This window comes from Pseudomonas sp. P7779 (genome assembly GCF_013386315.1).
In the GTDB taxonomy this organism is placed as follows: domain Bacteria; phylum Pseudomonadota; class Gammaproteobacteria; order Pseudomonadales; family Pseudomonadaceae; genus Aquipseudomonas.
On record NZ_JACARZ010000064.1, the window covers coordinates 1 to 57,106 of the forward strand.

Annotated in this window: 52 protein-coding genes and 1 pseudogene (1 of these 53 cut by a window edge); 35 read left to right on the forward strand and 18 right to left on the reverse strand. The window is 60.3% G+C overall.

Features of this window, described 5'->3' with window-relative positions:
- A pseudogene (locus tag HX869_RS19050) lies at window positions 1-88 on the forward strand (peroxide stress protein YaaA); the annotation flags it as partial.
- A gap of 130 nt (window positions 89-218) precedes the next feature.
- Here HX869_RS19050 and yaaA read toward each other — a convergent pair.
- On the reverse strand, window positions 219-998 hold the full coding sequence (gene yaaA / locus HX869_RS19055) for a peroxide stress protein YaaA (protein ID WP_008435666.1): 780 nt from the start codon (window positions 996-998) through the stop codon (window positions 219-221).
- A gap of 294 nt (window positions 999-1,292) precedes the next feature.
- Between yaaA and HX869_RS19060 the strand changes: the two genes are divergently transcribed.
- The 5 genes from HX869_RS19060 (at window position 1,293) to moaE (ending at window position 5,490) form a co-directional block, all read left to right on the forward strand.
- Window positions 1,293-2,417 (forward strand): polysaccharide deacetylase family protein, encoded by a 1,125-nt coding sequence (locus HX869_RS19060; RefSeq protein ID WP_003216300.1) that lies wholly within the window; start codon window positions 1,293-1,295, stop codon window positions 2,415-2,417.
- 349 nt (window positions 2,418-2,766) lie between these two features.
- A complete protein-coding gene (locus HX869_RS19065; protein ID WP_003216302.1) occupies window positions 2,767-4,161 on the forward strand; it encodes a PhoH family protein in 1,395 nt (464 codons plus the stop codon).
- Between the two features lie 164 nt (window positions 4,162-4,325).
- Window positions 4,326-4,799, forward strand: coding sequence for a cyclic pyranopterin monophosphate synthase MoaC (gene moaC / locus HX869_RS19070; RefSeq protein ID WP_008435663.1), 474 nt, complete (start codon window positions 4,326-4,328; stop codon window positions 4,797-4,799).
- Window positions 4,796-5,038, forward strand: a complete 243-nt coding sequence (gene moaD, locus HX869_RS19075) for a molybdopterin converting factor subunit 1 (RefSeq protein WP_003216306.1) — start codon at window positions 4,796-4,798, stop codon at window positions 5,036-5,038. The genes moaC and moaD overlap by 4 nt, the downstream gene beginning before the upstream one ends.
- 2 nt (window positions 5,039-5,040) lie before the next feature.
- Window positions 5,041-5,490 (forward strand): molybdopterin synthase catalytic subunit MoaE, encoded by a 450-nt coding sequence (moaE, locus tag HX869_RS19080; RefSeq protein ID WP_003216307.1) that lies wholly within the window; start codon window positions 5,041-5,043, stop codon window positions 5,488-5,490.
- Between the two features lie 50 nt (window positions 5,491-5,540).
- On the opposite strand, the gene HX869_RS19085 is transcribed toward moaE, so the two are convergent.
- Window positions 5,541-6,677, reverse strand: coding sequence for an FAD-binding oxidoreductase (locus tag HX869_RS19085; RefSeq protein ID WP_177021820.1), 1,137 nt, complete (start codon window positions 6,675-6,677; stop codon window positions 5,541-5,543).
- 254 nt (window positions 6,678-6,931) lie between these two features.
- Between HX869_RS19085 and HX869_RS19090 the strand changes: the two genes are divergently transcribed.
- Window positions 6,932-7,957 carry a hypothetical protein gene (locus HX869_RS19090; RefSeq protein WP_087692829.1) on the forward strand — a complete coding sequence of 342 codons (1,026 nt, stop codon included), beginning with the start codon at window positions 6,932-6,934 and terminating at the stop codon, window positions 7,955-7,957.
- A 46-nt stretch (window positions 7,958-8,003) separates the two neighbouring features.
- A complete protein-coding gene (locus tag HX869_RS19095) occupies window positions 8,004-12,776 on the forward strand; it encodes an RHS repeat domain-containing protein (RefSeq protein ID WP_178903513.1) in 4,773 nt (1,590 codons plus the stop codon).
- 11 nt (window positions 12,777-12,787) lie between these two features.
- Here the strand turns inward: HX869_RS19095 and rhlB are convergent, their stop codons facing one another.
- Both rhlB and HX869_RS19105 read right to left on the reverse strand, forming a co-directional pair.
- Window positions 12,788-14,275, reverse strand: a complete 1,488-nt coding sequence (gene rhlB, locus HX869_RS19100; protein WP_032899430.1) for an ATP-dependent RNA helicase RhlB — start codon at window positions 14,273-14,275, stop codon at window positions 12,788-12,790.
- Window positions 14,276-14,371: 96 nt separating this feature from the next.
- Entirely contained in the window at window positions 14,372-15,028 is a 657-nt protein-coding gene (locus tag HX869_RS19105) for an alpha/beta hydrolase (RefSeq protein ID WP_177036201.1), read from the reverse strand.
- Between the two features lie 347 nt (window positions 15,029-15,375).
- On the opposite strand from HX869_RS19105, the gene HX869_RS19110 reads away from it, so the two are divergent.
- From HX869_RS19110 to HX869_RS19125, 4 genes are all read left to right on the forward strand, one after another.
- The gene (locus HX869_RS19110; RefSeq protein ID WP_003216321.1) at window positions 15,376-16,407 is read left to right on the forward strand and encodes an amino acid ABC transporter substrate-binding protein; all 1,032 of its coding nucleotides are present in this window, start codon (window positions 15,376-15,378) and stop codon (window positions 16,405-16,407) included.
- Between the two features lie 72 nt (window positions 16,408-16,479).
- On the forward strand, window positions 16,480-17,661 hold the full coding sequence (locus HX869_RS19115; protein ID WP_003216323.1) for an amino acid ABC transporter permease: 1,182 nt from the start codon (window positions 16,480-16,482) through the stop codon (window positions 17,659-17,661).
- Window positions 17,662-17,671: 10 nt separating this feature from the next.
- On the forward strand, window positions 17,672-18,769 hold the full coding sequence (locus HX869_RS19120; RefSeq protein WP_003216325.1) for an amino acid ABC transporter permease: 1,098 nt from the start codon (window positions 17,672-17,674) through the stop codon (window positions 18,767-18,769).
- Window positions 18,770-18,779: 10 nt separating this feature from the next.
- Window positions 18,780-19,544, forward strand: coding sequence for an amino acid ABC transporter ATP-binding protein (locus HX869_RS19125; RefSeq protein WP_003171943.1), 765 nt, complete (start codon window positions 18,780-18,782; stop codon window positions 19,542-19,544).
- Window positions 19,545-19,605: 61 nt separating this feature from the next.
- Here HX869_RS19125 and HX869_RS19130 read toward each other — a convergent pair whose 3' ends face one another.
- Window positions 19,606-20,088, reverse strand: coding sequence for a type II toxin-antitoxin system MqsA family antitoxin (locus HX869_RS19130; RefSeq protein WP_003216327.1), 483 nt, complete (start codon window positions 20,086-20,088; stop codon window positions 19,606-19,608).
- Entirely contained in the window at window positions 20,085-20,396 is a 312-nt protein-coding gene (locus HX869_RS19135) for a type II toxin-antitoxin system MqsR family toxin (protein WP_178903514.1), read from the reverse strand. Before HX869_RS19135 ends, HX869_RS19130 begins: the two co-directional genes overlap by 4 nt.
- Before the next feature lie 159 nt (window positions 20,397-20,555).
- Between HX869_RS19135 and HX869_RS19140 the strand changes: the two genes are divergently transcribed.
- Both HX869_RS19140 and HX869_RS19145 read left to right on the forward strand, forming a co-directional pair.
- Window positions 20,556-21,215: a FadR/GntR family transcriptional regulator gene (locus tag HX869_RS19140; protein WP_003216331.1), complete on the forward strand. Its 660-nt coding sequence runs from the start codon at window positions 20,556-20,558 to the stop codon at window positions 21,213-21,215.
- Window positions 21,205-22,485, forward strand: a complete 1,281-nt coding sequence (locus HX869_RS19145; RefSeq protein ID WP_178903515.1) for a CynX/NimT family MFS transporter — start codon at window positions 21,205-21,207, stop codon at window positions 22,483-22,485. The genes HX869_RS19140 and HX869_RS19145 overlap by 11 nt, the downstream gene beginning before the upstream one ends.
- On the opposite strand, the gene HX869_RS19150 is transcribed toward HX869_RS19145, so the two are convergent.
- The 8 genes from HX869_RS19150 to HX869_RS19185 form a co-directional block, all read right to left on the reverse strand.
- Complete coding sequence (locus tag HX869_RS19150) at window positions 22,482-23,132, reverse strand: DUF1120 domain-containing protein (protein WP_087692824.1); 651 nt, start codon at window positions 23,130-23,132, stop codon at window positions 22,482-22,484. The genes HX869_RS19145 and HX869_RS19150 overlap by 4 nt on opposite strands.
- Window positions 23,133-23,147: 15 nt before the next feature.
- Window positions 23,148-24,275, reverse strand: coding sequence for a DUF1120 domain-containing protein (locus HX869_RS19155; protein WP_178903516.1), 1,128 nt, complete (start codon window positions 24,273-24,275; stop codon window positions 23,148-23,150).
- Between the two features lie 11 nt (window positions 24,276-24,286).
- Window positions 24,287-26,656, reverse strand: a complete 2,370-nt coding sequence (locus tag HX869_RS19160) for a fimbria/pilus outer membrane usher protein (protein WP_178903525.1) — start codon at window positions 26,654-26,656, stop codon at window positions 24,287-24,289.
- A gap of 141 nt (window positions 26,657-26,797) precedes the next feature.
- Entirely contained in the window at window positions 26,798-27,496 is a 699-nt protein-coding gene (locus HX869_RS19165; protein ID WP_008435638.1) for a fimbria/pilus chaperone family protein, read from the reverse strand.
- A gap of 28 nt (window positions 27,497-27,524) precedes the next feature.
- Window positions 27,525-28,151, reverse strand: a complete 627-nt coding sequence (locus tag HX869_RS19170) for a DUF1120 domain-containing protein (protein WP_250884758.1) — start codon at window positions 28,149-28,151, stop codon at window positions 27,525-27,527.
- A 64-nt stretch (window positions 28,152-28,215) separates the two neighbouring features.
- The gene (locus tag HX869_RS19175; protein WP_008435636.1) at window positions 28,216-28,845 is read right to left on the reverse strand and encodes a DUF1120 domain-containing protein; all 630 of its coding nucleotides are present in this window, start codon (window positions 28,843-28,845) and stop codon (window positions 28,216-28,218) included.
- Window positions 28,846-28,888: 43 nt separating this feature from the next.
- Window positions 28,889-29,506 (reverse strand): DUF1120 domain-containing protein, encoded by a 618-nt coding sequence (locus HX869_RS19180; protein WP_168197537.1) that lies wholly within the window; start codon window positions 29,504-29,506, stop codon window positions 28,889-28,891.
- A 44-nt stretch (window positions 29,507-29,550) separates the two neighbouring features.
- Window positions 29,551-30,180 (reverse strand): DUF1120 domain-containing protein, encoded by a 630-nt coding sequence (locus HX869_RS19185; protein ID WP_087692818.1) that lies wholly within the window; start codon window positions 30,178-30,180, stop codon window positions 29,551-29,553.
- Window positions 30,181-30,684: 504 nt separating this feature from the next.
- Here HX869_RS19185 and HX869_RS19190 point away from each other — a divergent pair.
- The 8 genes from HX869_RS19190 to dacB all read left to right on the forward strand — a co-directional run bounded on the left by HX869_RS19190 (window position 30,685) and on the right by dacB (window position 39,238).
- Window positions 30,685-31,419, forward strand: coding sequence for a response regulator (locus HX869_RS19190; RefSeq protein ID WP_178903526.1), 735 nt, complete (start codon window positions 30,685-30,687; stop codon window positions 31,417-31,419).
- Window positions 31,420-31,619: 200 nt separating this feature from the next.
- Entirely contained in the window at window positions 31,620-32,255 is a 636-nt protein-coding gene (locus HX869_RS19195) for a response regulator transcription factor (RefSeq protein ID WP_178903517.1), read from the forward strand.
- A 100-nt stretch (window positions 32,256-32,355) separates the two neighbouring features.
- Window positions 32,356-32,826: a nuclear transport factor 2 family protein gene (locus HX869_RS19200; protein ID WP_178903518.1), complete on the forward strand. Its 471-nt coding sequence runs from the start codon at window positions 32,356-32,358 to the stop codon at window positions 32,824-32,826.
- 36 nt (window positions 32,827-32,862) lie between these two features.
- Entirely contained in the window at window positions 32,863-33,138 is a 276-nt protein-coding gene (locus HX869_RS19205; RefSeq protein ID WP_003216354.1) for a GIY-YIG nuclease family protein, read from the forward strand.
- Window positions 33,139-33,213: 75 nt separating this feature from the next.
- Complete coding sequence (locus HX869_RS19210) at window positions 33,214-34,149, forward strand: glutathione S-transferase family protein (RefSeq protein WP_003216356.1); 936 nt, start codon at window positions 33,214-33,216, stop codon at window positions 34,147-34,149.
- Window positions 34,150-34,258: 109 nt separating this feature from the next.
- Window positions 34,259-36,685, forward strand: a complete 2,427-nt coding sequence (locus tag HX869_RS19215) for a TonB-dependent receptor (RefSeq protein WP_178903519.1) — start codon at window positions 34,259-34,261, stop codon at window positions 36,683-36,685.
- Window positions 36,685-37,719, forward strand: a complete 1,035-nt coding sequence (locus tag HX869_RS19220) for a YncE family protein (RefSeq protein WP_178903520.1) — start codon at window positions 36,685-36,687, stop codon at window positions 37,717-37,719. The genes HX869_RS19215 and HX869_RS19220 overlap by 1 nt, the downstream gene beginning before the upstream one ends.
- A gap of 58 nt (window positions 37,720-37,777) precedes the next feature.
- Window positions 37,778-39,238: a D-alanyl-D-alanine carboxypeptidase/D-alanyl-D-alanine-endopeptidase gene (dacB, locus tag HX869_RS19225; protein ID WP_178903521.1), complete on the forward strand. Its 1,461-nt coding sequence runs from the start codon at window positions 37,778-37,780 to the stop codon at window positions 39,236-39,238.
- A 135-nt stretch (window positions 39,239-39,373) separates the two neighbouring features.
- Here the strand turns inward: dacB and HX869_RS19230 are convergent, their stop codons facing one another.
- Window positions 39,374-40,249 carry a helix-turn-helix domain-containing protein gene (locus HX869_RS19230; protein ID WP_177008766.1) on the reverse strand — a complete coding sequence of 292 codons (876 nt, stop codon included), beginning with the start codon at window positions 40,247-40,249 and terminating at the stop codon, window positions 39,374-39,376.
- Between the two features lie 137 nt (window positions 40,250-40,386).
- Here HX869_RS19230 and HX869_RS19235 point away from each other — a divergent pair, with 137 nt between their 5' ends.
- Window positions 40,387-41,298 (forward strand): DMT family transporter, encoded by a 912-nt coding sequence (locus tag HX869_RS19235; protein ID WP_177116856.1) that lies wholly within the window; start codon window positions 40,387-40,389, stop codon window positions 41,296-41,298.
- 57 nt (window positions 41,299-41,355) lie between these two features.
- On the opposite strand, the gene norR is transcribed toward HX869_RS19235, so the two are convergent.
- Window positions 41,356-42,900, reverse strand: a complete 1,545-nt coding sequence (norR, locus tag HX869_RS19240) for a nitric oxide reductase transcriptional regulator NorR (protein ID WP_087692812.1) — start codon at window positions 42,898-42,900, stop codon at window positions 41,356-41,358.
- A 147-nt stretch (window positions 42,901-43,047) separates the two neighbouring features.
- Here norR and hmpA point away from each other — a divergent pair, with 147 nt between their 5' ends.
- The 8 genes from hmpA (at window position 43,048) to queC (ending at window position 51,417) form a co-directional block, all read left to right on the forward strand.
- Entirely contained in the window at window positions 43,048-44,229 is a 1,182-nt protein-coding gene (gene hmpA / locus HX869_RS19245) for an NO-inducible flavohemoprotein (RefSeq protein WP_177021811.1), read from the forward strand.
- Between the two features lie 260 nt (window positions 44,230-44,489).
- A complete protein-coding gene (locus tag HX869_RS19250) occupies window positions 44,490-44,996 on the forward strand; it encodes a disulfide bond formation protein B (protein ID WP_008435621.1) in 507 nt (168 codons plus the stop codon).
- A 798-nt stretch (window positions 44,997-45,794) separates the two neighbouring features.
- On the forward strand, window positions 45,795-46,736 hold the full coding sequence (gene cyoA / locus HX869_RS19255; RefSeq protein WP_008435619.1) for a ubiquinol oxidase subunit II: 942 nt from the start codon (window positions 45,795-45,797) through the stop codon (window positions 46,734-46,736).
- Between the two features lie 3 nt (window positions 46,737-46,739).
- Window positions 46,740-48,758 carry a cytochrome o ubiquinol oxidase subunit I gene (cyoB, locus tag HX869_RS19260; protein WP_003216371.1) on the forward strand — a complete coding sequence of 673 codons (2,019 nt, stop codon included), beginning with the start codon at window positions 46,740-46,742 and terminating at the stop codon, window positions 48,756-48,758.
- Window positions 48,759-48,761: 3 nt separating this feature from the next.
- A complete protein-coding gene (locus tag HX869_RS19265) occupies window positions 48,762-49,388 on the forward strand; it encodes a cytochrome o ubiquinol oxidase subunit III (protein WP_008435616.1) in 627 nt (208 codons plus the stop codon).
- Window positions 49,388-49,723, forward strand: coding sequence for a cytochrome o ubiquinol oxidase subunit IV (gene cyoD, locus HX869_RS19270; RefSeq protein WP_003216374.1), 336 nt, complete (start codon window positions 49,388-49,390; stop codon window positions 49,721-49,723). The genes HX869_RS19265 and cyoD overlap by 1 nt, the downstream gene beginning before the upstream one ends.
- Window positions 49,724-49,734: 11 nt before the next feature.
- Window positions 49,735-50,622, forward strand: coding sequence for a heme o synthase (gene cyoE / locus HX869_RS19275; RefSeq protein ID WP_003216376.1), 888 nt, complete (start codon window positions 49,735-49,737; stop codon window positions 50,620-50,622).
- A 102-nt stretch (window positions 50,623-50,724) separates the two neighbouring features.
- Window positions 50,725-51,417, forward strand: a complete 693-nt coding sequence (queC, locus tag HX869_RS19280; RefSeq protein WP_178903522.1) for a 7-cyano-7-deazaguanine synthase QueC — start codon at window positions 50,725-50,727, stop codon at window positions 51,415-51,417.
- Window positions 51,418-51,529: 112 nt separating this feature from the next.
- Here the strand turns inward: queC and HX869_RS19285 are convergent, their stop codons facing one another.
- Both HX869_RS19285 and HX869_RS19290 read right to left on the reverse strand, forming a co-directional pair.
- On the reverse strand, window positions 51,530-52,426 hold the full coding sequence (locus tag HX869_RS19285) for a queuosine precursor transporter (RefSeq protein ID WP_003216380.1): 897 nt from the start codon (window positions 52,424-52,426) through the stop codon (window positions 51,530-51,532).
- On the reverse strand, window positions 52,413-53,018 hold the full coding sequence (locus HX869_RS19290; RefSeq protein ID WP_003216382.1) for a helix-turn-helix transcriptional regulator: 606 nt from the start codon (window positions 53,016-53,018) through the stop codon (window positions 52,413-52,415). Before HX869_RS19290 ends, HX869_RS19285 begins: the two co-directional genes overlap by 14 nt.
- A 279-nt stretch (window positions 53,019-53,297) precedes the next feature.
- On the opposite strand from HX869_RS19290, the gene glyA reads away from it, so the two are divergent.
- The 4 genes from glyA to HX869_RS19310 form a co-directional block, all read left to right on the forward strand.
- Window positions 53,298-54,653: a serine hydroxymethyltransferase gene (gene glyA, locus HX869_RS19295; protein ID WP_178903523.1), complete on the forward strand. Its 1,356-nt coding sequence runs from the start codon at window positions 53,298-53,300 to the stop codon at window positions 54,651-54,653.
- 256 nt (window positions 54,654-54,909) lie between these two features.
- A complete protein-coding gene (locus HX869_RS19300; protein WP_023659207.1) occupies window positions 54,910-55,446 on the forward strand; it encodes a sugar dehydrogenase complex small subunit in 537 nt (178 codons plus the stop codon).
- Window positions 55,447-55,460: 14 nt separating this feature from the next.
- A complete protein-coding gene (locus tag HX869_RS19305) occupies window positions 55,461-57,050 on the forward strand; it encodes a GMC family oxidoreductase (RefSeq protein ID WP_008435597.1) in 1,590 nt (529 codons plus the stop codon).
- A gap of 3 nt (window positions 57,051-57,053) precedes the next feature.
- Window positions 57,054-57,106 carry the 5' portion of a cytochrome c gene (locus HX869_RS19310; RefSeq protein WP_177036189.1) on the forward strand. 1,390 nt of this gene lie beyond the right edge of the window, so the window shows 53 of its 1,443 coding nt (coding positions 1-53); its start codon is at window positions 57,054-57,056; its stop codon lies off the right edge, out of view.

A 57,106-nucleotide genomic window follows, 5' to 3' on the forward strand; every position in this document is an offset into this window, starting at 1 on the left:
GGAGTTTGACGTGCAGGGTTATCGCTTCAATGCGGAGCAGTCGAAGCCGGATAACCTGGTGTTCCTGCGGGATCACGCACCGGAATAACCTGACAACGAAGATCCAAATGTGGGAGCGGGCTTGCTCGCGAAAGCGGCGTGTCAGGCAATAAAGGCATCGACTGAACCACCGCTTTCGCGAGCAAGCCCGCTCCCACATTTGGATCTTCGTTGTCAGGTTATTCCGGTGCGTGATCCCGCAGGAACACCAGGTTATCCGGCTTCGACTGCTCCGCATTGAAGCGATAACCCTGCACGTCAAACTCCTTGAGTCGGGCCGGGTCGTTGATGCGTTCTTCAATCACAAAGCGGCTCATCATGCCCCGGGCCTTCTTGGCGTAGAAGCTGATGATCTTGTACTGGCCGTTTTTCAGGTCCTTGAACTCGGTGTTGATGATTCGCGCATTCAATGCCGGGCGTTTGACTGCCGAGAAGTACTCGTTGGACGCGAGGTTGAGCAGCACGTCATCGCCTTGTTCGGCCAGGGCTTCGTTGAGCCACTCGCTGATGCGGGTGCCCCAGAAAGCGTACAGGTCCTTGCCACGGGCGTTGGGCAGTTTGGTGCCCATTTCGAGGCGGTACGGCATCATCAGGTCCAGCGGCCGCAGCAGGCCGTACAGGCCGGAGAGCATGCGCAGGTGGTCCTGGGCGTAGGTGAAGTCGGCGTCCTTGAGGGTTTCGGCGTTGAGGCCGGTGTAGACGTCGCCCTTGAATGCCAGCAGGGCTTGTTTGGCGTTGGCGGGGGTGAAGGCGGGGGTCCAGCTGCCGAAGCGTGCGGCGTTGAGGCCGCCGATTTTGTCGGAGACGTGCATCAGTTCGCTGATTTGCGCCGGGCTGAGTTCGCGCAGTTGTTCGATCAGCTCTTGGGAGTGGTCGAGGTATTGCGGCTGGGTGAAGCGCGGGGTGACCGGCTTTGACTCGAAATCGAGGGTTTTGGCGGGGGAAATCACCGTCAGCATGAAGTCGTCTCCTTTAATCGTGGGGGGATTCTAGGGGGTAGGGCGGTTTGACTCCACCTATGATGGTGATAGATAGCTGTGCGGTCGTTGGGGGGCATATCCGTTTCTGCGGTTACGGCGGCTTATGGTTTCGCTCTTACAGCGAGTCACTTTGCAAAAGCGTTCAAAAGTGAGCCGCTGTAAGAGCGGAACCAATACAAGCCATCACTCAAATAACGCATATACACACCAACCCAATAGCGCCCCCACACGATCGGCTATAGTGCCCGACGACTCTGGAAAGGGAGACCCTTCGTGCGAATTGCGCTTTTACTGTCAGCCTGGCTCATCTGCCTGGGCGCCCAAGCCGCCCCCGTGGACGTCGCCACCCTGGACCGCGGCACCTGGCCCGAACGCCTCAGCAGCCCCGCCCTGTTCGACGTCGCCTCACGCGCAGAAATCCTGATGTTCGCCCACACCCTGCTCGCCAGCGAATCCCTCGACGAGCCCGCCCTCAAGCAGCGCCTGGGCCTGAAGATCATCAACCAGGCCTCGATCGACGACCTGCGCCGCCAACTCTGGCAACGGCTACTGGAAAACTACACCTTCGCCCAACAAAGCTGCGAACAGGACGCCTCCTTCTGCTACCTGGTGGAAAACATGGACGACCTGCGCGAACAAGCCGCCAAATTCGAAGTCAGCGACAACTCCTTCTATATAGGCTGGGCCGGCCCCAGCCGCGCATTCCACGAGCGCTACCTGGATGAACAGTTGCGCAAGGCCGCCCTGTTCCCCCAGATCAGCAGCGAAATCGCGCGCTTCGGCGATCACGAACGCAACGGCGACGAACTCAACGACCGGATGTTCCTGCTGACCTTCGACAGCGGACCGTCCCCGGTCAGCGGCAATACCGACTGGCTCGCCGACTACCTGCGCAAACAGAAAATGCACAGCCTCTTCTTCGTGCTGGGCAACAGCCTGCAAACCCGCGTCGAGAAAAGCTCGGCCACCGATGTGCAGGCGCTGTACCAGGGCCAGTGCGTCGGCATCCAGGGCTGGCAGTACCGCTCCCATAGCCACTGGGTCGACTGGCAGTCGTCCATCACCCGCAGCGCCTCCCTGGCGCAAAACCTGATGCCGGAAAACTACTTGCCGCTGTTCCGCCCGCCGTACGGTCAGCGCCGGTCCGACAGCCAGGGATTTTTCCAGTCACAAGGGCTGCAAGTGGCCTTGTGGGACATCGACTCGGAAGACGAACCCGGCAAGCTCAAGGCTGATGAGTCGGCGAACCGCGTGCTCACACTGATGCTGTTGTGGCGGCGCGGGGTGATCGTCTTCCACGACACCCAGGACAAGGCGCGCATCGCTTTACCCTGGCTTTTACACGCCACGGCAGAAAGTGGACTCGGCTGGCAGGATTGCCGCGAAGCGTTTCGCTGAAAAAGCACGAAAAGCCCGGCCCTGTTGGGGCTGAGGTTTTTCAGGGGGGAATTTGGGAGGTATTTCGATACAGGCGGACTTCCGACTTTAACGGTGCAATGCCGGCGCGCCTAGTGCTATTCGTCATCCTGAAAAATAAACTTCAAAAAAGCGTCAAAGTGCTTTTTCCTGTCATGTGTTTTGCGGTATTACGAAGACAGACAGCCGAAACCTGCAACACAGGTGGCGTCTTCCAAGACACCTCTTGTGTGCACCGCACTTGACGCCCCTCAAGTGCGTTCGACGGTCGAATCGAGGCGCAGCACTGTCGCGGTATTGCGTCGACTGGCTCCCACAAAGGTGACCGAGTATGGATGATCATGGACGTAACCCTTCTTCCGACCAGCCAATCCTTTATGTGCTTGATACCAATGTACTGATTCACGATCCAAACGCACTGCTCAACTTCGAAGAACACCACGTCGCCATCCCGATGATCGTGCTTGAGGAGCTCGACAAACTCAAAAGCGGGCACCACAGCGTTGCCGCCGAATGCCGCCAGGCCATCCGCCTGATCGACAAGACCCTCGGCGAAGCCTCCCCCGACGACGTCGAGGTGGGCGTACCGATCCAGCGTGGCAAAGGCGGGCCCAAGGGCTTGCTGTCGATTCTGATGAGCAAGCGCAGCGAGCCCAACAGCCTGCTGCCGGAAAATCTGAACGACAACAAAATCATCAACCAATTGATCGACCTGCACGCACGCGACAAGGACCTGCGCCTGGTGCTGGTGACCAAAGACATCAATATGCGCCTCAAGGCACGAGCGTGTGGGATCGCTGCCGAGGACTACAGTACCGACCAACTGGTTGACGACGTGTCGATGCTGTCTCGTGGTTATCACACCATGACCGGCTCGTTCTGGGATCGCGTCAGCAAGGTCGAAACCCGTCAGGACCATGGCCGCACCTGGCACCAGGTACAGCTGATCGACAACCTGCCGGCTGTGCACATCAACGAATTCATCATCGACGAACAGGGTTTTGTGGGCTGGATCAAAGAGATCCAGGTCGACAAGCTGCTGATCCTCGACCTGCATCAGGAACCCCTGTTGCACCAGGAAGCCTGGGGCCTGAAACCGCGTGATATCTACCAGAGCCTGGCGCTGTATGCCTTGCTTGATCCGGACATCCACCTGGTCAACCTGACCGGCGCCGCAGGTTCGGGGAAAACCATCCTCGCCCTGGCCGCCGCCATCGAACAGACCATGGTTACCAAACGCTATCGCCGCATCATCGCCACCCGCAGCGTGCAGGGCCTGGACCAGGAAATCGGCTTCCTGCCCGGCACCGAAGCGGAAAAAATGGAGCCGTGGCTGGGGGCGATCACCGACAACCTCGAAGCCTTGCACATGGATGACGAAAACACCCATGGCAGCGTCGACTACATCCTCAGCAAAGTGCCGTTGCAGTTCAAATCCCTCAACTACATTCGAGGTCGCAGCTTCCAGCAGAGCCTGATTTTGATCGATGAATGCCAGAACCTCACGCCGCACCAGATGAAAACCATCATCACCCGTGCCGGCGCCGGTTCCAAAGTGGTGTGCCTGGGCAACCTGGCACAGATCGACACCCCTTACCTGTCCGCGACCAGCTCCGGGCTGACTTACCTGACGGAACGCTTCAAGGACTTCCCGAACGGCGTGCACATTGCGCTGCAAGGTGTCCCTCGCTCGATTCTGGCCGAATACGCCGAATCTCACCTGTAACCACGGTCAATGTGGGAGCTGGCTTGCCTGCGATAGCATCACCTCGGTGTAACTGACATACCGAGGTGCCTGCATCGCGGGCAAGCCTGACTCCCACAAAAGCCCGCTCCCACATTTGATCGGCGTTGGGTTTACAATCGGGGCTCCTGATCAGGAGTATCCCTGTGCTGACTCATCTCGATTCCCAAGGTCGCGCCCACATGGTCGACGTCACTGAAAAAGCCGTGACGTTCCGTGAAGCCGTGGCCGAAGCGCGGGTGCGCATGTTGCCCGAGACCCTGAAAATGATTGTCGACGGCGCCCACCCCAAGGGCGACGTGTTTGCCGTGGCCCGTATCGCCGGGATCCAGGCCGCAAAAAAAACCAGTGATCTGATTCCCCTGTGCCACCCGTTGATGCTCACCGGGGTCAAGGTCGAGCTCAGTGCCGATGGCCTGGACGCGGTGCGCATCGTCGCCCGCTGCAAACTCTCCGGGCAGACCGGCGTGGAGATGGAAGCGTTGACCGCGGCCAGTGTTGCCGCCCTGACGATCTACGACATGTGCAAGGCCGTGGACCGTGGCATGACCATCGAAACCATTCGGCTGCTGGAGAAACTCGGCGGCAAGAGCGGGCATTTCAAGGCGGACCAGGCATGAGCATCAACGTACTGTTTTTTGCGCGCTACAGCGAAGCGATTGGCCTGGACTCCCTGGAGATGGAAGGTGACTTCGCGACGGTCGACGCTGTACGCCAGGCATTGGCCGGTGACCCGGAATTCGCAGTGCTCAATGAGGCCAGCCTGATGTGCGCTCGTAACCAGGAACTGTGCGACCTTGAAGAGCCGCTGCAAGCTGGCGACGAAGTGGCATTCTTCCCGCCCGTGACCGGAGGCTGACCATGGCGATTCGGGTGCAGGCCGAGGCGTTTGATCCCGGCGCCGAGGTCAATGCGATGCATGCGGCCAATGTGGGCGTAGGCGCGGTGGTGAGTTTTGTCGGCTATGTGCGCGACTTCAATGATGGCCTGGATGTGGCGGGGATGTTCCTCGAACACTACCCGGGCATGACTGAAAAGGCTCTCGGCAAAATCGTCGTGGAGGCCGAGCAACGCTGGCCGCTGCTCAAGCTGGAAGTGTTGCATCGCATTGGCGCCCTGGAGCCGGGTGAGCCGATCGTGTTTGTTGCGGCGGCCAGTGCCCATCGTCAGGCGGCGTTCGATGCCTGCGCCTTTGTGATGGACTACCTGAAGACCCGGGCGCCGTTCTGGAAGAAGGAAAACACCAGCGAAGGGCCACGCTGGGTGGAAGGGCGCGACAGCGATCACGCAGCCGCTGACCGCTGGAAATAACGTGTGGCGAGGGAGCTCCCTCCCCACAGCAAGCTCCCCCGCCACACAGGTCAGGTCGAGGCGTGCAGCCGGTGTGGAGAAAGCATCGCTTCGGTCAACCCGAACGCCGCCAATGCATCCGGCAAAGGCTTGCCGCGCACCAGCGCCGCACTGGCCTGGCCCATCGCCGGAGACGTCTGAATCCCGTAGCCGCCCTGGGCCGCAATCCAGAACAATCCCTCCACCTGTGGATCGAACCCGCAGACCAGGTCCCCATCGCTGACGAAACTGCGCAAACCGGCCCAGGTCCGCGCAGGCCGGCGGATGCTCAGGGTGGTGGCTTCCTCGATGTGATAGATCCCCGTGGCGATGTCCAGCTCTTCCGGTTGCACGTCGTGGGGCTCCACCGGGTCGGCATTGGCCGGTGAGCCGAGGAACATGCCGGCGTCGGGTTTCATATAGAACGAACCATCGAGGGCCGCCAGCTCCGGCCATGCGTGGATGTTCAGCTCGGCGGGTGGAGAGAAGACGAACGCGCTGCGACGTTTGGGTTGCAGGCCGATTTTCTGTGCACCGGCCAACTCGCCGATATGGTCGGCCCAGGCGCCGGCGGCGTTGATGATCACCGGGGCGCTGAAGTGTTGTTGGGCCGTGCGCACTTGCCACAGTCCCTGACCGTCACGGGTCAGTTTCTGCACCTCACTGTCGGTGTGGATTTCTCCGCCATTGCGCCGAATGCCGCGCAGGTAACCTTGATAGAGCGCATCGGTATCGATGTCACACACGGTCGGGTCGTAGATCCCGCCATGGACTTTTTCCCGGCGCAGGATCGGCATCATGGACATCGACTCCTCGACGTCGAGCAGTCGCGTTTCTGGCACAAGGGCTTTGGCACTCAGGTACTGGCGCTGCAACTCACCGGGGTCGCCAATCAAGTCCACCAGCAATTCGCCCCGTGGGGTGAGCAAGGGGTGTTCGGCAAAGCCTGCGGGCGGCTGATCGAAGAAGGCGCGGCTGCCCAGCGTCAGCGCGCGGACCTGGGGCGTACCATAGGCGGCGATGTACAGGGCGGCGGAACGGCCGGTGGAGTGGTAACCCGGCATCGACTCGCGTTCCAGCACGATGACGCGGGCATGGTGTGACAGCCAGTAGCCGGCGGATGCGCCGGCGATGCCACCGCCGATGATGAGGTAGTCGGCCTGGTTCATGTGTTCCTCCTGGATTTGAAAATGCTGAAACCAAATGTGCAGGCTTGCTTGCTCCTCCACAAGCCCGCTTTCACATTTATATTCAGCCTGGCGATAAAGCAGGAAATCGCTATTTCCTTTTGACCTGAAAATTCCGGAAAAACTGTTATTTCTAACAGTAGGCGGTCCCTTCTATAAAGCGCTTACTTGCATCAGGCCGGTACAAGATGTGGCGTTGATGATAACTGTTCTCTATGTTGGATAAGGAGAAGGAAATGAAAGCGGAAGATCCCAATGTTCGTTTAAAAACGTTTGATATTGAATTTCCTCGCGATGGTGGCAATGTAGTTAATAATGAGGTGTATCTGGGTGGCAAACAGCAATGTCAAGTCAATATAATTGTCCAAAAGGAGAGGAGAAACGCTGAAGGTATATGGGAGCTGGCAGCCTTTGAGGCGACGGAGCTTGAAAGTGCCACGGTGGTTGAGTATTCCACAAACCCAGAAGCGACAATTCCGGCCGGATGGTATTGTGATACAAAAAGGAACGAATTTAACATGGGTCGGTGGTCGGGGGTGCTTGAGGAACCCAGCATGGCTACAGCCCCTTCTAACCCTATTATTCAGCCGATGCCCGGTATTGGTCCGCTCGAAAATGAGAAGCGATACCTGAGGTGTGATCTGAGATCAAGTGGTAATCAGCAGTTTATGGCAAAAATTACGGTGGGACGTAAAACATATACAACTAATATGGAGAGAGATAATGTTAATTATCAATCATCTGTCACTGTTAAGTGTCAAGAGCCCTATACATTGTCTGCTGAGCGGCTCGATCATTGGGCTGATACCGACGCCTTTTCAGTGCAGGGTGTGGATGTGGATATTTATTATTGGACGCCCCCCCTTGGGTTGAGATTTGTCGAGAATATACCTCCGACTGATCCCGTAAAATTAAAAGATTCATCTGTTCAGGGGGATCACTTTGATATTTACTACACTCGGGACATTGGGCACGGTATTAGACAGATCGGCGGTGTCATACGGGGTAATACTGTTGGAAACATCACAATGAATAGCCTGCTGAAAAAATCTTCAGGGGGAAATGACCCAATTCCTGCGAACAAGCGCAATACCATCATGCGTGCTGCGCGAGTCAAGGCCTGGTTGGATAACCCCAACACCGATCAACAAGGGGCCAGTATTTGGACAATGGTCGATAGTTATGGCTGCTCGCATCACTATTACCTGACCGAGACCGACAATTACAATGTGATGGTGCTGCGCGCCACTTCAAAACCCTGACGTTCCAGGCATTTCATCCCCTCTCCAAGTGCGAAGCGGTGGACCTATGGACATCTATTCGAACGCGTTTAATTTCAGTGCCCACCTCGGCGGTTCGGTTGACCTGCGTACCGGGCAGTATGGGTGTCTGATTCGTTTGGCAGTCTTGAGCCCAAAAGGGCCGTTAGAGGTCAGTCGAGAGATTGCCTTGGCGTTCTCGATGATGGATACCCGCAACAGTGGCTACGGTAAAGGCTGGAGCTTGTCGAATACCGAATTTGACCCGAACAGCTTCAAGCTTACGCTACTCAACGGTGAACAATATCTAACCCAAGGGCTGCCGTCCGTAGGGGACAATGCTGTTATTACCGACCATAAGTTGAAGGACCTCACCATAAAACGGGTTGCGCAAAATACGCTGCACGTAATTTACAAGGATGGCACTGTCGAAATCCTGCGTCCCCTCAGCATTCCCGGTCCCTATAAGATCAGTGCCATCCAGTTCGAAAATGGCGAGCGGCTGACCTTCCGGTATGGCGGTAATAACTTATTGCAGAGCATTGTTGACGATAAAGAAACCGACCTGTTGATGTTGAAGTATTCCGCCGGATCGCTGGTAACCGCCGATACACTAATTGATGGTAATCGTTATGCCCGTACGCGATTTGAATATACTCATATCGACAATCAACTGACCAAGGTCACGGTTCCTTATGACTTGGCAGGGCCAGTCGCAAGTGAGGCCTATTCGTTTCAGTACCTCAGGTTGCCTGATGCAATGGTAGCTATTTCGCAGGTTATGAAACCCATGGGGGGGCAGGAGATAATTCGGTATAACTCAAATGGGCATCAATACGATGCCCGTTTGTATATTCCGGTCGTCACCTACTGGGAGCAAAACCCCGGACGCGGGCAGCCCTCTGTCGTCCGCTCTTATAACTACAGTCCCAACCGTAACTTCACGGGATATCCTCTTAATGGCGGATTTCGCCAGGGCCAGGATAATTTGTATCGGGTGGATAGCGAGTACGCTTATTGGGCGGAAGAAACTTACGTTGATAATAATGGCAAGCCCCTGCGGTCTACCCGCGCCACTTATAATCGTTTTCACCTGTTGACTGAGGAATTAATGCTAGCCAATGGCAGCCAGGTCAAAACCGAGACTGTCTACAATGAAGTTCGGGGCATCCAGTTTCCAAATCAGCCCGCCAATCTCCAACTTCCGAGCCGCATCACCAAGACCTTTGAGCTGTATCCCCAGGGTGGCAAACCCCCAAGGGCGGAAGTGGTCAGTATCACCACCGATGACTTCGGCAACGAACTAAGCCGCACCGAGGCCTCCGGCGTACGCACCGAATACACTTATTACCCGGTGACCGGCGAGCCCCGAAGATGCCCTGCCGACCCCCATGGACTCTTTCAACGTTACCTGAAGCTGGAAAAGCTTTTCCCGGCCAGATCGACCACTGCGGCTCGGACCACTGAACATTCCCACACCGACGTCTCGATAACGGGGGGCGGCTACTTCGTCATGCCGCTTGCCATCAACCTTGAAGGGGGCACCCATACGTCTTATACCTATCATTCTGTGGCCGCCAACACCGCCCTGCATGGTCGCTTGAAAAGCTCCACGACGACGATCGACAAACTCTCTCTGGTCTCCGATTTCACCTGCACCTTCAATGGCGACTCGATCACCGAAGTCCGGAGCTTGAAGGGGCGTGAGCCTGGTCAATGGCTCGAGTCCGCGCGCACGTGGTCACTGACCAATCAGCGTCTGCTCGACATGACACGTGATGCCGTCGGCAGCCTGGCGATGACGTACGATGTCAGTGGGCGGCTGACATCGGAAACCGCCGCGCCAGGCACGCTCCAGATGGCCCGACGTCGTTATGCCTATCACTTTTCGGCCGGGGCCAAGATGGCCCATTTGGTCACCACGGATGCACAAGGCACCGTGCTCTTCACGTATTTCGATGGCATGGGACGCCAGCTCTCTGCTGCGCAATCGCTTGATGGCATCGCGGACAATGACAGGCTTCTGGGTTCCTGGGCGTACGACGCACTCGGGCGGCTCGTGAAGCAAACCCGTCTGGATTATCTGGGTGATGGGCCGCGTACATTGAAAACCAGCCACGCCTATAACATTTGGGGCAACCCGTGGACGGTAACTCAACCCGATGGTCGGGTATTGATCGATGAATATGACCCGCTCCTCAACCGCCGGGTGACGGGGGTGCAAGGTGACGCGCAACTGGAAACCTGGTTCAACGAACACAATCAACCGGCACGGGTTGAGCGCGTGAGCGTTGGCGGTGCGCGCATTGTGGTGGAAACCCGTACTTATGACGGGCTGGGCCGCTGCACGGAGCGCATCGATGCCAGGAAGACCAAGACTGAATACGCCTATGACATTTTTGATCGTGTGGTGCGCAGCCTGGAAACCCCCTCCGACGGAACGCCGCCCCGTGAGCGGTTGACGACGTATGCGCTTGGCACCAGCGAGCCAATGGTGCGCACCCTCACCGTAGACAGCAAGCTGCTTGGCACGCGTGAATACGACAGCCTGGGCCGCGTCATTTCCCAAGCGCGTGGCAACGCAACAGCCACGACCTGGGAGTACAAGCCCAACCAGGTTGCGCCAGTGGCGGTGACTTCGCCGCGCGGTGATCGTCAAGAGTACGGTCATGATCCTGAGCTGGAGACATTAACGAGCGTCAAGATGGCAGGGCATGCACCGATAGACCTTGAGTACGACCCCATCAGTGGAGCGATGCGACAATCACTCACCGCCGGGCTCAAGCATGAGATGAGTTACGACGAGAACGGCTATCTCGCCAAGGAAGTCCAGACGCTGGGCAGCCAGCCCTTGACTAGCCTGACGAGTTATTCGCCGGGTGGGCGGCTGTTGCGGCACTCCGCGGCGGATGGGCAGCACAGTGACCTCGTATATGACCAGTTCGGACGCCTCCAACAGACCACCACCGGTTTCGTCCGCATGATCCGGACTTACGATAGTCTGGGCCGCCTTTCGGCGCGAACCCTCAATTATCAAATGCGTCTTACCGACTCGGTGACCTTTGACGCATGGGGGCGTGAGTCGGAACGCAAGCTGGAACAGGACGGTGCGCTACTGCAGAACATTGTCAGCACCTATTACGACGATGGCCTGCTGGCCACTCGCACGTTGAAAGACGCGAATGACGCCGTGGTCACGGGCGAGACGTTCACTTACGATGGTTATTCGCGACTCAAATCCTATGTGTGCGAGGGCACGCAATACCCGATGGATAAATTGGATCGGGCGATCAAGGAACAGCGTTTCAGTTATGACGGTCTCGATAATATGACTGAAGTGCGGACAACGTTTATCGATGGCAGTAGCGACCGCAGCGAGCGGTTTTTCCAGGGTAAGGACCCTGCCTGCCTGACGCACCTGACCCATACAAACCCGGTACGAAACCTGACCCTGAGCTATGACGCCGCCGGTAATTTGCAACAGGGCACCTTCGGTCGCGGTTTCACGTACAACGGTTTTGACCAGCTCACTGCTGTACAGACCGCCACAGACAAGTACAGCTACCAGTACGACGGCGAAGCACGCCAGGTGCTTGCTGCGCGAGGCAACGAAGCTCCCGTGATGCTGGCCTATGCCGGGGATCGGCTCGACACGCTGGCGCAGGTCAGCATGCGGGCACGTTACGTGCGCGACGGTGACCAGGTGGTGGCCTACCGAGATAGTGGTAATTACCAGAAACTACTGGTTCTTGACGGCGCTGGCAGCGTCCGCGGTGTGGTGGCACCGATCACGGACCAGGTGCGCCGGCATTACGCACCCTACGGTGACGCCAGGATCGAGTTGCGGGATGACGTGTCGCCCACGATGATGGAAATGCAATTGCCCGCCTACAACGGCGAGCGGCTGGACGTACCGGTCAACCTCTATCACCTGGGTAATGGGCGCCGTGCCTATGACCCCGAACTCATGGTGTTTCTCTCTCCTGATCCCCTCAGTCCTTTTGACGAGGGCGGGATCAACAGCTACGCCTATTGTGGCGGTGACCCGGTGAATTGGTCGGACCCCAGCGGCCTCTTCAGTTTTCCAACATGGGCCCGGTGGGCACTGACCGGTGTTGCACTGGGCATGTCGGTGGTCACCGCTGGGCTTGCAACCGCGGGCTTGCTCGCTGCCATCGGCGCTCAAGCCGCTGCACTGACCATTGCCGGCAAGAGCGCGCTGTTGGTAGCCTCAGGCGCGGCCTCGGTAGGTGGGACGTTGGGGATTGCCGCACTGAGCGTTGAGGCGGTCGACAATCAGATGGGCTGGGATCGCTCCAGTCAAATCAACGTCCTGAACTGGGCATCGCTGACCTTTGCAGCGGTGGGTGTCGCGGCCAGTTTAGGGGGCGCAGGCATAGCGGCGACGGGCGCTTCCCGGGCGGTTGAAGTCGCCGCAAGCCCGGCGGTCCGAAGCTTCAGTCTATTGAGTTCCCAAGCAAGGGCCGGATTGCAGGCCGCTGGCAAGTTGCTGACCGGTGCTTCTTACAAGTTCTTCAATGACATTACGCTGCCAAGCCAAGCCTGGGGGGTGACGCGTTTTGGCTTGCGCGTGGTCAATCTGTACCGCTCGGTCGACGGTCGGATCAGAAAGCGCCAGCCGGCAGCGCCTATCGGGGGCGATGCCGAGAACTTGCAGCAGCCACTGGGGCAGCCGCAACCCCAGCCTCAGGCCCATCGCCTTGTCGATATGTCGGGCAGCAGCTTCACTTTCCATGAGGCCTTTTCGCAGGAGGCCTCGCGTGTTCGCCAACCCATCCTGGCCGAATGGAATTCGGCCTGAGGTCTTCCAGCTTAAGGGCGTTTGCGCTCCACCGGACGCAACAAATGCGTCGGCGGCGTTTCGCAGCTGATCTTGCGGCCCAGCAAGGTTTCGATCGACGGCAACTGATACGAGTCGTCTTCACCGGCAAAGCTGATGGACACGCCCGCCGCGCCCGCGCGGCCGGTACGGCCAATCCGGTGCACGTAGTCGTCCGGCACTTCCGGCAGGGTGAAGTTGATCACGTGGCTGATGCCATCGATGTGAATCCCGCGTCCGGCCACGTCGGTGGCCACCAGCACGCGAATCTTGCCTTCGCGGAAACCTTCCAGGGTCTTGATGCGCTTGTGCTGCGGCACGTCGCCGGACAGTTGCGCGGCATTCACGCCATCACGCACCAGCCGTTCTTCGATGCGGCGCACTTCATCCTTGCGGTTGGCAAACACCATGACCCGCTCCCAACCGTTGTCGTTGACCAGGTTGTAGAGCAGCTTGTATTTGTCGGCACCGGCCACGGCATAGATATGCTGTTCGACGTTCTCGCTGGCGACGTTGAGTGCCTCGATCTCGACGATGGACGGGTCGGTGGTCCACTGCTTGGCGAGGTTCATCACGTCTTCGGTGAAGGTCGCGGAGAACAGCAGGGTCTGGCGCTCGTTTTTCGGCGGGGTCTGGCGAATGATCTGACGCACTTGCGGGATGAAACCCATGTCGAGCATGCGGTCGGCTTCGTCCAGCACCATCACTTCGACCATGTCCAGGTGCACGTCGCCGCGCTGGTTGAAGTCCAGCAAGCGCCCCGGCGTGGCCACCAGGATGTCGCAGTGGCGCGCTTCCAGGTGCTTGAGCTGCTTGTCGAAGTCCATCCCGCCAACAAACGTCATCACGTTGAGGCCGGTGTACTTGGTCAGGTCGGCGGCGTCCTTGGCGATCTGTACCACCAGCTCCCGGGTCGGGGCGATGATCAGTGCGCGGGGTTCACCCATGTAGCGCTCTTTTGGCGGTGGGGTCTGCAACAACTGCGTAATGATCGAGATCAGGAACGCAGCGGTCTTGCCGGTACCGGTCTGGGCGCGACCGATGGCGTCTTTGCCGGCGAGGGTGAAGCCCAATACTTGCGCCTGGATCGGCGTGCAGTACGGGAAACCCAGGTCCTGGATGGCGTGCATCAGTTCCGGGGCGAGTTTGAAATCATGAAAGCGGGTTTTGCCTTCCTGGGGTTCGACGGCGAAGTCTTCCAGTTTCCAGGGAATAACCACAGGTTTGGGCGCGCGTTCACGGCGCGGCTTTTCCTGGCGTGGCTCCTGGCGTGGTTGGTCGGCGGCTGGCTCTTCAGCGACGTTAACCGTGGCGGGTGTGGTCACCGGCTCTTTTTTTGGCGAGGCTACAGGTGCGGTCCGGCCAGGCTGCTGGCCGTCATTGCGGCTGCCTTGAACGTGGGCGGGGGCACTGGAACCTGGCGCGAGCTGCTCAGCCTCGCTTTTACCGAACATCTTCTTGAGTGCTTTGAGCACGGTCATCTCATCAATTGGTTAAGGAATGTACGCCGGCCAGTGTAATGCAAGAATCGGGCGCGGCGTAGTGCGTTGGTCATGCGGCTACACAATGGGTGGTTTTCAGCCCAGGCGGGCGGCCAACCAGTCACCGATATCGTGTATCTCCTGGGGTAACACTTCGTGGCCCATTGGGTATTCCTGCCATGCCACGGTGACACCGCGCGACTTCAAATGCTCATAGGCGCTGCGACCCATGGCGTTCTGCACCACGTCGTCGTATTCGCCGTGCAGGCACAGCGCCGGAATCCGTTGCTGGCTGGCCGATAATTCGAGTTCGTCACCGAAAGTGGGAGCGTAGGTGGAAAGGGCAATCACGCCACCCAAAGCACCCTGCCATTTCAGGAACGCGGTGTGGAACACCACGGCGCCACCCTGGGAAAAACCGGCAAGGAAAATCCGCGAGGCGTCTATCCCGCTGCTTTTTTGTTCCTTGATCAGGTCGGTAACCATTTTTGCCGAGGCTTCCAGCTCTTCAACACTGATGGAACGCGCCGGGCTCATGGCCTTGATGTCGTACCAGCTCGGCATCTCGTAGCCGCCATTGATGGTCACCGGGCGTGTCGGCGCCTGGGGCAGGACAAAGCGCGTCGACAGGAGTTTTTCCTGCAGGGCTTCGGCCACGGGCAGGAAGTCGTAGCGATCGGCACCCAGGCCATGCAACCAGATTACGCAGGCGTCTGCGGGCTTGGCGGGCTGAAGAATCAAGGGTTCGGTCATGTCTGCTCCATATATGTGCGTGCGCTCCGATTGAGTGCGTCGGAACGGTGCGCGACGGGTTGATCTGTTAAGAGAATGTCGCAAGGTTGAATCTTTTGCTCTTGACCATGGGCTGAAACGACTCAGCCATCAGTCTGGTACGGGGCTTGCTATGTGAAACCCGATGTCAAGGCTCACCCCAGGCGGTAACACTATCAGTGACTGGCGCCTGTGGGATAGCAACTGGACTTAAAGCAAAAACCTCATGCTGTTTGACCCCAAAAAAAGCCAACACGGGTCGATGTCGCCTCATAAGGGTGCGGTGGGGTTCGAGCTCCGACACAACAAGAGCAAAACTGGAGGTTTGAATGAAGGTATTGAAATCCACCCTGGCCATCGTGACCGCGGCTACCGTACTGGGTGTCAGTGGTTTCGCCCAGGCTGGCGCCACTCTGGATGCCGTACAGAAGAAAGGCTTTGTGCAGTGTGGCGTGAGCGACGGTCTGCCGGGCTTCTCGGTGCCGGACGCCAGCGGCAAGATCCTCGGGATCGACGCTGACGTGTGCCGTGCTGTTGCCGCTGCCGTATTCGGCGACGCAACCAAGGTCAAATTCAGCCAGTTGAATGCCAAGGAGCGTTTCACCGCGCTTCAGTCTGGCGAAGTCGACATCCTGTCGCGCAACACCACCATGACCAGCTCCCGCGATGCCGGCATGGGCCTGAAATTCCCGGGTTTCATCACCTACTACGACGGTGTTGGTTTCCTGGTGAACAACAAGCTGGGCGTTAAAAGCGCCAAGGAACTGGACGGTGCAACCATCTGCATCCAGGCCGGTACCACCACTGAGCTGAACGTTTCCGACTACTTCCGCGCCAACAACCTGAAGTACACCCCGATCACGTTCGACACCTCCGATGAAAGCGCCAAGTCGCTGGAATCCGGTCGTTGCGACGTACTGACCTCCGACAAGTCCCAGCTCTACGCACAGCGCAGCAAGCTGGCTTCGCCGAAAGACTACGTGGTACTGCCGGAAACCATTTCCAAAGAACCACTGGGCCCTGTCGTGCGTAACGGCGACGACGAGTGGCTGGCCATCGTGCGCTGGGTTGGCTACGCCATGCTCAACGCCGAAGAAGCCGGTATCACCTCCAAAAACGTCGAAGCTGAAGCCAAGTCCACCAAGAACCCGGACGTTGCCCGTCTGCTGGGTGCTGACGGCGAATACGGCAAAGACCTGAAAGTGAAGAAGGACTGGGTCGTACAGATCGTCAAGCAGGTCGGTAACTACGGCGAAGTGTTCGAGAAAAACCTCGGCAAGAGCACGCCTCTGGAAATCGATCGTGGCCTGAACGCTCTGTGGACCAACGGTGGCATTCAATACGCACCACCTGTGCGCTGATCGCTGATGGTTCTATCACCCGGTGGGCCAACCGCCGGGTGATGTTCTGTTCCATTATTTCTGGGGCACTTAATGCAAAATCAAATCGGCGCACCAAAACAGAAGCTCAGCTTCAGTGATCCAAAAGTGCGTGCGTGGCTATTCCAGATCATCACGATTGTGGCGGTGGTCTCGTTGGGCTGGTACCTGTTCAACAACACGCAAACCAACCTTCAACACCGGGGCATTACCTCGGGTTTCGACTTTCTTGAGCGCAGTGCCGGCTTCGGCATCGCTCAGCACCTGATCGACTACACCGAATCGGACAGCTATGCCCGGGTCTTTGTGATCGGTCTGCTCAACACCCTGCTGGTGACGGTGATCGGTGTGGTCCTGGCGACCATCCTCGGGTTCATCATCGGTGTGGCGCGCTTGTCGCCCAACTGGATGATCAACAAGCTGGCCACGGTGTATGTGGAAGTGTTCCGCAACATTCCGCCGCTGCTGCAAATCCTGTTCTGGTACTTCGCGGTATTCCTGACGATGCCGGGGCCGCGCAACAGCCACAACTTCGGCGACACGTTCTTTGTCAGCAGCCGTGGCCTGAACATGCCCGCCGCGTTGATGGCGGAGGGTTTCTGGCCGTTTGTGATCAGCGTCGTGGTGGCAATCATCGCCATTGTGCTGATGGCCCGTTGGGCAAATAAACGCTTTGAAGCCACCGGTGTTCCGTTCCACAAGTTCTGGGCCGGCCTGGCGCTGTTGGTGGTGATCCCTGCGCTGTGCGCTTTGGTGTTCGGCGCGCCGCTGCACTGGGAAATGCCCAAGCTGCAAGGCTTCAACTTCGTCGGCGGCTGGGTACTGATTCCCGAGTTGCTGGCGCTGACCCTGGCCCTGACCGTGTATACCGCGGCGTTTATCGCCGAGATCGTGCGTTCAGGCATCAAGTCCGTCAGCCACGGCCAGACCGAAGCGGCGCGTTCCCTCGGGCTGCGCAACGGTCCGACCCTGCGCAAGGTGATCATCCCGCAAGCCCTGCGCGTGATCATTCCGCCGCTGACCAGCCAATACCTGAACCTGGCGAAAAACTCGTCGCTGGCCGCCGGTATCGGTTACCCGGAAATGGTTTCGCTGTTTGCCGGCACGGTGCTCAACCAGACCGGCCAGGCCATCGAGGTTATTGCCATCACCATGAGCGTGTACCTGGCGATCAGCATCAGCATTTCCCTGCTGATGAACTGGTACAACAAGCGCATTGCGCTGATCGAGCGGTGAGGAAACCTGCATGAGTACGCATACTTTCAAACCTGATATGCCGCCACCGAACAAAGTGTTCGGGCCGATGGCATGGATGCGCGCCAACCTGTTTTCCAGCTGGCTCAACACCCTGCTGACATTGCTGGCGTTCTACCTGATCTACCTGGTCGTGCCGCCGATCCTGCACTGGGCGATCCTCGATGCAAACTGGGTCGGTACCACCCGCGCCGACTGCACCAAGGAGGGCGCCTGCTGGGTGTTTATCCAACAGCGCTTCGGGCAGTTCATGTACGGCTACTACCCCGGCGACCTGCGCTGGCGTGTCGACCTGACCGTGTGGCTGGCCATCGTGGGTGTGGCGCCGCTGTTCATCTCGCGCTTCACGCGCAAGGCGGTCTACGGCCTGAGCTTTTTGGTGGTGTACCCGATCGTTGCCTACTTCCTGCTGCACGGCGGGATCTTCGGCATGACCAACGTGGCCACCAGCCAGTGGGGCGGCTTGATGCTAACCCTGGTGATCGCCACCGTCGGCATTGCCGGGGCCTTGCCGCTGGGCATTGTGCTGGCGTTGGGTCGGCGTTCGAACATGCCGGCGATTCGTGTGGTCTGCGTGACCTTCATCGAGTTCTGGCGCGGCGTACCGTTGATCACGGTGTTGTTCATGTCGTCGGTAATGTTGCCGCTGTTCCTGCCGGAAGGCATGGGCATCGACAAATTGCTGCGGGCCTTGATCGGCGTGATCCTGTTCCAGTCGGCCTATGTAGCCGAAGTGGTGCGCGGTGGCTTGCAGGCGATTCCCAAGGGCCAATACGAGGCTGCGGCCGCGATGGGCCTGGGTTACTGGCGCAGCATGGGCCTGGTGATTTTGCCCCAGGCACTGAAGATGGTGATCCCGGGCATCGTCAACACGTTTATCGCGTTGTTCAAGGACACTAGCCTGGTGATCATCATCGGCCTGTTCGACCTGCTCAACAGCGTCAAGCAAGCCGCCGCCGACCCGAAATGGTTGGGCATGGCCACTGAAGGCTACGTGTTCGCCGCCCTGGTGTTCTGGATTTTCTGTTTTGGTATGTCCCGCTATTCCATTCATTTGGAACACAAGCTGGACACAGGCCACAAGCGTTAGGAGTTTTGTGATGAGTGAAGCGATCAAACAGCCTGTGAGCCCTGAAGGCATTATTCAGATGCAGGGCGTCAACAAGTGGTACGGCCAGTTCCACGTGTTGAAAGACATCAACCTGAACGTCAAGCAGGGCGAACGTATCGTGCTGTGCGGGCCGTCGGGTTCCGGCAAGTCCACCACCATCCGCTGCCTCAACCGTCTGGAAGAGCACCAGCAGGGCCGCATCGTGGTCGATGGCGTGGAACTGACCAACGACCTCAAGCAGATCGAAGCGATCCGCCGCGAAGTCGGCATGGTGTTCCAGCACTTCAACCTGTTCCCGCACCTGACCATCCTGCAGAACTGCACGCTGGCCCCGATGTGGGTACGCAAGATGCCCAAGCGCAAGGCTGAAGAAATTGCCATGCACTACCTTGAGCGCGTGCGTATTCCGGAGCAGGCCCACAAGTTTCCGGGGCAGTTGTCCGGCGGCCAGCAACAGCGCGTGGCGATTGCCCGTGCGCTGTGCATGAAGCCGAAAATCATGCTGTTCGATGAGCCGACCTCGGCGCTCGATCCGGAAATGGTGAAAGAGGTACTGGACACCATGATCGGCCTGGCGGAAGACGGCATGACCATGCTCTGCGTGACCCACGAAATGGGCTTCGCGCGCACCGTGGCCAACCGCGTGATCTTCATGGACAAGGGCGAGATCGTTGAACAGGCGGCGCCGAATGACTTCTTCGACAACCCGCAGAATGATCGGACCAAGTTGTTCTTGAGCCAGATTCTGCATTGATCCATGGGTAATGCTTGAAACAATAAACCCGGCCTGGTGCCGGGTTTATTTTTGCCATCAATCAAGTTGTCGTCAGGGTCTCGTGCTCTTTATGTACCGTATGCACGGAATTGCGAAGATCTGCGCCTTCACTCAGGATTTTTGCTTCGACCAGCAAGTGGGGGTGACGCTCAAGCAAACGCATCAGGACTACCAGGGATTTGGGGGGCAATACCTCACCGCGCTCGTAGCGAGATAAGGCGTTGTGGCCGCCACCCGATAGCAGTTGTACCGTTTCTTTTTGTGAAAGGTGCAGTTTGCGGCGTATGCGCTTCATCTCGGTGCCGACCATCTGCCTGAAACTGTGAACGATTTCATCGCAGTGGTCTGAATAGCGTTCCGCGTCTTCGGGGTCCAGGATCACCTCTCCACATGCCTGGCACTCCCATCCAGACAGATCGTCTATACGGCGATGCAAACCTTTGACTTCCGATGTTTCGCTACGTCCTGAGAAGTGATGCATTCCGTCATGCCTGCCGCAGCTGAAGCATTGCTCTGTTTTCATGGGTTTTTCTCCTTGAAGGAGATCACCGGAAGTTTACCATCCGTGCGGTAGGTCACCTTGATGTAGATCTCCAGATCATGTGAGTGAATGTGATACACATCTTGCCAAACTCGATGGTCGTCATGAGTGGTCATCGACTTGTACAACATCGTGTTTTTCAACTCGAAAATGACCGCCTGCATTTGTTCGATGCTTAAATCAAGATCCTCGCCGCAACGGCGTGCGCTTTGAGTAAATGCTTGCTTTCCAAGCCGCCTGACATCCGCCTTTATCACCGCCAGATCGTAATGAGGTGTGTACTTTTCCATAAGACACCTGAGTCCAATAATTACCCTCTGAGGGTAATTTTACCAATCGAAAATACTGCTCCTTTGCCTGCCCAAGAACCCTAGTGCGTTGCCTTTGTAGGCAACTCCGAATAGGCTGTGGGAAAATTCATCCTATGATTGGATGAAAGGACGAAACCCATGACAGACATCGCCCCCCTGATCAAACGCTCCCTCGTCGATCAAGCCCTCGAACAGTTGCGCCAGCGCATCACCCAAGGCGTATGGGCCATCGGCGAACGCCTGCCCACCGAGCCCGAGTTGTCTGCCGAGTTGGGGATCAGCCGCAACACCGTGCGTGAAGCCATGCGCGTATTGGCATTCTCCGGGTTGATCGAGATCCGCCAGGGCGACGGCAGCTATTTGCGCTCCATGACCGACCCGCTGGGAGCGATGAAAGCCTTGTCCCACTGCACCCTGGCTCAGGCGCAGGAGACGCGGCAGATTCTTGAAGTCGAGGCAGTCGGCTTGGCCGCGTTGCGCCGCACCGATGAAGACCTGGTCGCTTTGCGCGCGGCCCTCAACGCCAGCGGCGACCATTACCACGGTGATCTTGAGCACTACATCAGCTGCGACCTGGTGTTCCACAAACGCCTGGTGGACGCGGCCCACAATCCGGCCTTGAGCGAGCTGTATCAGTACTTCTCGAGCATTGTCGGCGCGCAACTGCGCCAGACCCTGAACATCCAGCCGCGCCGGCAAGCGGTATTCGACCTGCACGGCGCCTTGCTCGATGCCGTGGAGCAACAGGACCCGGAACGCGCCAAGGCCCTGTCCCGGCAGTTGATCAATGAACCTTGAACCCGAGACCACCATGCCCCGTTCAGAAAATGCCCTTGATGAACTGCTGATCGACGCCGAAGCCGATGACGATGAGGTCCAGCACAGCCCGCCGGTGGTAAGCCGTCTGTGGTTGTTGCTGTTGGGCCTGATCCTGGTGGCGCTGAACCTGCGCCCGGCGTTGTCGAGCATGGCGCCGCTGCTCGCTGAGGTCTCCCACAGCCTGGGTCTCTCGGCGGCCAAGGCCGGGTTGCTGACGACGCTGCCCGTCTTGTGCCTGGGCCTGTTCGCGCCACTGGCTCCGATCCTGGCCCGACGTTTTGGCGCCGAGCGGGTGGTGCTGGGCATTCTGCTGACCCTGGCCGGCGGCATCATCCTGCGCAGTTCATTCGGTGAGGCCGGGCTGTTCGCCGGCAGCCTGCTGGCGGGCGCGAGTATCGGCATCATCGGGGTGCTGTTGCCCGGTATCGTCAAGCGCGATTTCGCCAAACAGGCCGGCACCATGACCGGCGTGTACACCATGGCCCTGTGCCTGGGTGCAGCGCTGGCGGCGGGATCCACGGTGCCGCTGAGTCATTACTTCGGCGACAGCTGGAACATCGGCCTGGGGTTCTGGATTCTCCCGGCGTTGGTCGCGGCGTTGTTCTGGTTGCCGCAAGTTGGCCAGAAACACGGCGCGCACCAGGTGGCCTATCGCGTGAAGGGCTTGTTGCGTGATCCGCTGGCCTGGCAGGTGACCCTGTACATGGGCCTGCAATCCTCCCTGGCGTACATTGTGTTTGGCTGGCTGCCGTCGATCCTGATCGGCCGTGGCCTGAGCGCCACCCAGGCGGGCCTGGTGCTTTCCGGTTCGGTGATTGTGCAACTGGCCAGTTCCCTGGCTGCGCCCTGGTTGGCCACTCGTGGCAAGGACCAGCGCCTGGCCATCGTGGTGGTGATGGTGCTGACCCTGGGCGGCCTGTTCGGTTGCCTGTATGCACCGCTGGACGGTTTGTGGGGCTGGGCGATATTGCTGGGCCTGGGCCAGGGTGGCACTTTCAGCCTGGCGCTGACCTTGATCGTGCTGCGTTCACGGGACTCCCATGTAGCCGCCAACCTGTCGAGCATGGCCCAGGGCATCGGCTACACCCTGGCGTCCATGGGGCCGTTCGCGGTCGGGCTGGTGCATGACTGGACCGGTGGCTGGAACGCCACCGGCTGGATTTTCGCGGTGATCGGCCTGGGCGCGATCATCGCGGGGTTGGGCGCCGGGCGTGCGCGGTATGTCGGCGTGACCAGCGAAAAGGTCTAGAGGTACAGCACTTCCATAGTGCTGGAACCATCGATATGCACGTCGCTGCTGAGGTCGAGATTGTTCTTGGCAGCGATCACCGTATCGACCCTGACCAGGCTGCTCAGCGTCTGGAAGGCCGTCGGCCCGCTGGTGCTGCCGACGGTGTCGGTAAAGCCGAGAAAGCTGCGCGAACCGATGTCGATCGGGTTGCTGTTGGCGGTGCGCCAGGCGATGCCGCCGCTGGTGGACTCGGTGCCGTAAACCTCCGGCAGGCTGTCGATCACCGTCTGCTTGGGGTCGAAGGTCAGGGAGTACAGCCCGATCTTGTTGCCACTCGGGTCCAGGCCCAGCCCGTAGTAGATTTCGCTGTTGACGTTGGCGGTGCCGTCGCGGTTGTCGCTCATGCGCAGGGCGTAGCGAGTCGCTGCCTCGCAGTTGATGGTCACGCTCAGGTAGCGCACCGGCAGGCGTTTGCCGCGATCAATGTTCAACTCCTGTTGGGAAATCTTGCCGTAGTCGATCAGCCCGTTGCTCGACAGCGCCGGTGTACAGGCACTGGGAGTGAGCAAGCCGGTGACGCCAAGTTCGACACTGGAGGCTGCCGTGGCACCGCTGCTGAGGGTCAGCAGGGCAAGTGTTGCGAGAGAACGCTGGCGTAGGTGCATGACCATACTCCTTGATCAGAGGTAGATAATTTCAATCGTGCCCGAACCGTCGAGCAGTACTTCCGTACGCAGGTCCAGGCTGTTCATGGGGGACAGGACGGCGCGCACGCTGATCTGCCCACTCAGGTTCTGGATCGCGGTGGGGCCGGCATTGCTGCCGGGTAGAGCGGTAAAGCCGAGCAAACTGCTGCTGCCGATGGGAATGGGGTAGGCGCTGGAGCTGCTCCAGGCCACGCCACCGGTGGTGGAGTCGGTGCGATATACCTGGGGCAGGGCATCGGCGCGCAGGTCGAAGGGGTCGAAATAGAGGAAGTACCGGCCGATTTTATTACGGCTGTCGTCCACTCCCAGGCCGTAGGCGGTTTCGTCGATGCCGCCGGTGGCCGAGCCTTTGCGGTTGTCATGCATGCGCAAGGCGAAATGAGTCGGGCCGTCGCAGCCGATACTCAGCAGCAGGCTGCGGGAGACCAGCCCGGTTTCCTTGTCGGTGTTAAGGCTCCTGGACCACATACGGCCAAAGTCGATGATGCCGCCGTTGGACAGCGTGGTCTCGCAGGCCGCCGGAGCGAAGCCGGCTTGCAGCGACAACTCCCGTGCGCGGCCGCTGGCGACGGCGTCGATCAAGCCGCTGGCTTCCCAGGTCACCGCGTCGCGCACTTGCAGGGCGTCGGCCTGCGCCCAGGCATTGACCAGCAATTGCGCCGAGAAGCTGCTGCCGGTGGTCGGCGCACCGTCGCGCAACGGTACGATGGCCTGGTCGGGCCGCCAGTCGAGTGTCCTGCCCCTGGCACTGGGCGCCTGGCCTTGCCCGCTGGTCAACCCCAGTTCAACAGCCTGGCCGTCGAGTACCGCATCGCTGATGTGCACGCGGTAACTGCCACGCTCGGTAAAGCGGTAGCGCTCGGCGGTCCCGGCCAGGGCCCGGTAGAACACGTGCATATCGGTGGGCGTCGGGCAGTTCAGGTTGAGGCTCAGGCGGCGTTCTCCCAGCAGGATTTCTGTGCCGGGGTTGCGCTGCACGGCGCGGTTCATCACGCCGAAATCCAGGCGCGACTGGCTTAGGGTCAGTTGGCATTCGTCGGCGTGCGCCCGGCCCTGGACGATGGCGCCCAGGGCCAATCCCAGCAGTAACAATCGCTTCATCACAGTCTTCCTCATGGCATCACACAGCGGGCCGGGGCGGTTTCGAAATACACCTGCGGGTCGGCTTTTTCCGCGAGTTCAACCTGCAGTTCACAGCGGCTCATGCCCGGTGCCTTGACCCACAGGGGGCGTGGGTCCAGCACGTTCGGCAGGAACACCTGGCTGCCTTCCTGCACCAGGGTCACGAACTCGCCATCGGCGGTACTCACCGTGGCGCCACGGGGCAGTGGCGTACCGTGGTCGGTTGCCACCGTGAGCAAGGCGCGACGGGTCAGCGCCACGCCGAACTCCACGCGATCCACCGCGCCGCGCCCGGCGCTGATGACGGCCAGGCCGTTGCTGATATCGGCGTTGCGTGGCAGCGACTGGGTTTGCACTTCCACGGGGCTGCGCCCGTAGGCGGACACCTGCGGTACCACGGCCTGACCCTGGAAGTCGGTCCATACCGGGCCGCTGGGCGTGGTGAGCTTGACCCCGGCCATATCGCCGACAGACACCAGCGCAAAGGTGTCGCGCACCGGATAAGGCGAGAAGGTCACGCCACCGCTGTGGGCCACCACCGCACCGCGCACACCGCCCTGGTAGCTGGAGCGCTCGGCGTCAGAGCGGCTGTAGTTCATGTCCAGTTGTGCATAGCGCGGCAGATAGGACACGCCGAGGGTGGATTCCACTTGTTGGTCGCGGCTGTCGTGCTCGGCACTGACCCGGTAACTGAGTTGATCGTTGACCTGCTCGTTCACCCCCAGGCCGATGCGATGCTCGCCACCGGAGTTGCGCACCCAGGAGCGCCCACGCCGGTTCTCACCCAGTGGCACGCTCAGGTTCAGGTACACCGCGTTCTCGTTATTCTGCCGGCCGCTGACCTGCCACTCGGCACTGGCCGACAGCGACACGCCGCGCACGCTGGTGCCCCATGAAGCCAGGGCACGGCTGCTGTTTTCGCCGTTGAACGTGGTGGTGCGCGACAGGCCGGCATTGAAGGCGCCCAGCCATGGATGGGCCCAGCCCAGGGCCAGGCTCTGCTGGTCGCGATAGCGGGTGAGGCGACCCTCGTCGTCCCGTGAGTCGTAGTAGGCGGCGTCTTCCAGCTCCCGGTAGCCCATGGTGCGGTGGGAGGCGCCGGCGGTGATCGACCATTGCCGGCCCAGGCGCTGGGACAGGCTCAGGTCGGTCTGTACGCCGCGTTCACCCAGGCGTTGGGCATCGGCAATCTGGGTCGACAGTTGTACCTGGCCGTCTGGCCACGGCAACAGGCCGAGGCTGGCACCCGTGGCACGGTAGTCTTCGGCGGCAAGCGCGCCGGCTCCCAGGCTCAGGCGCGGGTTCAAGGCGCCGCTCCAGCCGCCACTGATCACCCACGGATCGTCGCCGCGCGTATCGCCGATATTGCGCACCCGGCCCGCCCCCAACGAGTAACCCGGGGCTGGCAAGCCGATGCCGAGCATCGCCGCCGGCACGGTGAAGCGTCGCTCTTCGCCGGTGCTTTCCTTGACCGTCACTTCAACGTCGGAGCGTGTGTTCAGGCGCCTCACGTCGGTCAGCGAGAACGGCCCGGCCGGCACCACCGTGGAGTGAATCAGCGCGCCGTTCTGGCGCACTTCCACCTGGGCCGGGCTGTTGGCGATGCCGCTGATGGTCGAGCCCTGTTCCTGGTCCTGCAGGGCCTGTTCGGTAAACAGCTGCATACCGGTGATCTGCGCGGATGACAGCACCGGGTTGTAGAGGTTGATCTGCCCGGCCTGCAACACCGCCTGCTGCTCGGCGAAGGTGCGCTGGGCATAGGCTTCCAGGTGGGTACTGCGGGACCGGGAGTCTTGCCAGGTCTGGACCTGGCGGCTGCGCACGATCCAGTCGCCCGCGTTGAAGCCCAGCTCGGTATTGGCCGAGCCGAAGCGGCTGGCGTCGTCGCCATAACGGTTGTACAAACCGGTGAGGTCGTAGTTGAGCAAGCCGGCGAACCCTCCGGTTTCATAACCGGACAGCTCACGTTGGCGCGGGCGCAGAGCATCGGTGGGCACCATCAGGCTCACGCTCAGGCTGGCGGGGTCTTGCTCCACCACGGTTTGCGGGTATTCGCCGAGGAAGTCATGGCAGCGGCTGTCGGCCAGCGGGGCCGGTATCACCAGGTCGGCGGCGTCCAGCAGCGGGCGGTCGAAGCACAGCGCGCCCTGGCTGTCGAACTGCACATCGAGGCGGCCACGGCGCTGGCCGTTCACCGTCAGGCTCACGGCGTGGCGGCCGCTGGTGTAGCGCGGTGCGTGCAGCAACAGGTAGGCCAGTTCCGGGTCGATACCGCGCTGGTGCAGGGTTTGCGCGTCGAAGGCGTCGCCCCAGGCATCGGCCGACAGCAACGCCATGGTCAGTGGCAGCGCGGCCCGCATCCGGGCGGGGCGTAAAGGACAGTCAGGCACGGCTTCGCCAGCCGGGTCAGTGGTTACTGTGTTCACGTAAAGGCACTCAGGTTATGGAAGCCGGCAACGGTTGGCGGGCTTCCCGGTGACAGTCACAGGGCTGTCACTTCGTTATTCAGCGTTTGCGGCGGTTATCGGTGCTTCATAGGCGGCGACGGCAAAGCCGTACACGGTGGCCGGTTGCAGGCGTACGGCCGTGGCGGTGTGGGGCGTGCTGAGCCGCAGGGTTTCGCCGGGCAACACATAAGTGCGTGGCAGCACCAGGCTCTGCTTGCCGGGCAGCAATTGCAGCTCCTGGGCCAGGCGCACCACGTAAGGCGTGGGGTTGGCGACGTTCAGGTGACCGGCGTTCAACGACCAGGTCAGCCCGGTCCAGGGTGTGCGGTTCGGCGCCAGGCCCTTGGGATGAATGATCACCGGCAGGTTCTGGCGCACGGTCACGCCCACCCGCGCATGGCCAGCCTGGGCGGCGTCACGGTCCTTGGGCATGCCTTCGAAGATCACCCGCTTCAGGCGTTGGGTTTTCAGGGGCGTGGGGTTGCGCAGGATAAAGCGCACCAGCTGGCTTTTATCGGCCTCGACCCGGGACAGGGGCGGGGTGACGAACAGCAGCGATTCGGTGTCTTCCGGAATGTCTTCCAGGGTGACGTGCAGCAGGGCCAGTTTGCCGTCGGTGTTGGTCACCGACACCGAAGCTTCGCCGTCGGCCTCGTTGACGATCACCACCGAGGTGTCGGGCACCATGCCGTCGGCAAACGCCTGGGTGCTCAGCAGCCAGCCCAGGGCCAGCAAGGTTGGATAGGTCTTCATGACGCAGTTCCTAAAATGATCACAGGGCTTAGAGGTAACGCAAATCCAGGACCAGTGAGCCATCGAGGGGAACGTCTTGCCTGAGGGTCAGACGGTTCGCCGGGTGGATGGTGGTCTGTGCGCGGATCCGGGTGGTCAGGGTGACGATGGGTTCCGGAAACGGTCGGCCGGGACGGGCAAAGCCCATCAGAGTCTTGGGGTGGATGGCCGGTTGGGGAGCCCAGAGGCCGCCTTCGGGGTTTGACACAAGTGACTGCATGGCCTGGCCGTCTCCTTGCGCCGCTTCGAACGCCAGGTCGACGTAACCCAACTGCTCCGCGGGCGCGATGGGGTTTCTCCCCAGGCCGTAGGTAGTGTCCGGTGCGGCGGACGAATCTTCGCGGCTGTCCAGGCCAATCAGGCCAAACAACAAGGGGCCGCTGCAGTGAATCTCTACCTCCAGCCATTGGGTGGGCAACGGGGTGGGAGCCACCTGGTTGAGGAGATGGGCAGGGATGGTGCCGTGGTCGATGATGCCGCTGCCGGAGAGCGCGATGGTGCAGGAACTGGGGGTGACCAGGCCCGACAGGGTCATCTCGGTGGCGGTGCTGGCAAACACGCTAGAGCCGGTGTTGAGCAATAACAGCGCCGTGCACAGGCGTAGGGTTCTGTTCATCATTCGGTCTTCAATGTGTTCGGTGCAAGTAAGGCGCCTCGCTGCGAACGGCGAGGCCGCGGGTTTACAGGTACTTCACTTCCAGCGTGGCCGAGCCGTCGATCGGGTGTTCATCGCTCAGGTCCAGGCTGTCGGCCCGGGCGATCTGCGCGTACACCACCAGGTCGCTGACGACTTGCTGGATCGGTACCGGCAGCCAGGTGCCCGAGGTTCTATCGCCGAAAGCCGCCAATGCGCTGGGTGGCAGGATCGCGTCCGCCGACTCTGCCCAGGTCGTGCCGTTATCCCCGGATTCCAGCACCGTGACGGCGACAGAGTCTGCGACTGCGTTATTCAGCATCAGGTCGTAGGCCCCCAGCTTCTGGGTACCGTTGATCAACCCCAGGCCGTAGGTGCCGCCGCTGGAGTTGGACCCGGCGCGGTTGTCGGTGCCCTTGACGGCAAACAGGGTGCCGCCGTCGCAGGTGATGGTCAGTTGCAAGGTGGTGCGTGGCAGTTGTTTGGGGGTCGTGAGGTTCAGGTCTTTGGCGGAGATCTTGCCGTAGTCCACCATCCCTCCGCCGGACAGGCCAGGTGTGCAGGCGTTGGGGGTAATCACCCCTTTGACAGTCAGGTCGACGGTGGACGCCGCCAGGGCAGAGGCGCTGGTGCTGAGCAGCAGCGCGGTGGCCAGGGCATTGAGCGTAAGTTTCATGGGGCACACGTTTCCTTTCGAGTGGGGCCGGTTGAATAAAGGGTTACAGGTACTTCAGTTGCACGGTGGCATGGCCGTCCAGCGGCACTTCGTCGAGCACGGTCAGGCGGTCGGTGCCGTCGACCATCGTGTACACGCGCAGGTCGGCACTGAATTGCCGTATCGCAATCGGGGTGTTCGCACCGCCGTTGGTGGCGACCGAGGTTTGGGTGTAGTGGCCCAGGTAAATCGACGGGAGCCAGGTCACCCCGCCATCGGTCGAGTTGATCGTCTTGACCGTGACGCCGTCCGCGACCGGGTTGAGCAGGCCGAATGCGGTGGCGCCAAGTTTTTCGCCACTGTCCGTCAACCCCAGGCCATGCCAGTAGTCGTTAATTGCCGAAGTGCCGGCGCGGTTATCGATCGTGCTCAGCGCGATGAACGTTGGCGCCTCACACAGGACTTCCATTTGCATGGTCTGCGGCTGCAGTGAGGTCGGGCTGTCGGTGTTGAGTTCCTTGGCCGGCATTTTTCCGTAATCCACCACGCCTCCGCCGGAGAGCATGGGTTCACAGGCATTCGGCGTGATGGTGCCCGTGACGGCGAAGTCGGTACTGCTGGTGGCCAGTACGGTGGGGGCCAGCAGCAACGTGGCGAGAAAGACAGCGGGTGAGGAATTCATCATCGAGCAGCACCTTTTGGTTGCAGGTCAGGGGCGAAGGTGGGTTACAGGTAGAGCACTTCAATGGTGGCCGAGCCGTCGATATTGACTTCGTTGCTCAGGTCCAGGCCGTCGGTGCGGTTGATGTAGCCGCTGTAGGCCACGGGGGTGACCAGTTGCTGGGTGGCACGCGGGGTGCTGGCGTCTGCCAGGGTGGCGACCGAGAGATAGGTGCCGGTTTCAAAGCTGTTCCAACGCTCCCAGGTGACGCCATTGTCGAAAGACCCGATGGCTTGCACGGTTTCGCCGTCGGCCTGGGGCGGGCTACCGTTGGCGCCAAGGGTCAAGCTATAGGAACCCAGCTTTTGCGTGCCGTTGATAAAGCCCAGCCCGAAGCCGCTGCCGCTGCCGGAGCCAATACGGTTGTCGGTCGCCTTGAGGGCGAAGATCACCGGCGCATCGCAGGTCACGGTCATTTGCAGCGTGACTTTCGGCAACAGGGTGATCTGGGTGGCGTTCAAGTCCTTGGCCGACATCTTGCCGTGGTCGATGACCCCGCCACTGGACAGGCTCGGCGTGCAGGCATTCGGGGTGATGATGCCCTTGACTGTCAGGTCCACGGTGCTGGCGGCGAAGGCGGGGGCGGTGCCAGTGATCAGCAGGGCGCTGGCGACGGCGATCAGGTGCTTGTTCATGGTTGTATTGTCTCGGTGTTGGATCAACTGACGGGTGCAGCTCACCGCAGCGCAGAAAGAGGCGCGGTTGGGCGTCGGGTCAGTTCGGATAGTTGGCCGCCAGGTGAGTTGGCGGGTTGCCCTCTTGGGGTGGGGCGCAATTTAGCGCCGGGGGGGAGGAGGGGAAATACAAGAATTACGACAATCCGCTATCCCTCTAGCTCGCCTGCGTCAAGTCGGAATAGGTGGGCGGAGCTGTAGGAAAAACTGTCTTTTCGTAGTTCTTGTATCGCAAGAGTGGTATTCATGTGGATAGCTTGATTCGGTAATGGGTGCCAGGCGGATGGGTTAAGGATCACCGTCAAGCGCACCCTCACTAGACGATATGCCAGGGCCGTCTGATGGCCCTGGCAGGTCGGCGCCGATATCGAGGTGGCCATGATGCCAAGCGTGTTTGCTGACGACGCCCCCAGGCAGCAAACGGTGCCATGGCGCAGTCCTCCTGTTCACTGGAAGCACCTGAGCGTGCTGATCGTCGAGGACCATCAGGCCTATCGCGCCTTGATGGGCTGGTTCCTGCAAAAATTCGAAGTCGATCACGAACTGGTGTGCAACGGGCAGGCCGCGTTGACCGCCATCGCCCTGCGGCATTTCGACCTGGTGATCAGCGATTGCCGCATGCCGGTGCTGGATGGCTATAGCATGGCTCGTGAGATCAGGCGGCGAGAGGCCGTACACAGCCGCCCGCGTGTGCCGATCATTGCCTTGACCGCCAAACTCTCTGCGGACGATGCGCGCCGCTGCCTTGAGGCCGGCATGGATGCCTGGCTGCTCAAGCCGCTGACCCTGGAACAATTGCGCGGGGTGCTGGAGCAGTGGCTGCCACAGCCGCCGGGCGCCAGTACGAACCTGCCTGCCACAGCCTGCGTCGGGGCGCACTGGCCGACTCGTGCCGAACTGATCAGGACATTTGGCGATGAACAGGTGGTGAACCAGATGTTGCGCACCCTGGTGCGCGAGGCCGAGGCTGATTACGCAGGCCTGGTACAGGCTTGCCGCATCGTCGACCCGCATGCATTGGTCGACTGCCTGCATCGCCTGGCGGGAAGCCTGGCGTTTTTTGGCGAGACGGAGCTGGATCGCTGTGCGGGGGAGTTGATCGAACAGGTGCGCAAGCACGGGATCCGGTGCAACAGGCGGGCATTGCAGCGGTTCGACCAGGACCTGCTGGTGTATCTGCGCTATTTGACAGATTTATGACATTTTCAACGATTCTGTAGGGGGTATTACCTCTGTCTGTGGGCTTAGTTTGTAGGTGGTTTCCTTTTTTGTTGTAGGTAAAAAATCACCCGCTTAAGAACACGGGACGCCATTGAAAACCGCTCCCAGGTGGGCGGTTGTTGCCCGGGACGGACAGGGTTATTTTGCGCAAATCAATTTGCCATCACTCATGGATTTCTATGCTTCGCGTAATTATTGCTGACGATCATCCCATTGTTCGGATCGGGCAGAAGGTGGTGATCGAGGCCAACGGCAAGTGCAAGGTGGTCGGTGAGGCCAACGGCCCGGATGAGCTGCTGCGGGTACTGGGCAGCACCCCTTGCGATGTGCTGGTGACGGACTTCGCCATGCCGGGCGGGCAGCAGGCTGACGGCTATGTGTTGTTGGGCTTGTTGCAACGCCAATACCCCGGAGTGCCGGTGATCCTGGTGACGATGTTCGCCAATATCGCCACCCTGCGTGCCTCGTTTGCCGAGGGCGCCCGAGGCATTGTCGCCAAGAGTGCGTCGGCCAAGGAGTTGCCCACGGCCATCAAGGAAGTCTGCGAGGGCAAGACCTTCGTCAGCGAGTCCCTGCGGACCCAGTTGGTGCAGGCCGGCACGGGCGATCAATCACAATCGCCGCAACTGTCGGGCAAGGAACGCGAAGTGGTGCGCATGCTGGCCAGCGGCATGACCGTCAGCCAGATTGCCGCGCGGGTCAATCGCAGCATCTCCACCATCAGCAAACAGAAAAGTACCGCGATGAACCGGCTGTGTATCTCCACCGATGTGGATTTGTTCCACTATGCTCGCAGCAGCGGAATGGTGCCCTGAAGGGACGGGATGAGGTATTCCTGGCGTTGATGCCAGTAGTGTTCCCCGGCCTTGGGGATTATCGTACCGGCCATCCCAACTTCTTTTGCGGAACCTGCCCATGAGCGACGTCCATAACGCCTTGATCACCGAGTTCTACAGTGCCTTCCAGCGCCTGGATGCCGAGGCCATGAGCGCCTGCTACAGCGACGACGTGGTGTTCAGCGACCCGGCATTCGGTGAACTGCGTGGCCGTGATGCCGGCGACATGTGGCGCATGCTGACCACCCGGGCCAAGGACTTTTCCCTGACCTTCGACAGTGTGCGCAGCGATGAAATTACCGGCAGCGCCCACTGGGTGGCGACCTACCTGTTCAGTGCGACGGGCAACACCGTAGTCAACGATATCCGGGCGCGCTTTGTGTTTCGTGACGGCAAGATCTGCGAGCACCACGACCACTTTGACCTGTGGCGCTGGTCGCGGCAGGCGTTGGGCACCAAAGGCCTGTTGCTGGGCTGGACGCCGCTGGTGAAAAACGCCGTGCGGGCCCAGGCGCTGAAAGGGTTGAAGGCGTTCCAGGCCAGTCGTTGATAAGATTGGCGTTCCTTTGGTTTGCCGAATTGATCCGTGACGACTCCTTCTGAAGCCAAACCGTGGTTTGTCTACCTGGTGCGCGCCGCCAATGGCTCGCTCTATTGCGGTATCAGCAATGACCCGGTGCGCCGCTTTGCCATGCACCAGAGTGGCAAGGGCGCACGGTTTTTCCTCTCAAGCCCCGCCGTGGCGCTGGTGTACACCGAGGCATGCATCAGCAAGGCCGAGGCGCTGCGCCAGGAACGGCTGATCAAGAAACTCAAGAAAAGCGCCAAGGAGTGCCTGGCGGCGATCGGCCCATCAGTTTGACTGATAGGTTCCCATGCGCGCCTTTGCCGGGTTTGCAGGCTAAGCTGGACGCTCACTCATTGAGCGGAGCCTGGCATGACTGAGTTGATCCTGCACCACTACCCGCAATCCCCGTTTGCCGAAAAAGCCCGCCTGTTGCTGGGCTTCAAGGGCTTGTCCTGGCGTTCGGTGCACATCTCGCCGGTGATGCCCAAGCCTGACTTGACGGCCCTCACCGGTGGTTATCGCAAGACCCCGGTGTTGCAGGTGGGCGCCGATATCTACTGCGACACCGCACTGATCGCCCGCCGCCTGGAGCAGGAAAAGTCCGTGCCGGCGCTGTTTCCCCAAGGCCTGGAACTGGTCAGCCAAAGCTTCGCCGCCTGGGCTGATTCGACGGTGTTCTCCCATGCCGTGAGCCTGGTGTTCCAGCCGGAATCCCTGGCGGTCAAGTTCGCCAAAGTGCCGCCGGAAATGCTCCAGGTGCTGGTGGCCGACCGCAGCAAATTGTTCAGTGGCGGCACGGCCACCCGTGTGCAACTGGATCAGGCCAAGCATCAATGGCCGGTGATCATCGGTCGTATCAATCAGCAGTTGCAGCACCAGCAGGGCGACTTCCTGTTCGGCGAGCCGTCGATTGCCGACTTCGCCCTGGCGCACCCGTTGTGGTTCCTCATGGGATCGTCGGTCACCTCGCCGCTGGTGGAAACCTATCCTGCGGTGGCCGCCTGGCTCGCCCGGGTGTTGGGTTTCGGGCATGGCACGTCGAGCCAGATGAGTGCCGAGCAAGCCCTGGAAGTCGCGCGCAATGCCACGCCGGCCAACCTGCCGGAAGAAATCTTCGAAGACCCGAACGGCTTCAAGCCCGGCCAGCAAGTGACCATCAGCGCCACCGACTACGGCACCGATCCGGTGGCCGGGGAGTTGCTGTTTGCCGGCCGCGAAGAGCTGATTCTGCGGCGCACCGATGACCGCGCCGGCACCGTGCATGTGCACGTTCCGCGCTTCGGATTTCGGATCCAACCGGCGTGACTGAAATTATTTTCAAATCGGTGTGAGGTAAACCTGTCGGCCATCCGTGTAGTGCTTGAAACTGCGATTAATTCGCATTAACAGCGTTTTTACACACGGGTTCTCAAGCATGAAGTCCAGGGCAACGTCGGCGGGTTCGGTTAAACATTGGCTGGGAGCCTCGGTATTGGCAGTTTCGGGGCTGGCGCTGTTGCCCCTGGGCGTGGCGCAGGCGGCCGAGGCGCAGCAGCAGAGCACGCTGTTCAACTTTGCCCTGGCCGCCAAGCCGCTGCCCCAGGCCTTGAGCGACTTCACCCGGGTGACCGGCATCAGCGTGGTCTACACCGACGAAGCGCCGTACGCCATCAAGGCCCCGGCCATCACCGGGCAGATGAGTGCGGCCCAGGCCATGCAACGCCTGCTGGGTAATTCCGGCTTCACCTTCCGCCAGATCGACGCCCGCACCCTGGCCCTGGAACCGCTGCCCACCGACGGCGCGCTGAACCTCGGCGCCACCACCATCAACGGTGCCGCCCTGGCCTCGGATACCACCAGCTATCAACCGCCGCCTACCAGTTCGGTGATGCGTTCCCACGGCCTGCTGCTGGAAACCCCACAGACTGTCAACGTTGTACCGGCCCAGGTGATGCGCGATCAACAGCCGCGCAACCTCGACGATGCCCTGACCAACATCAGTGGCATCACCCAGGCCAACACCTTGGGCAGCACCCAGGACGCGGTGATGCTGCGCGGCTTTGGTGACAACCGAAACGGTTCGATCATGCAGGACGGCATGCCGCTGGTGCAGGGCCGCGCGCTGAACTCCACCGCCGAGCGCGTCGAAGTGCTCAAGGGCCCGTCGTCGTTGCTGTATGGCATCCAGGATCCGGGCGGCGTGGTCAATATCGTCAGCAAGAAACCCGAGCTGATCCAATCCACCTCGCTGACCGTGCGCGGCTCGACCTTTGGCGACGGCAAGAACGGCAGCGGCGGCAACCTCGACACCACAGGGCCCATCGGTGACAGCGGGTTGGCGTACCGCTTGATCGTCGACCATGAAGACGAAGATTACTGGCGCAACTACGGCACTCACCGCGAGAGCCTGATCGCACCGTCGCTGGCCTGGTACGGCGACAACACCAAGCTGTTGTTTGCCTATGAGCACCGGGAGTTTCTCTCGCCGTTCGACCGGGGCACCGCCATCGACCCCAAGACCAACCACCCGCTCAACATCCCGTCGACTCGCCGCCTGGACGAGCCCTTCAACAACATGGAAGGCCGCTCCGACCTGTACCGCTTCGAGGCCGACCACGATTTGAATGACGACTGGAAAGCCCACTTCGGCTACAGCTGGAACCGCGAGACCTACGACGCCAGCCAGGTGCGTGTGGTCAAGGTCAACGCCAATGGCACCCTGACCCGCAGCATGGACGGCACCCAGGGCGCACTGACCACCGACCGCTTCGCCACCGCCAGCCTTGAAGGCAAGGTCAACGTCGCGGGCATGCAGCATGACCTGACCTTCGGCCTGGATGACGAATACCGCAAGATCTACCGGGCCGACCTGATCCGCCAGGCGCCCCGTGGCACGTTCAACTACAACGATCCGGTCTATGGCAATGAAGTGGCGGGCACCACCGTCAGCGCGCCGGACAGCAACCAGACGGACCTGCTGCGCAGCGACTCGCTGTTCCTGCAGGATGCGATCCACCTCACTGACCAGTGGATCCTGGTGGGCGGCGCGCGTTATCAGATGTACGACCAATACGCCGGCAAGGGTGTCCCGTTCACCGCCAACACCGACGGCAATGGCCAGAAGTGGGTGCCACGCGCGGGCCTGGTGTACCGCTACACCGACGAGCTGTCGTTCTATGGCAGCTACACCGAGTCGTTCAAGCCCAATTCCACCATCGCACCGCTGGCGAACAAAAGTGTGCTGGATGGCAGCCTTGAGCCGGAGCAGTCGAAGTCCTGGGAGTTGGGGACCAAGCTCGATATACCAGGGCGCATCACCGCCAGCGCCGCCCTGTTCAACATCGAAAAACGCAACGTGCTGGTGCAGGTCGGCGATGGCCTGACCTCGGTCTACAGCGTCGCCGGCAAAGTGCGCTCCCGTGGCCTGGAACTGGATGCCAGCGGCCAACTGACGGACAAGTGGAGCGTGATCGGCAGCTATGCCTACACCGATGCCGAAGTCACCGAAGACCCCGAATACAAAGGTAATCGCCTGCAAAACGTGGCGAAGAACACCGGCTCGCTGTCGGCGGTGTATGACTTCGGCAGCATTCTCGGTGGCGACCAACTGCGGGTCGGCGCCGGGGCACGTTATGTCGGCGAGCGTGCAGGGGACGCGGCCAACAGCTTCGAACTGCCGGGCTACACCGTGGCCGATGCGTTCGCCACCTATGACACTAAAATCGAGGGGCAGAAGGTCAAGTTCCAGCTCAACGTGAAGAACCTGTTTGACCGTACCTATTACACCTCGGCCGTGAACACCCAGTTCGTATCCATCGGCGATGCGCGGCAGGTGTCCGTCTCCAGCACCCTGGAGTTCTGATGAAACACTGGTTACTGGCAGCACTGTTGATCAGCGGCGCGGCATCGGCTGATGACTCGACCTACCATCGCGAACACCGGGTGACATTGCCCGGCTCCGGCCACAGTTGGGGCTTTGTCGGGCTGGACCCGACCCGGCCGTATCTGTTCCTGGCCCGCCGGGAAAACGGCCTGAGCGTGTTTGATGTGAAACAGCAGCGCCTGGTCGAGACGGTGGCGCAGTCCGAAGGCGCCAACGGCGTGGTGTTCGTGCCTGAGGTAGACCGGGTATTCGTGCTCAACACCGACGGCAGTCTGAGTGTGGTGGAGTTATCCACACTCACATTCCTGAAGCGCATCCCGGTGGCGCAAAGCAACCTCAACAGCGCGGTGTACGAGCCATCGACGGGCAAGGTGATTATTGTCAGTGGGCGTCGGGCGGATCGTTCGACGCTGTTTGAATTCGACCCGAAACAGGAACGAATCACCGGCGCCCATGAACTGGCGGTGAAGAAAATCGACCCGCTGCTGATCAAGGGCGACGGCAGCTTCTTCCTGCCGATGCGCGATGAAGGCAAGGTCGCCCGCTATTCGGCGAGCACCTTTGCGTTGCTTGACACCTGGCAGTTTGCCGGTTGCCCCAAGCCCAGCGCATTGGCCCAGGACGTGGCGCGCCAGCGACTGTTTGTGGCGTGTCGCGGTGAAGTGCCGGTGTTGATCGTTGCCGACCGGAAAACCGGTGAAGTAAAGGCGAAGCTGCCGATCACCCGCGACGTCAACGCCCTGGCCTACGACGAGCAGCACCGGCGCTTGCTGATCCCCAGTGGCGTCGATGCCAACCTGACGCTGGTGGATCAAACGGATGCCGACCACTACGCCGTACGCGCCAGCGTCAGCAGCTTGCCGATGGCCTACAACATGGCGTTCGACCCGGCGAGCCAGCGGGTATTCCTGCCGGCCATGGACTTTACCCAGCCGGCGCCGAGCAAGGCCGAGCCCAAGCCGGACCCGCTGTTTCATGCCAATACGTTTTCCGTCACGACCTACGGGCCTTGATTGACCGGGAGGAATTCCACAAGCTGCGCACTCTCGAAATTCAAGGACTACCAGGTTTATGCGGTTGGGACGATGGACACACACCGGCGGGCTGCTGCTGGGCTTGAGCTTGTTGCTGGGCGGTTGCGCCACGGCGCCGAAAACTTCCACCAGCGCCAGCCTCGACCAGTTGCTGGCCGACCCGGCACTGCACGGCGCCAGCGTATCGCTGATGGTGCGTGATGCCCGCAGCGGCAACACGCTCTACCAGCACAACCCACGCACACGGCTGAGCCCGGCTTCGAGCCTCAAGCTGTTGACCACTGCGGCGGCGATGGATGTGCTGGGGCCGCAGTATCGGTTTTCCACGCAACTGTTGAGCGACGGCATCCGCCAGGGCGCGGTGCTTGACGGCAACCTCTACCTGCGCGGCCTGGGCGACCCGACGATCCAGTGGGCGGATTACCAGGCGCTGGCGGCCAACCTGGCGCAGCAGGGCATCCGGCAGGTGCGGGGCGACCTGGTGTTCGACGACACGTTCTTCGACGCCGAGCGCCTGGGCACCGACTGGTCCCAGGACGATGAAAGCACCTACTACGGCGCGCAGATTTCGGCGCTGACGGTATCGCCCAATGACGACTTTGATGCGGGCTCCCTGCTGGTCACGGCCAGGGCGCCGGTCGTGGCAGGGCGCCCGGTGACGGTGGAGATCAGCCCGGCTACCGATTACGTGCAGCTCAGCAACCGTGCGGTCAGCGGCACAGGCAACAGCTATGGAATCAATCGCCAGCACGGCACCAACCTGTTGCGCCTCAGTGGCGCGCTGGCGCCGGGCAGGCAGAGCCCGCAACTGGTCAGTGTGTGGGAGCCGACGCAACTGGTGGCCAACCTGTTTGAACAGGCCTTGGCGCAGCAGGGGATTGTCGTGCAGGGGCGTCGGATGATCGGGGGTGTGACGCCGACCACGGCGACGGTGCTCGCGCTGCATGAGTCGGCGCCGTTGCAGGAACTGATCACGCCGTTGCTCAAGCTTTCCAATAACAACATGTCTGAAGCCTTGCTCAAGAGCATGGGGCGCAAGACCGTGAATGCCGGTACGGCGCCTGCCGGTGTGGCGGCGGTGGCCGGGTTCCTGAAACGTCAGGGGATTGATACGGCGACGTTGAACCAGGTGGACGGTTCGGGGTTGTCCCGGCGTAACCTGGTGTCGTCGCAGAACCTCACGGATGTGCTGCTGGCCGCCAGCAAACAGCCCTGGTTCAGCGCCTGGTACAACGCGTTGCCGGTTGCCGGTAATCCGCAGCGACTGGTGGGCGGCAGCCTGCGTTACCGCCTGCGGGGCACCGCTGCGGAAAACAACCTGCACGGCAAGACCGGCTCCATGAGCGGCGTGTCGTCGTTGACCGGGTATGTCACCGATGCCAATGGGCGCAAGCTGGTGTTTTCGATGGTGACCAACAATTACGTGGTCGCAGGCGCGCGGGTCAAGGCGCTGGAAAACCGCCTGGCCACGGCACTGGCCAACAGCACGGACTATTGAGCACCGAAGATCAAAGGTGGGAGCGGGCTTGCTCGCGAATGCGCTGGTTCAGTCAGTACATGTGTTGACTGTCACACCGCTTTCGCGAGCAAGCCCGCTCCCACATTGGACCTGTGCTGTCAGGCAGATTGCATTTCAAGGCAGGAACGCCTGCCGGTATTCACCAGGGGTGGCGCCCATCGCCTGGCGGAACCGGTTGGTAAAGTGGCTCGCGCTGGAAAATCCGCACGCCAGGGCAATCTCGCCCAGCGGCAACGACCCACCCCGCAACAACTCCCGGGCGCGGGCCAGGCGCCGCGCCAGCAGATATTGATGGGGCGGCAGTCCAAAACTCTCGCGAAACATCCGCGCAAAGTGGTACTCCGACAACGCACACAAGCCTGCCAACTGCCCCAGGCTGATCGGCTCCGCCAGTTGCTGGTCGATGTGCTCCACCAGTTGCCGGCGCTGGTGGGCGGCCAGCCCGCCTTTCAAACGCAAACCCTCGCGCATCCCCACCTGGCTGAGCAAGGTATGGCTGAGCATTTCATGGGCCAGGCTGCTGGTCAGCAGGCGTTCGCCGGGCTCTTTCCAGTTCAGGCTGATCAACTGGTGAAAACGCCGGGCCTGCCGCGCATCGTCGAGGAAGGTGCTCTCGCGCAGTTGCAACTCGCGGGGTTCGCGGTCCAGCAAGGTGACGCAGCCCAGGGCGAATTGCTCGGGGCTGAAATACACGTGGGCCAGGCGGATTTCGCCGTTGATCACCCAGGCCGACTGATGCTCGGCCGGCAGGATGCACAGCTTGTCCGGGCCGCCCTTGGTGCCGGGCTGGTCGCGGCGAAAGGTGCCGGTGCCGCCGCCGATGTAGCAGGACAAGGTGTGGTGGTCGGGGGCTTCGTAATCCTGGGCGTCGTGATGGTTGCTCCACAAGGCTGCAGACAAGCCGTCACCGAGCTCGGCGCACAGCTCGAGGCGAGCGTTGGGCGAGCGGTTGAGGGATTGAAAGACTTGCAGGGTTTCCAGTGGCGGCATATTCGTACTCTCTGACGGTTTGCATCCTACTCCCCGCGGCGGCGGCTGTGATCCCGGCAGCCGACAAAAGCGCAAGAATGTGCAAGAGACCTGGTGCCGCCAGGGGCGAAACTGTGGCTCAACCCTCGGAGCCCGCCATGAACCTTTTCCTGTATTTACTCACCGTATTGATCTGGGGCACCACCTGGATTGCCCTCAAGTGGCAACTGGGCGTGGTGGCGATTCCGGTGTCCATCGTCTATCGCTTTGGCCTCGCGGCGCTGGTGCTGTTCGTGATGCTGCTGCTCAGCCGCAAGCTGCAGGTTGTGAACCGGCGCGGGCATCTGATCTGCCTGGCCCAGGGCCTGTGCCTGTTTTGCGTCAACTTCATGTGCTTCCTGACCGCCAGCCAGTGGATTCCCAGCGGCCTGGTGGCGGTGGTGTTCTCGACGGCCACCTTGTGGAACGCGCTGAACGCCCGGGTGTTCTTCGGGCAGAAGGTCGCACGCAATGTGTTGATGGGCGGCGGCCTTGGCTTGCTGGGCCTGGGGCTGTTGTTCTGGCCGGAACTGGTGGGGCACACCGCCAGCCCGCAAACCTTGCTCGGCCTGGGTTTGGCATTGCTCGGCACCATGTGTTTCTCGGCGGGCAATATGCTGTCGAGCCTGCAGCAGAAGGCCGGCCTCAAGCCACTGACCACCAATGCCTGGGGCATGGCCTATGGTGCGTCGATGCTGGCGATGTACTGCGCGGTGCAGGGCATTCCGTTCGACATGGAATGGAACAGCCGGTACATCGGTTCGCTGCTGTACCTGGTGATCCCGGGTTCGGTGATTGGCTTTACCGCCTACCTGACCCTGGTCGGGCGCATGGGGCCGGAGCGGGCGGCGTATTGCACCGTGCTGTTCCCGGTGGTGGCGTTGAACGTCTCGGCGTTTGCCGAGGGCTATCAGTGGACGGCGCCGGCGTTGGCGGGGTTGGTGCTGGTGATGCTGGGGAATGTGTTGGTGTTTCGCAAGCCCAAGGCTGGCGCGCCGATCAATCCAATCTACAAGGCGAAGCAGGTTTAGTGTGGGGGGCTCGACAGCTCCCACATTTGATCTCCTTTACCTGAGAATCACCGTTCATTACTTCAGGCCCAGGCGCTTGGCCATTCGTCCCAGGTTGGCCCGGTCCAGGCCCAGCTCACGGGCGGCACTGGCCCAGTTGTGCTGGTGGCGTTCCAGGCAGGCGCTGATGACCTGGCGCTGGTAGTTCTCGGTGGCCAGGCGCAGGTCGCCGGTGACGTCCGGCACGGGGTCGGGCTGCGCTTCGAGCGGTGGCGCGGTAGCGTTCGGCAAGTCCAGATCCGCCGCGCTGAGGCTGAGAATCTTCGGGCGCTCCCGGCAGTTACCCAGGGCTTTCAAGGCGCTGCGGCCGATCAAGTGTTCCAGTTCGCGCACATTCCCCGGCCAGGTATAAGCCAGCAGTGCCGCCTGGGCATCGCTGGTCAGGCGCAGGCTGCCCAGGCCCATGCGTGAGCGGTTCTGTTCAAGGAAAAAGCCCGCCAGCAACAGCACATCGCGACCGCGCTCACGCAGGGCCGGCACTTGCAGGGGATACACGCTTAAACGGTGATAGAAGTCGGCACGATAGCGGCCGCTGCGTACTTCTTCGGCCAGATCCCGGTTAGTGGCAGCGATCAGGCGCACATCCACCTGGTGCTCCTTGTCAGACCCCAGGCGCTGCAACTGGCCACTTTGCAGCACCCGCAGCAGCTTGGCCTGCACGGTGAGGGACAACTCGCCCACTTCATCAAGAAACAGCGTGCCGCCATTCGCCAGCTCGAACTTGCCCCGGCGTTCGTTGAGCGCGCCGGTAAACGCCCCGCGCACGTGGCCGAACAGTTCGCTTTCCACCAGGGTTTCCGGCAGGGCGGCGCAGTTGAGGCTGATCAGCGGTTTCTCGGCGCGGTTTGATGCAGCATGGATCGCCTGGGCCACCAGCTCCTTGCCCACGCCGGTCTCGCCGGTGATCAATACCGTCAGGTCACTGCCACCCACCAGGTTGATTTCTTCCACCAGGCGTTTGTGGCTCTTGCTCTGGCCGATCATTTCCTTGTGCTGCTGGCCGCTGGCCTGGCGGTAGATTTCGGCGCGCTGGTGTTCGTCTTCGGCACGCAGGGCCAGGCGTTCAATGCGTTCAGCGACATTGACGGTGGCGGCGGCGAGACTGGCGAAGGCTTGCAGGGCGTCCAGTTCCACCCGTTCGAAGCGCTCGGTATCCAGGGCGTCGAGGGTCAGCAGGCCCCAGGGCCGGTCGTCGACAAACAGCGGGCAGCCCATGCAGTCGTGGACTTCCAGATGCCCGTGCAGGCCATCCACCAGGCCGTCATAGGGGTCGGGCAGTTCGCTGTCGCTGTCAAAGCGGGTAGGGCCGGGGCTGCTGAGCAGCACGGCGAAACGCGGATGTTCGCTGACCTTGAAGCGCCGGCCGAGGGTGTCGGTGCTCAAGCCATCCACCGCCAGCGGCACCAGCCATTCGCCGTCGAGGCGCAGCAGGGCGGCCGCGTCGCAGGGTAGCAGGGCGCGCATGGCCTGGAGCAGGCGCCGGTAACGCTCGCCTTCGGGCAACTCGCGGGACAGGTCGGCGACCAGGGGCAGCAGGGTGGTGAGCAGCGGCTTCGCAGTCATAATGACTCCTTGTAGTCATAGTGACTATATAGCGTAGGAAGTCATACTGACTACATTAATGTTAAGCATTTGATTTATAAGGATTTATTAGTTGGCATGAATACTGAGTAGTAAAGGGTATTCAGTAAGAAGACTCAGGAGTCTGCCATGCTTAGTGCCCAAGACCGTGCCATCGTCAAATCCACCGTGCCCCTGCTGGAAAGTGGCGGCGAAGCCCTGATCACCCATTTCTACCGGATGATGCTGTCCGAATACCCAGAAGTACGTCCGCTGTTCAACCAGGCCCACCAGGCCAGCGGCGACCAGCCCCGGGCCTTGGCCAACGGCGTGCTGATGTACGCCCGGCATATCGACCAACTCGACCAGTTGGGCGATCTGGTGGCAAAGATCATCAACAAGCACGTGGCCCTGCAGATCCTGCCGGAGCATTACCCGATTGTCGGTACCTGCCTGCTGCGGGCAATTTCCGAAGTGCTGGGCAGCGAAATCGCCACCCCTGAAGTGATGAGTGCCTGGGGCGCCGCCTATGGCCAATTGGCCGACATCCTGATCGGTGCCGAGGCGGCTATCTATAAAGAGAAGGAACAAGCACCGGGCGGCTGGCGTGGCGCGCGGCCGTTCACCTTGGTCAAGCGTGTGGAGGAGAGCGCGGAAATTATCTCGTTTTACTTCGCGCCTGTGGATAACGGCCCGATCCTGGCCGCCGAGCCTGGGCAGTACATCGGCATGAAGCTGGTGCTGGAGGGCGAGGAAGTGCGCCGCAACTATTCCCTGTCGGCGCGTGGCGATTCGGGCCAGTACCGCATCAGCGTCAAGCGCGAAGCCGGTGGGCGGGTGTCGAACTACCTGCATGACCAGTTCCAGGTGGGTGCGACCATCGATCTGTTCCCGCCTTCGGGGGAGTTCACCCTGGCGGCCAGCGACAAGCCATTGGTGCTGATCAGCGGCGGCGTGGGCATCACGCCAACATTGCCGATGCTCGAAGCGGCGCTGGCCACCGAGCGTCCGATTCACTTTATCCACTGCGCGCGTAATGGCGGCGTGCATGCGTTCCGCGAATGGGTGGATGGCCTGGCCGCGCAGCATCCGCAACTCAAGCGCTTCTATTGCTACGCCGAGGATGATGGCGTGAGCCCGGCGGCGGACAAGGTCGGGATGCTGAGCCAGGAGCAACTGGCGGCGTGGCTGCCGCAGGAGCGCGATGTGGATGCGTACTTCCTGGGGCCTAAAGGCTTCATGGCGGCGATCAAGCGTCACTTGAAGGCCCTGGGTGTGCCGGAAGCGCAGAGCCGGTATGAGTTCTTTGGGCCGGCGTCGGCCCTGGAATAACTTACTCGGTCAAAAATGTGGGAGCGGCGGTGCGACGATTCGACTTGCTCGCGAAAGCGGAGTGTCAGTCACTGAATGTGTGTCTGATACACCGCCTTCGCGAGCAAGCCCGCTCCCACATTTTGATCTCCATTTTCCCTGATTAATCTCCTGTTAATGCCTCCTGTTTAAACCTCCACACGCCAACTGCTCAACTTTCACCGTCCGCGTGTAAACTTGCGGCCATTGGCACAACCATCATTGGCTAAAGGGAAACGGGGATGATCGACGAATTGCGTTTGGGCAGGGAGCGACGCTTTCTGGTACTGCTGGGCATCATCTGCCTGGCGCTGATCGGCGGGGCGCTGTACATGCAGGTGGTGCTGGGCGAGGCCCCTTGCCCGCTGTGCATCCTGCAACGTTATGCCTTGCTGCTGATCGCGATCTTCGCCTTCATCGGTGCCGCCATGCGCACCACCCGCAGTGTCACGGTGTTTGAAGCACTGGTGACCCTCAGCGCCCTGGGGGGCGTCGCCGCTGCCGGCTATCACGTGTACATCCAGTTCTTTCCGAAGGTCAGCTGCGGCATCGACGTGCTGCAACCGATTGTCGATGGCTTGCCGCTGGCCTCGGTGTTTCCCCTGGGGTTCCAGGTCGACGGCTTCTGTGAGACGCCGTACCCGCCCGTGCTCGGCCTGTCCCTGGCCCAGTGGGCGCTGGTGGCCTTTGTGCTGACGGTGATCCTGGTGCCACTGGGCATTTACCGTAATCGCCAGGGCAAAGCCTAAGCGGTTACAACTCAACGCCCCGGCCTTCCTCTAAAGAAGGCTGGGGCGTTTTTGTTTGTAGGCATTTGTGAAGAGGCCGTGACGCGGGGCAAGTTTGGGTGTGCGCAGCGTGCGACATGTTGTCACACGGAAGCTGTCGCAGGACGTTTCTGACGCTCGTAAACGCGCCATAAATTTGCATGAAGCGGCGTTTTATGGCTGTCAGTTCGTCGTCTGGCCGACGCCGCGAGTGGCGTGCGGTCGGCGACATTGCCCGATGTCCGAATGCCTTGTTTTTAGGGGACTTGGATCCGTTTTCGATGCCCTTACAGGCTGTAAGGGATGTGGCAGATTGCCCAATAACACGGCATTTTTTGTGGTTTTTGTCGAGAATCAAACGCGATACGATCGCGGACCTTTGCAATAATGGTGAAGGATTATTGCTGGAAACGATAAAAATTATTTCTGGATAAGACATGGTTTATACATCGCTAGCTAACTACAATCGCCCGCACTGAATGTCCGGTGCTGCTCACCCCTGAGCAAACTAGGGCGGTCGAGAAGCGGATGTAACGTTTCATGCGACCCCAGGTGCCGGCAGCCTTTCAACTATCCGCACCAAATGGAATTGGTCTGTAACAAGGCCTTTGACCAACGAATTCGAATAAGAACTCACCGCTAGCCCGGGACGTGTCGATTCGCGCAAGGTGCGACGGGCAGGCCCTTATTCAATCGAAGAGAAATGCCAACCCTTGGCAGGGTGAAGTGTTGGCGATCAAAACCCAACTGCATTGCGCAAGCTGCTTTAGAGGTCGTGAGATGAGTAAAAACAGGTACCCCCGATTACTAGGCTTTTTGCCGCTGCTTGGCATGATGTTAATGCTGGGAGGCTGCAAGTGGACCTTGCTCGACCCTAAAGGTCAGGTCGGTCTGGATCAACGCAACCTGATCATCACCGCCACCCTGCTGATGCTGTTGGTCGTGGTGCCCGTGATCATCATGACGTTCGCGTTCGCCTGGAAATACCGCGCGTCGAACACCAGCGCCACCTACGCGCCGAAGTGGTCGCACTCCACCAAGATTGAAATCGCGGTGTGGCTGGTGCCGATCCTCATCATCATCGCCCTGGGTTACATCACCTATAAGTCGACCCATGAGCTGGACCCGTACCGTCCGCTGGACTCCGACGTCAAGCCGATCAACATCGAAGTGGTCGCGCTGGACTGGAAGTGGCTGTTCATCTACCCGGACCTGGGTATCGCCACTGTGAACCAGATCCGGTTCCCGGAGAACACCCCGCTTAATTTCCGGATCACCTCCGACGCCGTGATGAACTCGTTCTTCATCCCTGCACTGGGTGGCCAGATCTACGCGATGGCAGGCATGCAGACCCGTCTGCACCTGATCGCGAACGAGAAAGCTGAAATGGAAGGCATCTCCGCCAACTACAGCGGTGCTGGCTTCACCGGCATGAAATTCAAAGCGATCTCGACGAGCCAGGAAGATTTCAACGCCTGGGTAGCCGAAGTCAAGGCCGCACCTAAACAGCTTGATCAAGCTGAATACGACGCCCTTGCCAAACCAAGCCAGAACAACCCAGTCGCCCTGTACTCCACGTACGAGCCGGACCTGTTTCAGAAAATCGTCGACAAGTACGAAGGTATGAAGCCAGGCAAGCCGATCGAGCACGAGAAGAAAGAAGTGGCCGCGGTTGAAGGTTCTGACACGGGCTCGCATTCAACTGCTGGGGCAGAGGAGTAAACGATGTTTGGTAAATTAAGTTGGGATGCGGTCCCGTTCCACGAGCCGATCGTGATGGTGACCATCGCCATGATCGCGCTGGGTGGTCTGGCACTGTTTGCAGGTATCACTTACTTCAAGAAGTGGACCTACCTGTGGACCGAGTGGCTGACTTCGGTCGACCACAAGAAAATCGGCGTCATGTACGTCATCGTTGCCATGGTCATGCTGCTGCGTGGTTTTGCCGACGCCATCATGATGCGTACCCAGTTGGCCATGGCCACCGAGGGTTCGCCTGGCTACCTGCCTCCTGAACACTATGACCAGATCTTCACCGCCCACGGTGTGATCATGATCATCTTCATGGCGATGCCTTTCTTCACCGGCCTGATGAACCTTGCCTTGCCGCTGCAGATCGGTGCGCGTGACGTTGCGTTCCCGTTCCTGAACTCCCTGAGCTTCTGGCTGCTGGTATCCGGCGTAGTGCTGATCAACCTGTCCCTGGGCGTCGGCGAATTCGCCAAGACCGGTTGGGTTGCGTATCCGCCATTGTCGGGCCTGGCCTACAGTCCGGGCGTGGGTGTGGATTACTACATCTGGGCGCTACAGTTATCAGGACTCGGGACGACACTGACGGGGGTCAACTTCCTGGCCACCGTCTTGAAAATGCGCGCCCCTGGCATGAAGCTGATGGACATGCCGATCTTCACTTGGACCTGCACCTGGGCCAACGTACTGATCGTTGCATCGTTCCCGATCCTGGCTGCAACCATGGCGTTGCTGTCGCTTGACCGTTACCTGGATTTCCACATTTTCACCAATGAACTTGGTGGCAATCCAATGATGTACGTGAACCTGTTCTGGGCATGGGGTCACCCTGAGGTGTACATCCTGATCCTGCCAGCGTTCGGTATCTTCTCCGAAGTGATCTCGACCTTCTCGGGCAAGCGCCTGTTCGGTCACCACTCGATGATCTACGCCTCGGGCGCGATCTCGGTACTGGGCTTCATGGTTTGGCTGCACCACTTCTTCACCATGGGTTCGGGGGCCAGCGTCAACGCGTTCTTCGGACTGGCGACGATGCTGATTTCCATCCCGACGGGGGTGAAGCTATTTAACTGGCTATTCACCATCTATCACGGTCGTCTGCGTATCACCAGCCAGGTTCTGTGGACCCTGGGCTTCATGGTGACCTTCGCGATCGGCGGCATGACCGGCGTACTGCTGGCCATCCCGGGTGCTGACTTCGTGCTGCACAACAGCCTGTTCGTCATTGCTCACTTCCATAACGTGATCATCGGCGGCGCAGTATTCGGCTACATCGCAGGTTTCAGCTTCTACTTCCCGAAAGCGTTCGGCTTCAAGCTGCACGAAGGCTGGGGCAAGGCTGCATTCTGGTTCTGGATCTCGGGCTTCTTCGTCGCGTTCATGCCGCTCTACGCTCTGGGCTTCATGGGCATGACCCGTCGTCTGAACGCCACGACCAACCCTGAGTGGGTACCGTACCTGTACGTTGCCATGGTGGGTGCACTGATGATCGCTGTGGGTATCGCCTGCCAGCTGATCCAGCTGTATGTCAGCGTGCGTGATCGCAAGCAGAACATGTGCGAATCCGGCGACCCATGGAATGCACACACCCTGGAATGGTCGACTTCGTCGCCACCGCCGTTCTACAACTTTGCCGTACTGCCGAAGGCTGACAGCATCGATCCGTTCACCGAAGCCAAGGAAGACGGTACTGCGTACCAGAAGCCTGCGCGTTACGAACCGATCCACATGCCTAACAACACCGCTACCGGCGTTGTGATGGGCGCGCTGTTGACCGTGTTCGGTTTCGCGATGATCTGGCACATCTGGTGGCTGGCCATCGTGAGCCTGGTGGGCACCATCGGCTACTTCATCGTTCACGCTGCCCGTGATGACCAAGGCTACATGGTGCCGGTCGACGTGATCGAACGCATCGAAGCCGAGCAACACGCTCGCCTGGTTGCCGAGAAGAAGATCCCGGCCAACCGTGTTGAAACCTCGTTGGAACAGGCTTAAACCATGTCGAACTTAGTGACCAATGCTGGACACGCCCATGTCGATGACCATGGGCACGATGACCATCACCACGACTCGGGGCCAATGACCGTATTCGGTTTCTGGCTCTACCTGATGACCGACTGCATCTTGTTTGCGTCGATCTTCGCGGTGTACGCGGTACTGGTAAACAACGTAGCGGGTGGCCCGTCGGGCCACGACATCTTCGAACTGCCTTACGTGCTCGGCGAAACCGCCTTGCTGTTGTTCAGCTCGATCACCTACGGCTTCGCCATGCTGGCCTTCTACAAGGGCAGCAAGAAAGGCGTCCTGAGCTGGTTGGCACTGACCTTCCTGTTCGGCCTGGGCTTCATCGGCATGGAGGTCAACGAGTTCCACCTGCTGATCTCCGAAGGTTACGGCCCGCACCGTAGCGGCTTCCTGTCGGCGTTCTTCACGCTGGTAGGCACCCACGGTCTGCACGTGACTGCCGGTCTGATCTGGATGGCGACCATGATGTATCAGGTCAACAAACATGGCCTGACCAACACCAACAAGACTCGCCTGAGCTGCCTGAGCCTGTTCTGGCACTTCCTGGACGTGGTCTGGATCTGCGTCTTCACCGTTGTCTACCTGATGGGGACTCTGTAATGGCTAATGCACATTCCCATGACAGCCATGATGACAGCCACGGCAGCGTCAAGTCGTACGCCATTGGCTTCATCCTGTCGGTCATCCTGACGCTGATCCCGTTCGGCCTGGTGATGTACCCAACCTTGCCGAAGTCGATCACCTTGATGATCGTCCTGGCGTTCGCGGTAATCCAGGTCCTGGTTCACCTGGTGTACTTCCTGCACCTGGACCGCTCGAAGGCTCAGCGCGATAACGTGATTGCGTTCGTGTTCGCAGGTTTGGTGATCCTCCTGCTGGTTGGCCTGTCGGTATGGATCATGTTCAGCATCCATACGTTCATGATGGCGAAGTGAGGTAAGACCCGATGTCGCTTAAGCACTTTATCCAAATCACCAAACCGGGGATCATTTTCGGTAACGTGCTTTCTGTGGCAGGCGGTTTCTTCCTGGCCTCCAAGGGGCATGTCGATCTGGCCATTTTCCTGGCTGCGATGATCGGCACGTCCCTGGTGGTAGCTTCCGGTTGTGTATTCAACAACTGCATCGACCGCGATATCGACATCAAGATGGAACGCACCAAGAATCGTGTGCTGGTCCAGGGCCTTATCTCCCTGAAACTGGCACTGATCTTCGCGACCATCCTGGGTATCGCGGGCGTGGTGTTGCTGTACAAGGTGGCCAACCCGCTGGCGGCGCTGTTTGCCGTGATCGGCTTTGTCATCTACGTCGGCTTCTACAGCCTGTACCTCAAGCGCAAGTCGGTTCACGGCACGCTGGTGGGCAGTCTGTCGGGGGCGATGCCGCCGGTGATTGGTTATGTGGCTGTGACCAATAGCTTCGACATGGCCGCGTTGGTGCTACTGGTGATGTTCAGCCTGTGGCAGATGCCGCACTCCTATGCCATCGCGATCTTCCGCTTCAACGACTACCTGGCTGCCTCGATTCCGGTTCTTCCGGTCAAGCGTGGCATCAAGGTCGCCAAGAAACACATCCTGCTCTACATCCTGGCCTTCCTCGTGGCGACCTTGATGTTGACCTTCAGTGGCTACGCCGGCATGAGCTACCTCGCCGTTGCCGCCGCCATGGGCATGTACTGGTTGTACATGGCCTGGACCGGCTACAAGGCGGTGGATGACACCGTCTGGGCACGCAAGCTGTTCGTCTTCTCGATCTTCACCATCACCGCCTTGAGCGTGATGATGTCCCTGGATTTCCAGGTGCCGAAAGAGTTGCTGCTGACGTACGCTCACTGAGTGATCGAGCAGTAAAAAACCCCGCCTTCGAAAGAAGCGCGGGGTTTTTTATTGAGGGGCCTTTAAACTATGCCAAATCTTACAAATGCAGGAAGCAGCGTGATGAGTAAAAAAGCCGTTATCGTATTCAGTGGTGGGCAGGATTCGACCACCTGCCTGATCCAGGCACTGGCGCTGTATGACGAGGTGCACTGCATTACCTTCGATTATGGCCAGCGCCATGTGGCGGAAATCGAAGTCGCACAGAAACTCGCCAAACAGCTGGGCGCCACCGTTCACAAAGTGATGGACGTGTCGCTGTTGAACGAGCTGGCCATCAGCAGCCTGACCCGCGACAACATTCCGGTACCCATGGTGAACAGCTCGGGCGAGAGTTTGCCGAGCACATTCGTGCCTGGCAGGAACATTCTGTTTTTGACCCTCGCGGCGATCTACGCCTACCAGGTCAAGGCGGAAACGGTGATCACCGGGGTGTGTGAAACCGACTTCTCCGGCTATCCCGATTGCCGGGACGAGTTCGTCAAGGCGCTGAACAAAGCGCTGCAACTGGGCATGGAATACGACGTGCGCCTGGAAACGCCGTTGATGTGGCTGAACAAGGCCGAGACCTGGGCCCTGGCGGACGATCACCAGCAGATGGACCTGATCCGCAACCAGACCCTGACCTGCTACAACGGCATTATCGGTACGGGTTGTGGCAACTGCGACGCGTGCAACCTTCGCGCACGTGGCCTGAACGACTACCTCGAAAACAAGGCAGCCGTCATGCAGAGCCTGAAAAGCAAACTGGCGTGATGTCGATCGTTCCCACGCTCCGCGTGGGAACGCATCCCGTGCCGCTCCGCGTCACAAAGGCGGACGCGGAGCGTCCAAGGCGGCATTCCCACGCAGAGCGTGGGAACGATCATCAGCTGGCGTGCGGTTGGGCCTGGGTATCGCCCGTGATGTAGCGCTTGAACAGCGAGCGGGCGCCATAGGCCGGCAGGATGTTGAAGAAGGCAAAGCAAACCTTGATCGCGATCTGCACGTAGATCATGTTCAGGATGTCGCTGGTCTGCATGGCGCCGTAGAACGCGATGAAGCAGAACAGGAAACTGTCGATGATCACCGCGAAGAACGTACTCAGGAAAATCCGCAGGAACAGGTACCTGGAATTGGTCAGCTCCTTGATCTTGCACAGCAGGTACGAGTTGATGTTCTCCGACACCAGGAACGAAACCGAAGAGGCGATGAGCACCGACGACACCTGGATGATCACGTCGTTGTAAGGCCCGTCGAGCTTCCAGCCTGGCAAGCCGGGGAGGAAGGTCGAGCCGTAGAGCAGGATGATGATCATCGCGTTACTGGCAAACGCAAACAGGATGGCCCGTCTCGCCAGCCGCAGGCCGAATTGTTCGTTGAGCAAGTCCACGATCAGAAACGTCAGCGGGTAAAGGAACGTGCCGGGCGTGACGATAATGCCCAGCGACTCCAGGTAGATAGGTTTGGTCGCGGCGATGCTGGTGAAGATATAGAACGTAAAGAGCAGCAGGTTCAGGATGATGTAAATCATCCATGAGTTCTCGTTGCGGTCGTTGAGGTCGTACGCGGTCAGCGCTCCGCCCTGTGAGTAGAACTTCTTGTACATGTTCTTGACTTCCATTTTATTTAAATTGTCCATGATTTCGCTGTTCAGCACTTCGCTCAGCTTTATCCGAATGATCTTGCCCGTGGCGATCACCATGATCACCGCCAGGCTCTTGTCATTCTCGAACCCCAGCAACTTGTATTTGCTGTTTTCGACTTCGTGCTCATACGTTGTCATTGAAGCGCTCCTCGATGATATCTCCCACCACACAGATACGATCCGAGCTGACACACGCTTGATCCGTGATAAATAGTTTTTTGCTGAGCCTGTCGTACACCAACTTTTCCTTGTCGTCGCTCGACGTCCCTTTCTGCACGATCAACAAATCGCCCGGCTCGTTGACGCCGGCAATCGCATGTTCCAGCAGCACGGCTATCAAGTTGTAGGAAGTGCCGAAGTAGTAGGTCAGCGGGTACAGCGTGGCGAGTTCGCCAATGCGCTTGTCCATGCTCGCCATGACCTGGCTTTGCTTGATGATCGGCACGGCAGCAGGGTTCATGTTGCCCTGGGGGGAAATACTGCTGTCGATGATCTCTTTTTCTTCGAAGTCGAGGGTCTCGATTTCTTCATAGGAAACGCCGAAGAAATCCGAGATCTTGCGGATGGTGGACTGCTGTACGTTGACGACCTTGCCTTCCAGAATGTTGTAGATCGTGGTTCTGGTCAGGCCGGCCGCGTTGCACAACGACAGCTGCGTCTCTCCGCGGCTCTTGATCAGGTATTTGATATTGCTCTTCAAATACTCGGTGCGTTCTTTTCTGTGAATCAAATGCCCACCACTTCCTTATGTTCTACACAGAGCGTCCATGTTGCGCTGGGGGTGCGTGCTTCGCCGCGGCGCGAAGTGTTGCATGCGCCTGCCACAAGAATAAAGACCGTGATCAGTTTTTTGGCGATTGGCCAGCATTCAGCCAGGAAAAACCGCGTCTTGTCCCCCTATGCTCAGCCAAAAAGAATCATTTAATTTGGAAAATGTTCATTTTTCTGCTTAATTGCCCTGCGCCCAACGGAAAGGCGCACGGGATTTTCAGGGAAGGAACACAGGACAATGGCAGTCGACACGCAATCACTTACCCACCAGGCCGACCTGCTGCAACGAGGGCTGGCGGATCTACGGGCAGAAGACGCGGAGCTGGCAGGGTTGCTGGATGCGGAAGTCACGCGCCAACACCAGACGCTGTCGCTGGCCGCTTCGTCCTGCGCAGTGAGGCCGAATATCCTGGCGGCGTCCGCCTCGCTGCTGGTCAACGTGACCGCCGAGGGCACGCCCGGCTGGCGTCATCACGCCGGCTGCGAGAATGCCGACCGGGTCGAAGCCCTGGCTGTGCGCCGAGCGCGTGAGCTGTTCGGTGCGCAATACGCCGGCGTGCAATCACACTCGGGTTCGACTGCCAACTATCAGGTACTGGCGGCCTTGCTGGAGCCGGGAGACACCGTGCTCGGCATGGCTCCCGATCATGGCGGGCATCTGAGCCACGCCAGCCCCGTCGCGTTCACCGGCGCGAACTACAAGGCGCTCCGGTACGGCACTACCTCCAAGGGTGTTATCGACTACGACCAGGTGCGCACACTGGCGCTGGCCCATCGCCCGCGCGTGATCATCTGCGGGGCGACGGCCTACTCGCACACCATTGATTTCGCGCGCTTGCGTGGGATTGCCGACGAAGCCGGGTCGATCCTGCTGGCGGACATTTCGACCATCGCCGGCCTGGTCGCCACCGGGCGCCATCCGAGCCCGATCGACGCAGCCCACGTCACTACGCTGTGCACCCATAAACAACTGGGCGGCCCGCGTGGCGGCCTGATCCTTTCCGGTCGCGACGCCGAAACCAAGGTGCCGGGCCTTAAGACCAGCTTCAGCCGGCTCCTCGATCAAGCCGTGTTCCCACGAATGCAGGGCGCACCGGCCTTCAACATGATCGCGGCAAAGGCGGCGGCGTTCGGCTACGCCATGTCCGCGGATTTCGACGCCTGGATGGCGCGTATTCGCACCACGGCCGACGAACTGGCCAACGCGTTCCAGGCCTGTGACTACGAGGTGGTGGGCGGGCGCAGTGAAAACCACTCGGTGCTGATTCGCTTGCGTGGCGGCATCACCGGCGCCATCGCCCAGGCGGCGCTGGAGCAGTGCGGCATCATCGTGGACAAGCATCGCGCACCGGGAGAGACGCGACCGTCATTCGTCGCTGGCGGGTTGTGTATCGGCACCGGCTCCCTGGCGCAACGCCAGCTCGACGCCGATGGATGTCGGCAGGTCGTCGAACTGGTGTGCCGGGTACTCGATGCGGTCACGCCCCTCAACGAGCACAAGTTCACCCTGGATCCGAATGCACAGGAATCACTGCGCTTGCAGGCTCAAGCCTTGTGCGCGAAGTATCCCCTCGCGGATTACCTGCACAACTGAGCAAACATCCAAATGGATGTTTCATGTTATTGCAGGATAAATTGCTGTACGGTGTTTAAGCGGCTGTTATAGACGGTCGCGTTGTTGCTCATTCTCATCATTAACAAGCTGCACGACAGCTTGGCGTTCTCCTGGCAGTTATAAAAAGGGCTCTTAAAGTCCGTTCAACCTCCGTGAACGAAGTACTCAGCCTTTTGCAGTGAAGTCGAACTAGGCCCGTGCGCCGATAGTTGTTCGACTCATGAGGAGATATCCCGTGATAACCCGAAGAAAACTCCTGTATTCAGGCGCAGCCTTGACCGGTGCTGGCCTGTTTGCCCCGCTGTGGGCAGGTGCCGCGCTGGCGCAGGAAGTCAGCAGCGCCGCCAGCGACGACATTGAATCCTTCCGCCAACTGTCGATGTTCCTCCTCGAACGCTCGAACCTGGATGCCGCCTTGTCCTTGCGCATCCTGGCCCAGTGCACCCGGAACGACCCTGCATTCCCCGAGAAGATCAAAGCCTTGTGGAGCAAGGTTGGCCAGCATCACTTGCGCAACGTCGGCCAGTTGTCCGGCAGCCCGTTCTACGCCGACCCGGTGATCAAGGACACGACGCAGAAAATCGTCTCCGCCTGGTACCTGGGCTACACCGGCACGCCGGTGTCCCTGCGCGCCACCGACGGCACGCGCCTGGTCACCTTCACCGGCGCCCTGGCCTATGCGCCGACCGCGGACGCCACGGTGATCCCGACGTACTCCCGGGGAAAAACCAATTACTGGGTCAATCCTCCGGCCACGCTGGCCAACGACTAAGACAAGGCACTTTTATGAATCAGGATTTTGACGCCGATGTCATTGTGGTTGGCTCCGGCGCATTAGGCAGTAACGCAGCCTTTGAATTGGCCAGGCACGGCAAGTCAGTGATTATTCTGGAAGCCGGTGAACATATTCCCCGCTGGAAGATAGTCGAGAACTTCCGTAATTCGTCGAACAAGGGCAATTACAACTCACCCTATCCGAATGAACCGTGGGCCCATCATTCTTACGATGAGCAATACATCGAGAACACCGGTTCTTTCGAGTTCCGCCCCGGCATGTTGAAACTGGTGGGCGGTACCACCTGGCACTGGGCGGCAGCGTGCTGGCGTTACTTGCCCAACGATATGAAACTCAAGACGCTCTACGGCGTAGGTCGCGACTGGCCGCTGGAATACAGCGAGCTGGAACCCTATTACGTGCGTGCGGAAATTGCCCTGGGCGTATGCGGCAGTGACACCCAGGACCAGAGCGGGCAGGGCGGCGGCGCGTTCCCGCCACGCTCAAGCCCGTACCCGATGGCGCCGGAAGGTGATACCTACCTGTTCCAGCGCCTGCGCGAACGCATGGCCCCGGCGGGGTATCACTTTATCCATGAGCCCAATGGCCGTGCCACTGAACCCTACGACGGGCGCCCGGCGTGCAGCGGCAACAACAACTGCATGCCGGTCTGCCCCATCGGCGCGATGTACAGCGGCGACGTGCACGCCCGCCATGCGGAACAGGCCGGCGCCAAGCTGATCACCGACGCCACCGCCTACAAGCTGGAAAAAGGCGCGGACGACAAGATCGTCGCCATCCATTACCGCAGCTCCACCGGCGCCGATGTGCGGCTCACTGCCAAGTACTTCATCGTTGCCGCCCACGGCCTGGAAACCCCCAAGCTGCTGCTGATTTCCGAGGTGGCCAACTCCTCCGACCAGGTCGGTCGCAACCTGATGGACCACACTGGCCAAGGCCTGCAATTTATCGCCGACGAGCCGTTGTGGCCGGGACGCGGCGCGGTGCAGCAGGGCGGGATTTTCAATCGCCGCGACGGCGAGTTCCGCAAGGAGCGGGCCTCGGTCAAACACTCGATCTCCAACAACGTGCCGAACATTGCCGTGGCCAAGCGGCTGATCGCCCAGGGCGTGTACGGCAAGGAGCTGGACGAACGCATCCGCCACGATGCGGCGCGTTGGGTCGACGTCTCTACCGTGTATGAAACCCTGCCATTGCAGACCAACACCGTGCGCCCGAGCCGCACCCGCAAGGACGCCCTGGGCATTCCGATGCTGGTGGTCAACTACGAGGTGGGCGACTACGTGAAGGCGGCCAAGGCCGGCGTCACTGAAGACTATGCGCACTTCGTGCAGCTGATGGGCGGCACGGTGGTGGAAGACAACACCGGCTACCAGAACCGCGACCACCTGATGGGCACCGTGATCATGGGCGCCAACCCCAAGGATTCGGTGGTCAACCACGAGTGCCGCACCCACGACCACGCCAACCTGTTTCTCGCCACCACCGGGGTGATACCGGCCTCCGGCACCATCAACCCGACCCTGGCCGGCGTGGCGCTGAGTATCCGTATGGCCGACATCATTGCGCGGGAGGTCTAGGTGATGGGATTGCTTAAATTTCCATTGCTGGCCTTGCTGCTCACCGCGTTGCCGGT

What these genes read in the sequence shown, in the direction of transcription:
- yaaA (WP_008435666.1), bottom strand. Translation starts at nt 998, where the DNA reads ATGCTGACGGTGATTTCCCCCGCCAAAACCCTCGATTTCGAGTCAAAG.
- HX869_RS19065 (WP_003216302.1), top strand. Translation starts at nt 2,767, where the DNA reads ATGGATGATCATGGACGTAACCCTTCTTCCGACCAGCCAATCCTTTAT.
- moaD (WP_003216306.1), top strand. Translation starts at nt 4,796, where the DNA reads ATGAGCATCAACGTACTGTTTTTTGCGCGCTACAGCGAAGCGATTGGC.
- moaE (WP_003216307.1), top strand. Translation starts at nt 5,041, where the DNA reads ATGGCGATTCGGGTGCAGGCCGAGGCGTTTGATCCCGGCGCCGAGGTC.
- HX869_RS19085 (WP_177021820.1), bottom strand. Translation starts at nt 6,677, where the DNA reads ATGAACCAGGCCGACTACCTCATCATCGGCGGTGGCATCGCCGGCGCA.
- HX869_RS19090 (WP_087692829.1), top strand. Translation starts at nt 6,932, where the DNA reads ATGAAAGCGGAAGATCCCAATGTTCGTTTAAAAACGTTTGATATTGAA.
- HX869_RS19095 (WP_178903513.1), top strand. Translation starts at nt 8,004, where the DNA reads ATGGACATCTATTCGAACGCGTTTAATTTCAGTGCCCACCTCGGCGGT.
- rhlB (WP_032899430.1), bottom strand. Translation starts at nt 14,275, where the DNA reads ATGACCGTGCTCAAAGCACTCAAGAAGATGTTCGGTAAAAGCGAGGCT.
- HX869_RS19105 (WP_177036201.1), bottom strand. Translation starts at nt 15,028, where the DNA reads ATGACCGAACCCTTGATTCTTCAGCCCGCCAAGCCCGCAGACGCCTGC.
- HX869_RS19110 (WP_003216321.1), top strand. Translation starts at nt 15,376, where the DNA reads ATGAAGGTATTGAAATCCACCCTGGCCATCGTGACCGCGGCTACCGTA.
- HX869_RS19115 (WP_003216323.1), top strand. Translation starts at nt 16,480, where the DNA reads ATGCAAAATCAAATCGGCGCACCAAAACAGAAGCTCAGCTTCAGTGAT.
- HX869_RS19120 (WP_003216325.1), top strand. Translation starts at nt 17,672, where the DNA reads ATGAGTACGCATACTTTCAAACCTGATATGCCGCCACCGAACAAAGTG.
- HX869_RS19125 (WP_003171943.1), top strand. Translation starts at nt 18,780, where the DNA reads ATGAGTGAAGCGATCAAACAGCCTGTGAGCCCTGAAGGCATTATTCAG.
- HX869_RS19130 (WP_003216327.1), bottom strand. Translation starts at nt 20,088, where the DNA reads ATGAAAACAGAGCAATGCTTCAGCTGCGGCAGGCATGACGGAATGCAT.
- HX869_RS19135 (WP_178903514.1), bottom strand. Translation starts at nt 20,396, where the DNA reads ATGGAAAAGTACACACCTCATTACGATCTGGCGGTGATAAAGGCGGAT.
- HX869_RS19140 (WP_003216331.1), top strand. Translation starts at nt 20,556, where the DNA reads ATGACAGACATCGCCCCCCTGATCAAACGCTCCCTCGTCGATCAAGCC.
- HX869_RS19145 (WP_178903515.1), top strand. Translation starts at nt 21,205, where the DNA reads ATGAACCTTGAACCCGAGACCACCATGCCCCGTTCAGAAAATGCCCTT.
- HX869_RS19150 (WP_087692824.1), bottom strand. Translation starts at nt 23,132, where the DNA reads ATGCACCTACGCCAGCGTTCTCTCGCAACACTTGCCCTGCTGACCCTC.
- HX869_RS19155 (WP_178903516.1), bottom strand. Translation starts at nt 24,275, where the DNA reads ATGAAGCGATTGTTACTGCTGGGATTGGCCCTGGGCGCCATCGTCCAG.
- HX869_RS19160 (WP_178903525.1), bottom strand. Translation starts at nt 26,656, where the DNA reads ATGCGGGCCGCGCTGCCACTGACCATGGCGTTGCTGTCGGCCGATGCC.
- HX869_RS19165 (WP_008435638.1), bottom strand. Translation starts at nt 27,496, where the DNA reads ATGAAGACCTATCCAACCTTGCTGGCCCTGGGCTGGCTGCTGAGCACC.
- HX869_RS19170 (WP_250884758.1), bottom strand. Translation starts at nt 28,151, where the DNA reads ATGAACAGAACCCTACGCCTGTGCACGGCGCTGTTATTGCTCAACACC.
- HX869_RS19175 (WP_008435636.1), bottom strand. Translation starts at nt 28,845, where the DNA reads ATGAAACTTACGCTCAATGCCCTGGCCACCGCGCTGCTGCTCAGCACC.
- HX869_RS19180 (WP_168197537.1), bottom strand. Translation starts at nt 29,506, where the DNA reads ATGAATTCCTCACCCGCTGTCTTTCTCGCCACGTTGCTGCTGGCCCCC.
- HX869_RS19185 (WP_087692818.1), bottom strand. Translation starts at nt 30,180, where the DNA reads ATGAACAAGCACCTGATCGCCGTCGCCAGCGCCCTGCTGATCACTGGC.
- HX869_RS19195 (WP_178903517.1), top strand. Translation starts at nt 31,620, where the DNA reads ATGCTTCGCGTAATTATTGCTGACGATCATCCCATTGTTCGGATCGGG.
- HX869_RS19200 (WP_178903518.1), top strand. Translation starts at nt 32,356, where the DNA reads ATGAGCGACGTCCATAACGCCTTGATCACCGAGTTCTACAGTGCCTTC.
- HX869_RS19210 (WP_003216356.1), top strand. Translation starts at nt 33,214, where the DNA reads ATGACTGAGTTGATCCTGCACCACTACCCGCAATCCCCGTTTGCCGAA.
- HX869_RS19215 (WP_178903519.1), top strand. Translation starts at nt 34,259, where the DNA reads ATGAAGTCCAGGGCAACGTCGGCGGGTTCGGTTAAACATTGGCTGGGA.
- HX869_RS19220 (WP_178903520.1), top strand. Translation starts at nt 36,685, where the DNA reads ATGAAACACTGGTTACTGGCAGCACTGTTGATCAGCGGCGCGGCATCG.
- dacB (WP_178903521.1), top strand. Translation starts at nt 37,778, where the DNA reads ATGCGGTTGGGACGATGGACACACACCGGCGGGCTGCTGCTGGGCTTG.
- HX869_RS19230 (WP_177008766.1), bottom strand. Translation starts at nt 40,249, where the DNA reads ATGCCGCCACTGGAAACCCTGCAAGTCTTTCAATCCCTCAACCGCTCG.
- HX869_RS19235 (WP_177116856.1), top strand. Translation starts at nt 40,387, where the DNA reads ATGAACCTTTTCCTGTATTTACTCACCGTATTGATCTGGGGCACCACC.
- norR (WP_087692812.1), bottom strand. Translation starts at nt 42,900, where the DNA reads ATGACTGCGAAGCCGCTGCTCACCACCCTGCTGCCCCTGGTCGCCGAC.
- hmpA (WP_177021811.1), top strand. Translation starts at nt 43,048, where the DNA reads ATGCTTAGTGCCCAAGACCGTGCCATCGTCAAATCCACCGTGCCCCTG.
- HX869_RS19250 (WP_008435621.1), top strand. Translation starts at nt 44,490, where the DNA reads ATGATCGACGAATTGCGTTTGGGCAGGGAGCGACGCTTTCTGGTACTG.
- cyoA (WP_008435619.1), top strand. Translation starts at nt 45,795, where the DNA reads ATGAGTAAAAACAGGTACCCCCGATTACTAGGCTTTTTGCCGCTGCTT.
- cyoB (WP_003216371.1), top strand. Translation starts at nt 46,740, where the DNA reads ATGTTTGGTAAATTAAGTTGGGATGCGGTCCCGTTCCACGAGCCGATC.
- HX869_RS19265 (WP_008435616.1), top strand. Translation starts at nt 48,762, where the DNA reads ATGTCGAACTTAGTGACCAATGCTGGACACGCCCATGTCGATGACCAT.
- cyoD (WP_003216374.1), top strand. Translation starts at nt 49,388, where the DNA reads ATGGCTAATGCACATTCCCATGACAGCCATGATGACAGCCACGGCAGC.
- cyoE (WP_003216376.1), top strand. Translation starts at nt 49,735, where the DNA reads ATGTCGCTTAAGCACTTTATCCAAATCACCAAACCGGGGATCATTTTC.
- queC (WP_178903522.1), top strand. Translation starts at nt 50,725, where the DNA reads ATGAGTAAAAAAGCCGTTATCGTATTCAGTGGTGGGCAGGATTCGACC.
- HX869_RS19285 (WP_003216380.1), bottom strand. Translation starts at nt 52,426, where the DNA reads ATGACAACGTATGAGCACGAAGTCGAAAACAGCAAATACAAGTTGCTG.
- glyA (WP_178903523.1), top strand. Translation starts at nt 53,298, where the DNA reads ATGGCAGTCGACACGCAATCACTTACCCACCAGGCCGACCTGCTGCAA.
- HX869_RS19305 (WP_008435597.1), top strand. Translation starts at nt 55,461, where the DNA reads ATGAATCAGGATTTTGACGCCGATGTCATTGTGGTTGGCTCCGGCGCA.